Source organism: Corynebacterium sp. UBA2622 (assembly GCF_002339505.1).
Taxonomy (GTDB): domain Bacteria; phylum Actinomycetota; class Actinomycetes; order Mycobacteriales; family Mycobacteriaceae; genus Corynebacterium.
Genome location: NZ_DDJO01000002.1, coordinates 1 through 55,644 on the forward strand (window position 1 = coordinate 1; position 55,644 = coordinate 55,644).

A 55,644-nucleotide genomic window follows, 5' to 3' on the forward strand; every position below is an offset into this window, starting at 1 on the left:
GCCAGCGCTGCGCCCGAGCTGGCCGCGCCGGACGGCGGGGTGCCCGCGGCGGAGAGTGGCAGTGAAGCCGGACGGGCGGCCGTGGAGGCGGCGAAGGCGCAGCTGGGCACGCCGTACAGCTGGGGAGGCACCGGGCCGGGCGGCTTCGACTGCTCGGGGCTCACCTCCTGGGCTTACCGGCAGGCCGGTGTCGAGCTTCCGCGCATGGCGCACCAGCAGGCCATCGGCCAGCAGGTCCCCTACGACCAGCTCGAACCGGGCGACCTGGCGGTGTGGGACGGCCACGTGGCGATGTACGCCGGTGACGGCATGTACGTCGAGGCGGGAGATCCGGTGCAGCTGAATCCGGTGCGCACCGACAACATCGGGATGACCTTCCTAGGGTTCTGGCGGCCCACCGCCTGACCCTCGCCCCCGCTCCGGTGAATCCCGCGACGTCGCTCCCGGCGGGCAAGCGGCCGTTTAGTAAGGTTTTCCCACATGAGCACCCGCGCTATTCTCCCCGTCAAAATGTCCCTGACCGACGGGGACTTCTACACCCTCTGGGCACCGGCCTGGAAGGAAAACGGAGCCGAGTGGCAGGCGTTTTTGGGCGACGATGAATCGGTCATCGTCTTCACCTCGCCCGAGGAGCNNGGCGCCCCCCCCCCCCGCCACGACCTGAGCGATCATCCCGCGTGGGCGCAGTTCCAGCAGTCGGGTGCGGACCGGGTCGCCCCCGGGGACGACGACTACTACGACATCATCGGCGCGCCGAACTTCCTGGCGGACCGACCCTCCTACACGAACGTCTCCTCGCTGGGCCGGGTGTTCCAGATCTCGCGCTCGCTCGCGGAGGTCGCCGGTGCCGAGCAGGCCCAGATCTTCTTCGCGTCGCACTCCATCCTCAACAACGTCGCCCGCGGCTCCGAGCACTACGCCGGGGAGAACGGGGAGAGCGAATGGTCCGGCGTGGGCCGGGTCGTCCTGGCCAACTGGGAGGATGTCGTCCATTCCCTCGACGGGGCGGTGCGGGTGGCTGACGCGGCCTCGCTCGGCGAGGGTCAGGTCAGCGACGCCGCCTCGCGAATCGCCGCCGCCCAGGAGGCGCGGGAGGAGGAGCGCCGCCTCGCCGCCGAGCGGGAGAAGGCTGCCGCCGAGGATGCGGACCCGTACGACGCATCGGAGTGGGCGAAGGCCGGCATCGACCCGGTCAAGATCACCGTGCAGGGCAAGACCGTTTACACGCTGCGCACCTACCTCGGCGCGGCCCCGGTCTTCCTCGGGCGCTACGGGGAGATCTTCACCTTCCCCTCGGCGAAGCACCTCACACGCTGGATGGTGGAGAACGACGAGCACGACCTTGCGGGCGTGTCCACGTGGCCCGACCTGATGAGCGCCGCCAACGCCGGTGAGCTGGAGGTCAGCGTCCACCCGGACAACTCCTACTCCTTCAACGGCATCGCCGATGACATTCGCAAGGGCCCCGACGCGGTGGACACCGCCCAGATGGGAAAGGCCTACGAGCTCCTCGCGGACGCGGCCGACTGGGCGCGCGATGACTCGCTGAACTCATTCCTGCTGGCCAACCCCCGGATGCAGGACTACCTCGCTTACATGCTCGGCTCCACCGAGCAGGCGGGTTACGTCCCCTCCGCGCCTTTCGACGACAAGGCCGAGGCGTGGCAGGAGATCGAGGACCAGCTGGTCAAGCGCTTCTCCAAGTTCTGACCCTGACCCGCCGACAGGGGGTGCGCGCCGCGGGGTTACAGGCCGGCGGTGCCGAACATCCAGCCGATGCCGAAGGTCACGCCCAGACCGATCGCGCCGCCGATGACGAGGCGCAGCACCGCCCGCTTCGCATCGGCATCGCCGATCTTCGCGGAGACCGCGCCCGTGATGGCCAGGGCGATGAGGGTGACGATGAAGGTCGACGCCACGCGCATCGATGACGGGGGCAGGAGCACCGCCGCCATGGGCAGCAGGGAGCCGAGGAAGAAACTGATGAAGGACGCGATCGCGGCCGACCAGGGGCTGACGATGTCCTCCTCGTCGATGCCGTAGTGCATCTTCAGGTGCGCCTTGAGGGGGTTCTTCTCCGTCATCTCGGCGGCCACCTGCGTCGCCGTCTCCCTGCTCAGCCCGTCGCGGACGTAGCCCTCCACAAGGTGCTCGAACTCGCCGCTCGGGTTGTTCTGGTGCAGCAAGGTTTCCTTGGCGATGTACGCCCGCTCCGTGTCGCGCTGCGAGGAAACCGAGACGTACTCCCCCAGCGCCATGGAGACGGCGCCGCCGATCACGGCGGCGATGCCGGCGGTGGCGATGTTGCGGATGTCGGAGGTGGCACCCGCCACGCCGACCACCACGGCTGCCGTGGACACGATGCCGTCGTTTGCGCCGAGAACCGCGGCGCGCAGTTTATTGAGCCGCTCGTTCAGGCCGGAAGAGGTGGGTTCTGCTGTTCTCATGGAGTCAGGTGTACTGCATCCGTGGACGCGTCCGCAAGCAAGGAAAGCCTTAGTTTCCGCAGGTAGAACGCGTTTTAGTGCAGCCAATCCTCACACCCGGCAATCGTGCGGGGCGCCGGCGCGGGTTGCTCGGCTTTCCTGCACCGCCTCCGCGTAGAATCACGCGGGATGCACACCCAGACCGTCGCCCGCGCCCTTGCCGTCCCCCTTACCGCCGTTCTGCTCGCCGCCCCCGCCGCGCATGCCCGGGGCGAGACAGCCGAGCCCACTCCGCAGGCCCCGGTGACAGTGCCTCCAACGGGTGGCACGCCCGTGCTCGACCCCGGTTCAGATTCGGGTGACGCAAGCCGCGGACACTACGAGGGAGAAAACTTCGTGCACGCGCCGCGCACCGCCGCCCCCGACACAAACTCCTGCCCCCAAGCCACCTGGCCGCCGCAACCCGTCTCCACCTCCGAAGCTGCACCCGCCGGAAGCAGCCCTACGCCGTTGCCGGTGACCTACCAAGGGCCGTGCGGCGTGACCGTCCCGGCGGGCTTCAACGTGGACGACACCGTCCTCGCCTCCGCTTTCCTCGTCGCCGATATCGATTCGGGCGACATCCTCGCGATGAAGGACCCTCACGGGCGCTACCGCCCCGCCTCCATCATCAAGGTGCTGCTGGCGCTCGTCGCCATCGACGAACTGCCACTTGACAAGGTCGTCACCGCCAGCGCCGAGACCGCCTCCCAGGAGGGCTCCCTGGTGGGCCTGGTGGAGGGCGGCACCTACACCGTCGACGACCTCCTCCACGGCCTGCTGCTCGCCTCGGGAAACGACGCGGCGCACGCCCTGGCACAGGAGCTCGGCGGGGACGCCGCGGCGGGCCAGAAGGTCAACGCCCTGGCCCAGCGCCTCGGGATGCGCGACACCCGGGCGGTGTCCTACTCCGGCCTCGACGCCCCCGGGATGTCCTCCTCGGTCTACGACCTGGGTCTCGCGTACCAGGCCGCGTTCCGCAACCCAACCTTCGCCCGGATCGTGGACACGGACTACTACGATTTCCCGGGCCACGCGGACCTTCCCGGCTACCAGGTGTGGAACGACAACCATCTCTACCTCGAGGACCCCGAGGGGATCGGCGGCAAGACCGGTTACACCGATGACGCAAACCACACCTTCGTCGGCGCCGTGAACCACGACGGGCGGCGGCTGGTGGCGGTGCTCCTGGACACGACCTCGGACAAGGCCCGCCCCTGGGAGCAGGCCCAGCGGCTCCTGCACGAGTCCTACCGTTTCACCGACGCACAGGGCGTCGACAAGCTGGGGGCTAGCTCACCCGCCGGTGCCACCCAGGTAACGGAAACGGCCACCCCGGGGAGTTCCTCGGAACCCTCCGCGGTGGCCGGCGGGGCTGATCACGCACCCACCCCCTGGCGCTCCGTGGCGATCGTGGCCGGGGTGGTCGGTGCAGCGCTGCTGGCGCTTGCCCTTAGTCTCGCTTCAAGAGCGAGAGCGCGCCGACGCCGATAGCACCGGCTGCGGCGCCCAGGCTGAGCAGCTTTCCGCCCGCACCCTGGTGGCGGGCACGCTGCGTCGCAGCACCCACGCGCACGTTGATCACGGCGGGCTCGGGAACCTCGACGGGCGCGGCGGCGAGGGATTCGGGAGTGGTCGCCGTCCAGGCCGAGACGTAGAGCACCACTCGCCAGATGAGGTAGAGCACGACCATCAGGGCGATGATCGGGCCGAAGATCGCGCCGGCCGGGTTGTTCGTCGCCGAGGAGATGATGAGGGTGGCGAACTGCTTGATCACCTCGAAGAGCACTGCGCCGATGGCGGCGCCCTTCAGGCCAGATTTGACCGGCACCTTGGTGCGTGGCATGAAGAGAACCAGCCACGCCATGACCAGGTAGTTTGCCAGGAGGCCGGCGGCCAGGCCGATCAGCCACACCACGGCGCGCGCACCCGGGAAGTTGCCGACGTGGAACTGGTCCATGAGGTCCGTGGTGTAGTGGGAGGTGCCGACGGCGGTGACACCGAAGGCGAGAACCAGCAGGACGATCAGCCCGATAAGACCCAGGAGGTCCCACAGCTTCTTCACCAGGAAGTTGCCGCCCTCGTCACCGGCGACCTTCCACATGGCGGAAATGCCGACGCGCAGGTGGTTCATCCAGCCGAGACCGGACCAGAGCGTCGTCAGCAAACCGATGCCCGCGACGGCGCCGCGCTGGTCGATGGCGGAGTCGACGAGGCCGGAGAGAACCTCCCCCACGTCGCCGCCCACCGAGGTGCCGATCTGGTCCCGCACCTGCATGAGCATGTCCGGGCGGGCGGCGAGGAAGAATCCCAGCCCGGCGAAGATCAGCATCGTGAGCGGAAACAGCGCGAGGACGGAGAAGTAGGTGATGCCCGCGGCGAGCTGGTTGCCGTCCTGGGCGGTGTAGCGCTCGTTCATCTTCATCAGGTGGGCGAGGAACGGCGCCTTGCCGGTGACCTTGTCCACGGCACCCTTCTGCTGCTGCTTGCGGGAGCGCTCGATGCCCTGCTCATCCATGTACGCCTTGCGCGGCGCCGTCGCTGTTTCCATGGGTTTCTCCTAAGTTTCGTGTGTAGCCGCACCTAATCGTAGAGGAAGTTCCCCCGCGGCCCACCCCTACCGCTTCGGCGCGAGGAAACCCACGCGCTCGTAGACCTGCGCGAGCAGCGGGGCTGCGATGCCGCGGGCCCGCTCCGCGCCCGCGGCCAGAATGCCCTCCAGCTCGGCGCGGTCGGCCATGAGTTCGTCGTAGCGGGCGCGCAGCGGGGTGGTGAACGCCTCGAGCGCGTCGGCAGTGTCCGTCTTCAGGGCGCCGTAGCCCTTGCCGTCATAACCGGCGACGAGGGTGTCGATAGGCGTACCTGTGAGGGCGGACTGGATGGCCAGGAGGTTGGACACGCCGGGCTTTGCGGCCTTGTCGTAGGCTATGACGCCGTCGTTGTCCGTCACGGCGGACTTGATGCGCTTCGCGGAGGTCTTCGGGTCGTCCAGCAGGTTGATCAGGCCCTTGGGGTTGGCCCCGGACTTGCTCATCTTCGCGGTGGGCTCCTGCAGGTCCTGGATCTTCGCCGCCCCCTCGGGGATGAAGCCCTCCGGAACAACGAACGTCGCGCCGAACCGGGAGTTGAAGCGCTCCGCCAGGGTGCGGGTCAGCTCGAGATGCTGGCGCTGGTCCTCCCCCACCGGGACGAGCTGCGGGGAGTAGAGCAGGATGTCGGCGGCCATGAGCATCGGGTAGGTGAACAGGCCTACGGTGGTGCGGTCCTGGCCCTGCTTCGCGGACTTGTCCTTGAACTGCGTCATGCGCGAGGCCTCGCCGAAGCCGGTGATGCACTGCAGCACCCAGGTCAGCTCGGCGTGCTCCGGAACGTGGGACTGGACGAAGAGCGTGGACTTGGCCGGATCGATGCCGAGAGCGATGAGCTGCGCGCAGCCCTTCAAGGTGCGCTCGCGCAGCTCCTCCGGGTTCTGCTCCACGGTGATGGCGTGGAGATCCGGGATGAAGTAGAAAGCGTCGTAACCGTCTTGGAGGTCGATCCACTGCTTCAGCGCCCCGAGGTAGTTGCCCAGGTGGTACGAGTCCGCGGTGGGCTGGATTCCGGAAAGTACGCGCTGCTTCTCAGTCATGCTTCCCGATTCTAAACGGTGGGCCGGGCNNCCCGCCGTAGGCTGGCCCGCAATGGTTTGCCCACCGGAAGGACACCGATGAGACAGTTCGTCCACCCGCGCCACCGCGCGCCCGCGGCCGCCGGCGTCCTGCTCGCCGCCGCCCTGACCACCCTCGGCCGCCTCATCCCCGCCGGTTCAGCCACCACCTGGACCTTCGTAGCTGCCCTCGTCCTCGCCGTGCTCGCGGGATTCTTGGCGCGGTTCCGCCCGACAGGGCAGCACGCTTACCGACGCTTCCTCCCCGGCGCATTCGCCTTCATCGCCCTCTCCTCGGCCGCCGCCGCGCTGACAGGAACGATGGCGGCGGTGGCGCGGATGACCCGTGACCCCATGTACTCCGTCCTCGATGACATTTTCATCGCCGCCCACGAGGCGGGCTTCGTCATGGGTGACATCGGGGTCCCCTACGTGTCCGAGCCACCCGCGGCCACCGCCGGGGAAATCCTCTCCATATTCATTCTCCTTCTGTTCGCCCTGGCGGTGGCGGGAATCTTCGGGGCGGCCGTCGGGGTGTCTCGCGGCAGCGCACGCCCCCTCGGGGTTCTCGCTGGGTCTGCGGTCGCGGCCGTCGCCGCTGCGACCGCCACGGCGGTGCTGCTTGCGAGCTGGGTGCCCTTCGTCTGGCTGCCGATCTACGCCCTGGGGGCGGGTTCCGCAATCGTTCTTGCGGGTTCCGCATGGGTCCTCGCCCGAGGGCCGCAGTAGCCCCCGGGGCCGGTTACTCCCCCGAGCCGCGCGTGCGGCGGAACTGCTTCAACCCCCGGTACGCCCGGCGCGCCCCGGGGATCTTCCGGCCCCGCTCGTAGACGTAGCCCCTGACCTCCTCGCGCGGGTTGCGCGTTTTGACCTCGTCCTCGTCGTACTCGTAGATGGGCAGACCCCACCCCTTCTTCAGCGAGACCAGGCGGGTACCCAGCACGACGGCCACGGTGGCCAGGACGATGATCCAGCCCGTCACTCCCAGCCACATGAGAGCCCACCACACGATCGTGCCGATCACCGCGGTGGAGGCGTACATCTCGTGGCGGAACACGAGCGGGATGCGGTCGGAAAGTACGTCGCGCATCACGCCGCCGGAGACACCGGTGGTCACGGCGGCCACGCAGCAGATGAGGAAACCGTGCCCCTGCGACAGCGCGACCTGGATACCCACGACCACGAACGCCGCCAGACCGATCGCGTCGGCGACGAGGAAGAAGCGGCGCAGCTGATACATCAACCAGCTCAACCGCACCGTGAGCACGGAGGCGATGATCACCACCCACAGGTAGCGCGGCTCCTCCACCCATGTCAGCGGGTACGCGCCGAGGAGGATGTCGCGCACCGTGCCGCCCCCGAGGGCCGTCAGGGCACCGAGGGCTACCACCCCGAACCAGTCCATGCGCATCCGCCCGGCGGTCACCGCTGCGGTCATTGCCTCGGCGATGATGCCGACAACGAAGAGGACCTTGATCAGCGCGGAAACGTCGAAACCGTGCATCAGCTGTACGTCACCAGCAGGGGCGAGTGGTCGGACCAGCGCTGTTCCACCGTCGGGGCCTTGTCCACCCACGTGTGCGTCGCGCTCTCGTGCATCTCCGCGGTGGCCGCCTGGTAGTCGATGCGCCATCCGGCATCGTTGTTGAAGGCCTGCCCCCGGTAGGTCCACCACGTGTAGGGGGCGTCGTCGGGCCGGAGCCTCCGGGCGACATCGAACCACTTCGGCTCCGCCGCGGCTTCACGATGCCCCTCCGACACGTACTCCACGGCCCCCGCCCAGCCGTACTCCAGCTTCGCCTCGAGATCCTGCGCCTCGTCATCGGGGAACGTGCCGAACACCGCGTCCATGAAGGCCCGCTCGTCGGGGAGGAAGCCCGACTTGGTGCGGTTGGTGCGCCAGTTCTTCAGGTCCTCCCGGCGGTGGCAGATGTTCCAGTCCCCTCCGATGACCATGCGCGGGTGGCGCTCGGCCCACTCGTGCAGCAGCACCTCGAAGCGGTCGAGGAAGGCGTACTTCTCGTCCTGCTTCGCGGTGCCGGCCGAGCCGGAGGGGAGATAGAGGGAGGCGACGCGGGTGCCGTCGAGAAGCGAGCCGGCGATGAACCTGCCGGCGTCCTCGAATCCCGGAATGCCGATCTCGACGTCGGTGAGGGGCTCGCGGCTGAGGATGCCCACCCCGGCCCGGCCCTTCGCACCCGGCGTCTCGGCGGGCGCGACGACGAGGTGCCAGCCGTTGTGCAGCGCGGGATGCAGCGCCTCGACGGCCTGCGGGCCGGAGGCGCGGACCTCCTGGAGGAGGACGACGTCGGCCTCCGTCTCCTTCAACCACGCCAGCATCCCCCGGTTGTTGTCGCTGCGAACCTTCGTGGCCGCGCGGATCCCGTTGACGTTGACGGACGCGATGGTGAGACTCATGCCGAACACCCTACAGACCGGTCCGGCAGGCTCCGAAGACGGCGGTGACGCACCTCATACCACACTGGAGGGCCGGGTAAAGGTATTCTGTTCTTTTGGATTGTCACCAGACACTTAGAGGAGCAAAATAGTGGCCAAAATTATCTGGACGCGCACCGACGAAGCACCGCTGCTCGCCACCTACTCGCTGAAGCCGATTGTCGAGGCCTTCGCCTCCAACGCGGGCGTCGACGTGGAAACCCGCGACATCTCCGTCGCGGGCCGCATCCTGTCCCTGTTCCCGGAGCGCGTCCGGGATGAGGCGTACGCCCACGACGCCCTCGCCGAGCTCGGTGAACTGACGATGAGCCCCGAGGCGAACATCATCAAGCTGCCGAACATCTCCGCCTCCCTGGTCCAGCTGAAGAAGGCCATCGCCGAGCTTCAGTCCAAGGGCTTCGACATCCCGAACTACCCGGATAACCCCACCACCGACGACGAGCGGGAGATCCAGGAGCGCTACAAGACGGTCACCGGCTCCGCCGTCAACCCGGTCCTGCGCCAGGGCAACTCCGACCGCCGCGCGCCGGAGGCCGTGAAGAACTACACGCGCAAGCACCCCCACACCATGGGCGAGTGGTCGAAGGATTCGAAGACCAACGTGGCCACCATGGACGACAACGACTTCCGCCACAACGAGAAGTCCGTGGTCATGGACTCCGACGACACCCTGACCATCAAGCTGGTCAAGGCCGACGGCTCCGAAGAGATCCTCAAGCCCGAGCTGAAGGTGCTCGCTGGCGAGGTCATCGACGGCACGTTCATGTCCGCCAAGGCCCTCGACGCGTTCCTCCTCGACGCCATCAAGCGCGCCAAGGAGGAGGGTGTCCTCTTCTCCATCCACCTCAAGGCCACCATGATGAAGGTCTCCGACCCCATCATGTTCGGCCACGTGGTGCGCGCCTACTTCAAGGACGTCTACGACACCTACGGCGACGAGCTCCTCGCAGCCGGCCTCGACGGTGAGAACGGCCTCGGCGCCATTCTCGACGGCCTGGCCAACCTGGACAACGGCGACGAGATCCGCGCAGCCTTTGACAAGGCGCTTGCCGACGGCCCCGAGCTCGCGATGGTGAACTCCTCGCGCGGCATCACCAACCTGCACGTTCCCTCCGACGTTATCGTGGACGCCTCCATGCCGGCGATGATCCGCACCTCCGGGCACATGTGGAACGCCGACGACCAGGAGCAGGACACCCTCGCCACCCTGCCGGATTCCTCCTACGCTGGCATCTACCAGGTTGTCATCGACGACTGCCGTGAGAACGGCTCCTTCGACCCGGCCACCATGGGTACCGTCCCCAACGTCGGTCTCATGGCGCAGAAGGCCGAGGAGTACGGCTCCCACGACAAGACCTTCAAGATCTCCGCCGACGGCACCGTCCAGGTGGTCAACTCCGCCGGCGACGTGCTCATCTCCCACGACGTGGAGGCCGGTGACATCTGGCGCGCCTGCCAGACCAAGGACGCGCCGATCCAGGACTGGGTCAAGCTCGCCGTGGACCGCGCCCGCAAGTCCGGCATGAAGACCATCTTCTGGCTCGACGAGCAGCGCGCCCACGACCGCAACCTCATCGGCCTGGTGCAGAAGTACCTCAAGGACCACGACACCGACGGCCTGGACATCTCCATCGCCTCCCCCGTCGAGGCCACCCGCACCTCCATCCAGCGCATGCGCGCGGGCGAGGACACCATCTCCGTCACCGGCAACGTGCTGCGCGACTACAACACGGATCTCTTCCCGATCCTCGAGCTGGGCACCTCCGCGAAGATGCTCTCCATCGTGCCCCTTATGGCGGGCGGCGGGCTCTTCGAGACCGGCGCAGGCGGCTCCGCCCCGAAGCACGTGCAGCAGCTGCAGGAGGAGAACCACCTGCGCTGGGACTCCCTCGGTGAGTTCCTGGCGCTGGCGGAATCCTTCCGCATGGAGGCTGACCACGGCAACGCGAAGGCGGGTGTGCTCGCCTCCGCTCTGGACAAGGCCACGGAGACCCTCCTCGACGAGGGCAAGTCCCCCTCCCGCAAGGTCAACGAGATCGACAACCGCGGCTCGCACTTCTACCTCGCCCTCAACTGGGCCGAGGAGCTGGCGAAGCAGACCGAGGATGCGGAGATCGCCTCGACGTTCGCGCCCGTCGCCGAGGCCCTGCGCGAGAACGAGGCCGGCATTGCCGAGGATCTTCTCGCGGTCCAGGGCAAGCCCGCCGACCTCGGCGGTTACTACCTGCCCAACGACGCCATGACCTCCGCCGTCATGCGCCCGTCGGAGACCTTCAACAAGATCATCGACGGGATGGCCAAGTAGGTTGTTCTGGTGAAGGTGCCCCCGGTCTTCGGCCGGGGGCACCTGTTTTTTGCGGGGTGTTCGGGGCCGTGACTGGCCGTGACTGGCACAAATGAGCGCCTATAAATGAACTCCCCCGGTGAATGCTCGATGACAACCGGGGAATACCTCAGGAAGTAATAGCCGGCGTTGGCGGTGCGTTTCTTCCGGTTGAACTCCCGCTGCCGGGTGCGCTCTGCCTCCGGCCCGCGATACTTCACCGCGCCGTCGATCTCTATGATCAGCCAGTCCTCCACCAGAATGTCGGCCCTGAACCCGCAGATGGGGTGCTGGACACGGATGGGCCCGATGCCCGCCTGAATGAGCAGGCCGCGGGCGAGGGACTCGTACGGGGAGTCGGACACGGCGACGGAGTGCTCCACGCAACGCCTCACCGTCGCTATGCCCTTGACCCGCCCCATGGAGGCGACCGCCGAACGGATGTCCGCGAAGGAGACAGCATTCCGCCGCAGCCAGTCGGCGCCGACCAATCCCTCCAAAAACCCGTGGTACCGGGCGATATCCGCGAAGGTCCGCACCGGTGTCGAAACAGCGACACCTTCAGCGGTATCGACTTCCCCCTCAACCAAACCGGAGCGGCGGAAGGTGTGCCGGCCATCCCCTGCCCGCAACGGCGACGACCCTCTGCCGCGGAGGGTGAGTTCAATCGTTTCGGGGGCGAGGGGAACAACCCACATGCCCAGCAGCCTGGCGGCGGATCGCCCGACCAGAACCGCCCCCCTGCTGGTGCGGCCCGCCGCGTACACCTCCAGCCAGCGTCTCTCGTGATCGGAGAGCGATACCCACCGCTCCAGCGGAACGACCACCCGGCGGGCCACCTCAACCATCAAACCCGAGGCCACCGCGTCCCACACATGCGCGTCGGCACGGTCCACCTCCCGGAGGTTCACCACGAGCCCACGAAGTTCGCCACGTTCAACCCCCATGCCCCATTAGACCCCTCGGTCCACCTCCGGGTTCCCCAGCCGATTTATATTCACACAAACCGCCAGCTCAGACCCGTTAGTAGACAGCTTGGTACACAGCATCCGTGACTCCGGTTACATTGTGGCCATGGCGAAATACGACAACACACAAGCAGCCGAGTGGGGATTCGACACCCGCTCGATCCACGCGGGCCAGGCCGTCGACTCCGACCACGGTGCCCGCAACCAGCCGATCTACATGACGTCGTCGTACGTGTTCGAGGACGCGCAGCACGCCGCGAACCGCTTCGACCTCTCGGACCCGGGGCCGATCTACACGCGCATCACCAACCCGACGCAGCAGGCGCTCGAGGACCGGATCGCCAGCCTCGAGGGTGGCGTGGCCGCCGTCGCCTTCGCATCGGGCATGGCCGCGGAGACCGCGGCGATCACCACCCTTGCATCGGCGGGAGACCACATCGTCACCTCCCCGCGCCTCTACGGCGGGACGGAGACCCTGTTCGGTGTCACGCTGAAGCGCCTGGGCATCGACGTCACCTTCGTCGACAACCCCGACGACCCGGAGTCGTGGCAGGCGGCGGCCCGGCCGAACACCCGGGCGTTCTTCGGCGAGACCTTCGGCAACCCGGTCGCGGACGTGCTGGACATCCCGGCCGTGGCGGAGGTCGCGCACCGCAACGGTGTGCCGCTCATCGTGGACAACACCGTTGCGACCGCAGCCCTGATCCGCCCCCTCGAGCACGGTGCGGACATCGTCATCGCGTCCACCACGAAGTTCTACACCGGCAACGGCGCCGCCATCGGCGGTGTGCTCGTCGACGGAGGGACATTCGACTGGACCGTCGAGCGCGACGGCGCCCCAGTCTTCCCCTACTTTGTCACCCCCGACCCCGCCTACCACGGCCTGAGGTACGCGGACCTGGGTGAGGCCGCCTTCGCCGTGAAGGCGCGGGCGGGGACGCTTCGTGACACGGGCGCCGCCATCTCCCCCTTCAACGCCTGGGTCGCCCTGCAGGGTCTGGACACCCTCGGCCTTCGCCTCGAGCGCCACAACGAGAACGCCCGGCAGGTCGCGGAGTTCCTCGCCCGCCACGAGAAGGTGGCCGGCGTGAACTATGCGGGCCTGCCCGATTCGCCCTACCGCGCCACCAAGGAGAAGCTCGGCCTGCGCCACACCGGCGCGGTGCTCTCCTTCGACATCGCCGGTGACCCCGACGACCGAACGCGGGCCTGGGCGTTCATCGACGCGCTCAAGCTCCACTCCAACCTGGCCAACATCGGCGACGTCCGCTCCCTGGTGGTGCACCCGGCCTCGACGACGCACTCGCAGTCCGATGCCGCGGGCCTGAAGCGCGCGGGAATCACGCAGGCCACGGTGCGCCTGTCGGTGGGCATCGAGGACATCCGGGACATCATCGCCGACCTGGAACGCGGCTTCGCGGCCATCTAGCAGCCATGGCAGCGTTGCACACGGTGGGGATAGGGGACTTCCGGACGGAGGCGGGGGCGTCGATAAGCGGTGCGCACATTGCTTACCGACGCTGGGGTGACCCGGGCCGCGACGTCCTGCTGGTCGAGCACGCGCTGACCGGGGACTCCGATGCCGCCGAGTGGTGGAGCGGGGCGATCGGGCCGGGAAAGGCGCTGGACACGGACCGGTGGTGCGTGATCTGCACCAATGCCCTGGGCTCGTGCTACGGCTCGACCGGCCCCGCCAGCGGGCACCCGGACGGAGGCGTGTGGGGCTCGCGCTTCCCCGCCGTGTCCATCCGCGACCAGGTCCGCGCCGAGCGCGAGGCACTGAAACGCCTCGGGGTCACCCGCGTCCATGCGGTGCTCGGCGGCTCGATGGGCGGGGCGCGCACCCTCGAGTGGACGCTCATGTACCCGGAGGCCGTCGCGTTCTCCTGCGTCATCGCGGTCTCGGCGCGCGCCAGCGCCTGGCAGATCGGCATCCAGGAGGCGCAGATCTCGGCCATTACCCGCGACCCTGACTGGCTCGGCGGGGACTACCACGGCACCGGCCGCTCCCCCGGTGCCGGCCTCGCGGCGGCGCGGCGGCTGGCCCACCTGACGTACCGCGGCGAACTGGAGATCGACGAGCGCTTCGGCACCGCCCCGCAGCCCGGGGAGAACCCGCTGGGCCCGTACCGCCGCGCGGACCAGCGCTTCGCGGTGCAGAGCTACCTCGACCACCAAGGGCGCAAGCTCGTCGAGCGTTTCGACGCCGGCTCCTACGTCACCCTCACGGAGGCGCTCAACCGCCACGACGTCGGCCGGGGCCGGGGCGGGCTGAACAAGGCGCTCGCCTCGTCCACGGTGCCGACGATGGTGGTGGGCGTGGACACCGACATCCTCTACCCCTACCACCAGCAGGAACACATCTCCCGCAACCTGGGAAACCTACTCGCGATGGCGAAGCTGTCCAGCCCCGTGGGCCACGACGCGTTCCTCGTGGAGGAACGGCAGATGGACCGGATCCTGCGCCGCTTCATGGCCCTCACGGAGGCGGGTATCTAGCTCCCCAGCGCGTCGACCGAGCCCGCCAGGAACATCATGGCGGCGCCGAGGGCGGAGCAGAACAGGGTGTCGAAGCGCCTCGAGCGCACGGCCACCAGCCCGATGACCTGCGAATCGCAGGCATAGCGCAGCACGGCGAGCCAGACCAGCGCGGCCCCGAGCGTGAAGGTGGCGCGCCGCCAGTGCTCGGTGGCGGAAAACAGCGCGGAAAGCGCGAACCCCACGACAAAGACCGCCGCCGCCACGCGCTGGGCCCACAGGGGCAGCGGCGAGCGGGGGTTGTCTATGTCGTGGGGGTTGTCCAGGGAAAGCCCCCCGGGGGCGTTAAACAAGCTGCTCTGCACGCTCCACGATGTTGCGGACCAGGAAGGTGCGGGTCATCGGGCCCACCCCGCCCGGGTTCGGGGAGACCCACGCGGCCTTCTCCCACACGTCCGGGTGCACGTCACCGACGGTCTTGCCGTCCACGCGGGAGACCCCGACGTCGAGAACCGCCGCGCCCTCCTTGACCATGTCCGCGGTGATCATGTGCGGCTTGCCGGCCGCGGCGATGATCACGTCCGCCCGGCGCGTCTCCGCGGCGAGATCCTTCGTGCCGGTGTGGCACAGCACGGTGGTGGCGTTGACCTTCTTGGTGGTCAGCATCAGGGAAATCGGCCGGCCCACGGTCACGCCGCGGCCGATGACGCAGACGATCGCCCCGTTCAGCTCCACGCCGAAGCGTTCGAGGAGCTGGATCGAGCCGTTCGGGGTACACGGCAGCGGGGCGGGCTCGTTGAGCACGAGCTTGCCCAGGTTGACCGGGTGGAGGCCGTCGGCGTCCTTGTCCGGGTCGATGAGCTCGAGGATGCGGTTTTCATCCAGGTGCTTCGGAAGCGGCAGCTGAACGATGTAGCCGGTGACGGCCGGGTCGTTGTTCAGGTCGTCGATAAGCTTCTCCAGCTCCTCCTGCGTGGTGTCGCCCGGCAGCTCCTTCATGATGGACGCGATGCCGAGCTCGGCGCAGTCGCGGTGCTTCATGCGCACGTAGTTCTGGCTCGCCGGATCCTCGCCGACCAGCACCGTGGCCAGCCCCGGCGTGACCCCCCTCGCCTTCAGCGCCTTCACGCGCTGCTTCAGGTCCGCGAAAATCTCCTCGCGGTAGAGCTTGCCGTCCAATGTCTTCGCAGTCACGCCCACCATCCTAGACTTGGGGCCCGTGTGCGCACTCCACGTCATCTTCGACAACCCGGTGATTCCGCCCAACACGGGCAACGCCATCCGCATGTGCGCCGGGACGGGTGCGACGCTGCACCTCGTCGAGCCGCTCGGCTTCGACCTCAGCGAGAAGCACCTGCGCCGCGCCGGGCTGGACTACCACGACCTCGCGCACGTCGTCGTCCACGCCGACATCGACGCATGCTTTGCGACGCTCCCGGGCGCGCGCATCTTCGCCTTCACCACCCAGGCCACGACCCGCTACCACGACGTGGCCTACCGTGACGGCGACGCCCTGCTCTTCGGCACCGAGCCGACGGGCCTGCCCCGCGAGCACTCCCACCACCCCCGCGTGACGAAGCGGCTGCGGGTGCCGATGCTGCCCGGGCGGCGCTCCATGAACCTCTCCAACACCGCCGCCGTGGCCACCTACGAGGCCTGGCGGCAGCTCGGATTCGCGGGCGGGGTTTAGAAGCGGGGGCTAGAGTTTCGCGAGCGCCTGCATCTGCTCGACGCGCCCCAGCGGCCCGCGGAGGTCGTGGAGCGTGGTGGACGTGACGCCCGCGCCGGCGGGCCCCCACCTGTTGCTCGCCTCGAGCCCGGTCCACTCCCCCTCGGGGTGCCGGTACATGTGCACCGTCAGGTCGACGTTGGGGAAGGCCCACTCGCGGGGGCTGCGCTTGGCGGTGACACCGTTTGCCGTGTCGATGCGGCTGAAGTACTCCGCCAGGGCGATGCGCTCGTCCGCGTCGACGATCCGGGTGGGCGAGGTGAACCAGGCGAAGAACTCCCCCTCCGGCAGGCCCGTGACCTTCCGGCCCGTGAGCTGGCGGATGTAGCCGCCGTCCCAGGTGTCGGAGAAGCGCTGGTCGTCGCACTCATCCGGCAGGGGGAATGTCTGCGCGGCAGGATCGGCGACGTCAGCGGTGTCCTGCGGGGCTAGGTACCAGATGCGCGCGACGACGGCCGGGCGACCCGCCAGCTCGACCGTCACCTCCACCAGCTCAATCTTCTTGCCGGGGCGGAGGGTCTCCACGCTCACCCGCGCCTCCTCCAGCGGCAGGCGGCCCAGGATGTCGTACGACACGCGCGCCAATTTCTTAGTATCGCCCTCCGGGCGGCAGCGCTCGGCGACGTGGACCACCAGGCCGGCCAACGCGGCGAAGTGGTAATCCTCGGGCGACCATGCGCCCTCGCAGTTGATGGTGGGCGCGTAGGTGTCGGTGCCGGTGCGGGTGAAGTAGTGCTCCTCTGCCATGTGCGGCGTCCTTTCTTTGGGCGGGTCGCCTAAACCGTGATATCACGTTCTGGCCCGAGCCGCGGGTGTTTCCCCAGGTCGCGCGGCGCCGGTTCCCGTAAAGCGTGATATCGCGCCCGGCGGGGTGGGTCGCCTAAACCGTGATATCACGTTCCGGCCCCAATCGCGGGCGTTTCCTCAGGTCGCGCGGCGCCGCTCACCGCAAAGCGTGATATCACGCCCGGCGGGGCGGGTCGCCTAAACCGTGATATCACGTTCTGGCCCCAACCGCGGGTGTTTCCCCAGGTCGCGTGGCGCCGATTCCCGTAAAGCGTGATATCAGGCCCGGCGGGGTGGGTCGCCTAAACCGTGATATCACGTTCCGGCCCCAATCGCGGGCGTTTCCCCAGGTCGCGTGGCGCCGATACCCGCAAAACGTGATATCACACCCGGCGGGCCCGGCACAGCCACCCCCGGCCACGGGCCCGCCGCTACCGGAAGTCCCGCGAGCCACGCGAGAGCCACTCCCCCATCTCCAGCGGCTCCAGCCGGTCGGCCACCACGTTGACGGCCCCGGTCGCGTTCTGCACCATCCCGCGCACGATCAGCGCCTTGGCGGTACGGGCCACCACGCGGTGCCGGTTCCACAGACCGGGCGAGACCATCACGTTGATCAGGCCCGTCTCGTCCTCCATTCCGAAGAACGTCACGCCGGAGGCGGTCTGGGGGCGCTGGCGGTGCGTGACCACGCCGGCGACGCGGACGCGCGAGCCGTCCTCGGCGGTGGGGAGGGCCCGGGCGGGGAGGATGCCGTCGCGAAGCAATGCCTCTCGCAGCAGCTCGAGCGGCTGCTTGTCGGGGGTCACGCCCGTCGCGGCGATGTCGGCGGCCATCAGTTCGAAGGCGTTCAGGCCGGGCAGAGCGGGCGCGTCGATGGCGGACAGCCCCGGTAGCATGCCCTCGCGCTCGGTCGCGGCGATGCCCGCCTGCCAGAGAGCTTGCCGACGCTCCACGCCGAACCCCTCCAGCGCCCCGGCGCGCGCGAGCGCCGCCACCTGGTCGACCGTGAGGTCGGCCCGGCGCGCCAGGTCGGGGATGCCCGTGAACGGCTGGGCGGCCTCGACGCGGTCGGCGGCATCGGCACCCAGTCCCTTGACCAGGTTCATCCCCAGCCGAATGGTCGCGTTGTCGATGCAGCGCGCCTCGGTGCCGGAGTCGTTGACGCTGACGGGCAGGACCTCGATGCCGTGGCGGCGCGCGTCCTGGATCAGCGACTGCGGCGAGTAGAAGCCCATCGGCTGGGCGCGCAACAGGCCGACGCAGAACTGGGCCGGGTAGTAGCGCTTGAACCAGGCCGAGAAGTACACCAGGGAGGCGAAGGACTGGGAGTGCGACTCGGGGAAGCCGTAGGCGGCGAAGGCGACGATCTTGGTCCACAGCTTCTCCGCCGTGCCCCGTTCAATGCCGTTGGTCTCCAGGCACCCGCGGAAGAACCTGGCCTTCAGCGCCGCCATCTTCTCCGGGGAGCGCTTCGAGCCCATGGCGCGGCGCAGGGCGTCAGCCTCCCTGCCGGTGAAACCGGCGGCGTCCACGGCGATCTGCATGAGCTGCTCCTGGAACAGGGGCACGCCGAGCGTCTTGCCCAGCGACTTCTCCAGCACCGGGTGGTCGTACTCCACCGCCTCCTTGCCGTCGCGGCGGCGCAGGTAGGGGTGGACGGATCCGCCCTGGATCGGGCCGGGGCGGATGAGGGCGACCTCAACGACGAGGTCGAAGAAACACCGGGGTTTGAGACGCGGCAGGGTGGAGAGCTGGGCGCGCGACTCCACCTGGAACACGCCGACGGCGTCGGCGCGGCAGAGCATGTCATAGACCGAGTCGTCCGCGAGGTCGAGCTCCCACAGGTTCACGGTGCGCCCGGTGGTGTCGCGCACGAGGTCGATCATGTGGTGCAGGGCCTCCAGCATGCCCAGGCCGAGCAGGTCGAACTTGACCAGGCCGGCGGAGGCGCAGTCGTCCTTGTCCCACTGCACCACCGAGCGGTTTTCCATGCGCGCCCACTCCACGGGCACGACATCGGCGATGGGGCGGTCGCAGATGACCATGCCGCCGGAGTGGATGCCCAGGTGCCGCGGCTGCCCCTTGAACTGCTCGGCCAACTGCGCCACCGCTTCCGGGGGTTCCTCGATACCCTTGGACCAGGAGTCGGCCGCACCCTGGGCGTACCCAAGCGCGCGGGCGGCGTCGCGGATCGCGCCCTTGGTGCGGTAGGTGATCACGTTGGCCACCTGGGCCGCGTTGTCGCGCCCGTAGGTGGCGTAGACGTACTGGATCACCTCCTCGCGGCGGCCGGATTCGATGTCGAGGTCGATGTCGGGCGGGCCGTCACGGTCCGGGGAGAGGAAGCGCTCGAAGAGGAGCCCGGCCGAGATGGGCTCGGCGTTGGTGATGCCGAGGGAGAAGCAGACAGCCGAGTTGGCGGCCGAGCCCCTCCCCTGGCAGAGGATGTTCTCCCTGCGGCAGAAGTCCACCAGGTCGTGGACGATGAGGAAGTAACCGGGGAAGTTGAGCTGCTCGATGACCTCCAGCTCGTAGTCGATCTGCGCCAGGGCGCGTTCGCGGATGCCCGCCGGGCGGGGCGCGTAGCGCACGGCGGCAGCCGCCAGCGTCTCCTCCCGCAGCCAGCTCATCTCGTCGTGGCCGGCGGGGGTGGGAAAGCGCGGTAGCTCGGGGGCCACCAGGTTGAGGGTGAAGGCGCACTGGCGCGCCAGCTCGACGGAGGCCTCCAACTTCGCCTCGCTACCCGGACACAGGGCCAGCAGCTGCGCCCCGGAACGCAGCCAGTTCGCACCCATCGGGTGGAGCTGGCCGTGGGCGGCCGCCAGCGACTCCCGGCGCGCGAGGGCGCGCTTGGCGGCCGCGAGACGGGCGCCGTCGCGGGTGGCGGCGGCGGGGGCCGCGGTGATGATGGCCGGGATGTGCGGAAAGCGGTCGAGCGCGGCATGGTGGTCGGCGTCCTCGGGGGTCATGGAGACCTCGTACTCCCTGACCACTCGGTCTACTCCGAATAAATCGACCAGGTGATCGATTTCACCCGCCCATGCCCACCCGGCCAGCACGGTGCACGTGCCGTCCAACTCGGCGGCGATCAGCTCCAGCGGCGGGTAGGCCACCAGGTCCTTCTCCCGGGTGGACATGTGGGCCCGGGCCATGAGGTGCGACAGGCGGCGGTAGCCCTCCGGGCCGCGCGCGATGACGGGGAGGATGCGCCGGCCCCCGGAGGCGTCGGTGAGCGTGAGCTCCGCGCCGAAGACGGTGGCGATGCCTGCCTCGGCGGCGGCCTCCGCGAACTTCACGGCCCCGTAGAAACCGTCTCTGTCCAGCAGCGCGAGGGCCCCCACCCCCAGTTGGGCGGCGCGGGCGACAAGGTCGGCGGGGTCGCTCGCCCCGTCCAGGAAGCTGAAGGAGGATACCGCGTGCAGCTCGGCGAAGGGGACGGCGGCTTCCCGGGGGGCCGGTGGGGCGTCGTGAAGCGGGCGGGTGTGGTTGACCGGGACGGGCTCGGGCCCCGGGCGGCCGGAGAGGATGCGCTCCAGGCGCGACCATGAGAGCGCCTCCCCGCCGTGGAATCTCATGGGGACACCATAGCATTGTTTCGATAATGTGTTCGAACAGGGGGAAAACGGGTCGGGCGACCGAAATAGACTAAGCGGTATGCAAGATGATAGGTTCGCTTGCAACGTCGACAACACCACGAAAAACACAGGGAGAAGACATGAAACTCAAGCGCGTCATCGCCACGGTGGCAGCGGCCGCCATCGCCGGCACCGGCCTCACCGCCTGCTCCGGCGACTCGAAATCCGGCAACGCCTCCGGCAAGGAGGACACCATCAGGATCGGCACCACCGACGCCGACCAGCAGGCGTGGTCCGTCTTCTCCGACCTCGCGGCGGACCAGGGCATCAAGCTCGACATTGTCTCCTTCTCCGACTACGCCCCCGTCAACGAGGCCCTGGCCCAGGGCGAGCTGGACGTGAACAAGTTCCAGCACATCAAGTACCTCGCCGAGTACAACGCCAGCTCCGGCAACGACCTCAAGGTCGTCGGCTCCACCGAGATCGTCCCGCTCGCGCTGTTCTGGAAGGATCACACCTCCCTCGACGGCATCGACGGCAAGGAGGTCGCCGTGCCGAACGACTCCTCCAACCAGGGCCGCGCCATCAACGTGCTCGCCCAAGCCGGCCTGGTCACCCTGAAGAAGGATGTCGAGGACCCGCTGACCCCGACGCCGGCGGACATCGACAGGGGCGCCTCCAAGGTCTCCGTCGTCCCCGTCGACGCCTCCCAGACCCCCTCCACCTACAACGAGGGCCGCCCCTCCATCATCAACAACACCTGGCTGGACCGCTCCGGCATCGACCCCTCCCTGGCCGTCTTCCAGGACGATCCGAACTCCCCCGAGGCCGAGCCCTACATCAACGTCTTCGCCGCCAAGTCCGACCGCGTCGATGACGAGAAGCTGAACAAGCTCGTCGAGATCTGGCACGACCCGAAGGTCGCCGAGGCTGTCGCGCAGGACTCCAAGGGCACCTCCGTGCCGGTCAAGCGCGACAAGGCGGAGCTCAACCAGGTGCTCGAGAAGCTGCAGAACAAGTAACCCCGGCTGCATCCCGGCAGGAACCACCAAGGACACACCATGCGACACACCCCGCGACTCACCCGCTTCACCGCAGCAGCGGCCGCGGCCGCGCTCGCCGCGACCAGCCTCGTCGCCTGCTCAGAGAGCACCGGTGACGGCCACGACACCGTAAAGGTGAAGATCGGCACCACCGACGCCGACCAGGAGGCGTGGACCGCCTTCGCCGACCAGGCCAAGGAGCGCGGCGTCGATCTCGACATCGTCCGGTTCTCCGAGTACCCGCCGGTGAACCCCGCCCTGGACGAGGACCAGATCGAGGTCTCGAAGTTCCAGACGATCAACTACCAGGCCCAGTACAACGCCTCCTCCGGCAAGGACCTGCGCATCATCGGGTCGGGCGAGATCAACATCCTCGGCCTGTACTGGAAAGACCACACCTCGCTCGACGGCATCGAGGGCAAGGAGATCGCCGTCCCGAACGACCCGTCGAACCAGGGACGCGCCATCAACGTGCTCGTCCAGGCCGGCCTGGTCACCCTGAAGCCCGGAGCCCCGCGGCTGACGCCGAGCCCCGCCGACATCGACGAGGGAGCCTCGAAGGTGCGGGTCGTCGCGATCGACGCGGCGCAGACCCCGTCCGCCTACGCCGAGGGCCGCCCGGCGGTGATCAACAACAACTGGCTGGGACGTTCCGGGATCGATCCCGCCTCCCACGTCGCGGCGGATGATCCCAACTCCGAGCTCGCCGAGCCGTACATCAACGTCTTCACCGTCCGTGCGAACGACATCGACAATGAAACGTACGCCAAGCTCGTCGACGCCTGGCAGTCCGACGAGGTCACCGCGGCCCTCAACGAGGACACCGGCGGCACCGCCGTCCAGGTGAAACGCCCCAAGGAGGAGCTCAACGGCATCCTCGACCGACTCGTGGAGGAGTACAAGTAAGTGTCTACCACCGGAACCCGGGTTGAATTCCGGGACATCTCCAAGGTCTTCACCACCGCTGATCGCGAGGTGCGGGCCGTCGACGGCGTCACCCTGACCGTCGAGCCGGGTGAGATCCTCGGCGTGATCGGTTACTCGGGCGCGGGCAAGTCCACGCTCGTGCGCCTCATCAACGGCCTCGACATGCCCACGGGCGGCCAGCTCCTCCTCGACGGCACCGACATCGTCGGCATGAGCGAGAGGAACCTGCGCGGCATCCGGCGCAACGTCGGCATGATCTTCCAGCAGTTCAACCTCCTGCAGTCCCGCACCGCGGCCGGCAACATCGCCTACCCGCTCGAGCTGGCGGGGATGGACAAGGCGCAGCGCAAGGCGCGCGTCGCGGAACTGCTCGACTTCGTCGGCCTCTCGGAGCGCGGCGACAACTACCCCGAGCAGCTGTCCGGCGGCCAAAAGCAAAGGGTCGGCATCGCCCGCGCCCTGGCCACCAACCCCTCGCTGTTGCTTGCCGACGAAGCGACCTCCGCCCTGGACCCCGAAACCACCCAGGAGGTGCTGGCGGTTCTGCGTCGCGCCAACGAGGAGTTGGGGCTGACCATCATCGTGATCACCCATGAGATGGAGGTGATCCGCTCCATCGCCGACAAGGTCGCGGTGATGGAGGGCGGCCGCGTGGTGGAGTACGGCTCCACCTACGAGGTCTTCTCCCACCCCCGCGAGCTCGTCACCCAGCGCTTCGTGGCCACCAGCCTGCGCAACACGCCCGACGAGGTGGAGGTGGAGGAGCTGCTCACCCAGCCGGGCCGGTTGTTCACCATCAGCCTGACCGAGAACTCCGGGTTTTTCGGGGCCACCTCCCTGCTGCGCGACAAGGGCGTGTCCGTGCAGCCCGTGCACGCGGGTATCACGACGCTGCAGGAGCACTCCTTCGGCAAGATGACCGTGCGCCTCAACGGCGACGAGGCCGCCATCGACGAATTCCTGCGTACCCTGCAGAAAACCACAGACATTGAGGAGATCACCCGATGACCGAGACAATCCTCGCGGACCCGAACTGGAGCCGGCTGGGGCCGACGCTGCTCCAGGCCATCGGCGACACCATGTTCATGGTGGGCATCACCCTGGTCGTCGGAGGTTTCTTCGGCCTCGTCCTCGGCCTCGCGCTCTACACCACCCGTCCGAGCGGCATCCTGAAGAACAGGGGTGTCTACTGGGTCATCAACGTCCTGGTCAACTTCTTCCGCCCCATCCCGTTCATCATCATGATCGCCATGCTCTACCCGGTCACCCTTCAGGTGGTGGGCACCACCATCGGGCGTGGCGCCGCGACCTTCGTCATGTGCGTCGCCGCCACATTCACGGTGGCCCGCATCGTGGAGCAGAACCTGGTGGCCATCGACCCGGGCGTGATCGAGGCCGCCCGCTCGATGGGCGCGAGCCCGTGGCAGATCATCCGCACCGTCATCCTCCCCGAGGCGCTCGGTCCGCTGATTCTGGGCTACACGTTCATCTTCATCGCGGTGATCGACATGTCTGCGATGGCCGGTTACATCGGCGGAGGCGGCATCGGCGACTTCGCCATCGTCTACGGCTACCGCCGCTTCGAGCCGACGGTGACCTTCGCCGCGGTGCTCGTCATCGTCGTCATCGTGCAGCTCGCCCAGTTCCTGGGCAACTGGCTGTCGAAGAAGGTCATGCGCCGCTAAGCGCGCTTATCGATGCCCCGCCCCCGTACTGGGAGAGACCTCCACGGCCTCCCAGTACTTTCCTTTTTTGGGTTCCGCACCGCACGAGGCGATGACCCCGCCCGCCTCCCGGAGGCGCAGCTCCACGGAGTATTCCTCTCCCGATCCGGTGTCGCGCACCCGCACGTCACCGGAGTCCTCCCGGGTGTCCTCCGCGGCGATCTCCAGCTGGCCGTACTGCACGCGAACCCCCTCGCGGGCGAGGTGGGCCGCAACGGCGATTTCCGCCACCTGCGCGGGCGGGGAGAAGATGCCCCGCCCGCGGTTGCCGGGCACGAAAAACATCCCGCGCATCGCGTCCGAGATCATCGCCTCAGTGGACTCGAGGTTCATCCGTCCAAAGCTGTAACCCCAGGGCATGAGCATGAGCGTCGCGGCGAAGCGGTGGCCCTTCATGTGGGAGGTCTCCCACACCACGTCGTGGCCCTCGTGGAAGGGGTAACGGCGCTCCATTTCGTTGACCAGCGGGCGCCCCTTGACGGCGCAGCACCGGTCGCGCTTGGCGTGCGTGCACACCAGGACAAGCGGGGTGATCCGCGCCGTTCCGCCGTTGCGGCCGGGCCCGCTCAGGTCGAGGCCGAGAATCTCCTCCGGTCCGCTGACGTGCTGGACCTCCGTGAGCCCGATGTCGGTGAAGACGATGTAGAGGTGGTGCCCGGTGACTCTCCTCCCCTCGCGCGTGGGGTGGCGGATGAGCTGCAGGGACGCGCCGGTTTCCTCCACGAACTCCTTGAGCCTGGCGGTCAGCTCGGGGCCGAAGGTCCCGCCGTCGAGGATGTCGTGGCTCCACGGGCCGGGCCACTCGAAGAGGACGTAAACCGTCCCCTTCTTGGCGGTTCCGGGCAGCGGTTCGACTTCGTTGTCGGAACAGAAAATATCCACCGAAGGGCTCATGGCACCCACTGTAGTGACATTAGGCAGACCTAACACCACCAGGCCAGACCGCTTATCACCCGCGCCGGCCGGTCCCGGACAATTTCCCGTCCCCGCGCGGGATTGGCTAGCGTGGTGGCATGAACTGGAAAGCAGGGGTGCTGCGCGGAGGGGTTGCCGCCGCCGCGGCCGGCGCACTCCTTTCCGGCTGCGCGCCCGCGGACTACGACAGCGCGGGGTCCGCCGATCCGGGCACGGCGCAGGAGAGGGTCGCCTCCCTGCCGCAGCCGGGAGCGGCGGGCAAGGCGGGTGCGGACGCCCCCATGCTGGGTACCCCCGACGCCTCCCCGAAGACGAAGCGCCCGGAGGCGCCCGCCGAGCTGGCTGTCGCGGGGGTGAGAGTGGGCAGCCACCAGCGCTTCGACCGCGTCGTCATCGACCTGGAGGGCTCGGGAACCCCGGGCTGGTACGTCAACTACGTGGCCACTCCCATGCAGGAGACGGTGGGCAACCCGCTGCGCGTGCGGGGCTCGGCCTTCCTCAACATCAACATCGACGGCACCGTCCACCCCTTCGGGGCGGGTGTGGACTCCGCCCCCGTGGACACCTCCGGCGGCTCCGGCAACATCGTCGACGTGGTCAACGCCGGCATCTATGAGGGGCGCAGCCAGGTCGTGATCGGCCTGCGCTCCGTGAAGCCCTACTCGGTCCAGGTGCTGGACAACCCGACGCGGCTGGTCGTGGACATCGTCAAGTCCTAGCCGTACACCGCCTCCACCCGCCACGTCCCGCGCGTCCACACCAGGAGCCACGCACCCACGTCGCCGCCCTTGTCGCGCTTTCCGACGACCTGCAGCCGCGCCACCCGGTTCGGGCGCGCGCCCCACCAGCCCTCGTCCACCGGCCACGGGCCCGCCCACCCGGTGACCAGGTAGTGCGCCTCCCCCCACGCCAGCGCGTAAGGGGCGGAGGTGAGCAGGACTTCGGCGGTGACCCCGACGCGGTTCGCGGAGGCGTCGATAAGCGTGACCTTGGAAGCGGGGTGGTCGATCCCTCCCCCGAGGCGCGCGGGCAGGGGCGCGGGGATGGCGCCGGGCCACGCGAGCGTGTCGACGGGCCGGGGCTGCTCGCCGAAGGGGACGAGCTCCACGCGCTCCGCCACCCCGCGCCCGCCGACGAGCCTGGGCTGGACGACGGCATCGATGCCGAGCTGTGACTGCACCCGTTCAACCACCCGGCGGGCGGCGTCGGTGCTGGTGCCGTCGGACCAGAGCCGGCCCACGGACTCGGGCTCCGCCAGCTCCAGGGGCTCGAGGATGAGCGAGGCTATCGCGCCGGCGCCGCCGCCGGTGAGCCAACCGTCGAGCTGCCAGCGCACGCGGTCGGCGGTGGCGGATTCGGTGAGCGCCTCGCGGGTGCGCCACACGCGCTCCACGCGCTCGCCCGAGGTCAGCTCCGCCACGACCTTGAGGCGCAGGCAGTTGCGTCCGGCGTCCTTCAACCGCCCGTGCAGGGCGGCCGCGAGGGTGCGGGCGGCGAAGGCGGCGGTGTCGACGCGCTCGATGGGCTCCTCCGGGGTGACGGCCACGGCGAGGTCCGCCACCGGCAGCTCGGGAGCGACGCGGCGGTCGGGGGCGGCGCGGGCGATGCGGTGCAGGTGCATGCCCTCCGTACCGAAGCGGGTGGACATGGCCGTCGACGGCACCGCGGCGAGGTCGCCGAGCGTGGCGATGCCCAGCTGGCCCAGCTCGTTGACCGTGCGGGGATCGGCAGCGAGCGCGGCCTCCGCTAGCAGCACCCGCAGCGGGCGCGCCGCGAGGAATTCCGCGGAACCCCCGGGGGCGACGACGGCGGAGAAGCGGGTGGCTATGACCGCGGTGGCGATCTCGTCGGCGACGCCGGCGGCGGCATCGATGCCGCGGCGGGAGGCGGCGTCGAGAAGCATCTCGGTGGCCACCCCCTCCCCGCCGTGGAAGGCGCCCGCCGCCGCGACATCCACCACCACGAGACCGGGGCGCAGCACCTCGACGGAGGAGGCGACGTCGTCGAAGCCGCCCGCCAGCGCGGCGAACATCCGGCCGTCGCGGTCCGGGTTGTCCTCCACCACTGTCAGGGCGGGGGCGAGCGCCTGGGCGTGGCGGATCTTCATCCCGCGGCGCACCCCGAGGGAACGCGCCACGTGGGAGCATGCCTTGACGCGGCGCCCGGCGGTGATGGCGATGGGCTCCACCAGCCCGTCATCGGATTCGAGGCGCGCCGCCTGCACGGGCCAGTCCGGGAACCAGATCGCGGCGACGCGCACCCTACTTCACCACCTGCAGGGCCGGCTGCCCCTCCCGCTGCGGTGCCGCGCCGAGGGTGAGCACCTGCGAGGCGGGGCGCATGCCCTTGGCCCGGGTGCGGACCCGAATATCGATGCCCGAGATCCGGCCGCGGCCCCGGCCGATCCCGTGGATCTCCGCCACCTCCCCCGTCACCTCGAGGGCGGGCGAGGGCAGCCGCGTACCCACCGCCACCAGGGCGGCCTGGCCGCGGCGCAGCTTCGCCAGGACGGGCCGGGCGCGCACCGGGGAGAGCTCGATGCTCTGGGGGGAGCGCAGCACCACGAGGTCGAGCCCCTCCGAGAGGACACCCGCGACACTGAGGGGGTCGATACCGGGATCCGGCACGGCCACCACCCGGTCCAGGTTCTCCGGCGCGATGCCCGCGTAGGACAGCTCGGGCCAGCCCACCACCCCGCAGAATCCCCCGGCAGCGGTAACCTGCGCGAGGATTTCCACGATCAGCGCCGGGGTGTCGCTAACGTGCGTGACAGCCCGGCGCGGCAGACCCCCGTTTGGAAGGAGTGTTCCAAAGACACCGTCCAACGGAAGAACGGCCACATCCTCCGTGACGGAGTGGGTAACCTCCCCGCCGAGAGCGGACATGCGGGAGCGCAGCTCGGCGACCTGCTCCGCCCGGCTGGGCTGACCTGCTGCGTTCGAGGTATCCGCGTCACCCCCCAAGGAGTACGCATGCGCTCGAATGGATGTTCCACTCACGCCGATCAGTATGCACCCGCCCCTGGACGCGGGCAACACCAAAGGTCGAACGTGTTTTCTAATGAAGGGGTTCTCCGCCGGCTGCTCCGGAGGAGCGGTAACCTGTCCCCCATGCACCCCAGCGCCTTGGCCGCCAGCGACATGCGCGCCCACGTCACGCCCGTCCCCACACCCGGCATCGTCCGCGTGGGCGGGTCCACCCTCGTGGCACTCTCCCTCGCCGCCCTCGTCTCCCCCGCGGCACCGGTGGTGAAGGTGGGCCTCGCGGCCGGGTCGGTCATCGCCGCATTGGCCCTCACACTGGCCCACCCGTACCGCCGGGAGATGGGGGCGTTCGCCGAGAGGAGGAACGTGGCGCGGGTGCCGTCGATAAGCATGCTCGTGCCCCTCATGCTCTGGTGGCTGCTGCTCATGCTGGCGCCCGTGGTTTCACCGTGGCCCGCGTGGGGTGTGTTTCTCGTGTTTGCGGGGACGACGGTGGTGGCGTGGCTGCTCTATCCGCATGTGGACGGCTCGCGGCACCTGGCGTACGCGTGAGACGGGGGTGGGGTGGTTCAAACCCGGGATATGTGCGGGAAGTTTTCCGCTAAAAATGACATGCTGAGGCAATGACCCCGCTTCTGGTTTTCGCAGCTCTTATCGTCCTGCTCGTCGCCGCCGCAGTCCTGCCCCGGCGGGCCAGACACGACTCCGCCGCCTTTCCCTGGTTCTGGGTCGCCTTTCCCGTCGCGGCCCTGTCCACCGCGCTCGCGATTTATTCTCTCGCGCCTCGCGCGCCCTTGAACGCCGATTTCGGATGGGGCATGTATATGCCTCTGGCGGACGCCACCGACGAATTCGAGGGCACGTTGCTCCGAAGCAAAATCGTGTGGGCCGCAGCAAGCGTCGTGAGCCTCGCACTCTCCGCATGGGCATGGCGACGCGGCCGCGTGTAGTGGTCCCGGACCGTGCCTAGACCGCTGGTGACCCCCTAATCCAGGTCCCGGTCCGCCGCCCAGCGGGTGAGCTGGTGGCGGTTGGAGGTCTGGGTCTTGCGCAGGATGTTCGAGGCGTGCGTCTCCACCGTCTTCACGGAGATGAAGAGCTGCTTGCCAATTTCCTTGTAGGTGTAGCCGCGGGCTAAAAGGCGCAGGACCTCAAGCTCGCGGCGGGTCAGCGCGTCCACGGCCGGGTCCTCCACCTTCACCGGTTCCCCCTCGGGGTCCTCCACCACCCCGCCCGCGGCGAAGGCGTCGAGGACGAAACCCGCCAGCCGGGCGGAGAAGTAGGCGTCGCCGCCGTTGACCCGCTCGACCGCCTCGGCGAGCTCATCCCCGGCGATGTTCTTGGTCACGTAGCCGCGCGCGCCCGCCCGGATCAGGGCGATGACGTCCTCCGCGGCATCGGAGACGGACAGCGCGAGGAACCTGGGGCCCGGCTCGGTGCCGCGGAGCACGGCGATGCCGCCGCCGTCGGGCATGTGGACGTCGAGAAGCACCACGTCCGGGCGGGTTTCGTTGATGCCGGCGATGGCCTGGCCCACCGTGCCCGCCTCGCCAACCACCTCGATGCGCCCGGCCGCGGCAGCGAGCTCAGCGCGCACGCCGGCGCGGAAGACGGAATGATCATCGACGAGGAAGACGCGAACCATGCCCCCACAATAACCAGCACGCCTAGCGGAAGCGCCTCGGCACGTCCGGCGCACCGAGGGTGAGCATCAGGCGGTTCGCCCAGTTGAAGAACGCCGCGGAATTGACCGCGTCGAGCACCGCGAGATCGTCGAGGCCGGCCTTCCGCAGCGCCTCGACGTGGCCGCGGGAGAAGGAGACGGGTGTCGCCGTGAGCGCCACGGCGGCGTCGCGGAGCGCGTTCCACCGCTCCGAGCCGAGGTCCGCGGCAACCCCCTCCGACAGGAGCCGATCAATCGCGGCGGCATCGCCGCCCTCCTCCTTCGACCGGGCCTGGTGCACCGAGGCGCAGTACTCGCAGCCGTTGAAGCGGGAGACCACCGTCGCCGCGAGCTCCCGCTCCGCTCGCCCCAGCCCGCCGTCGGTGTTGTAGAAGATGTCCATGTCCGTCAGGGTGCGCGCCTTCAGGGCCGCGGGGTCGCGTGCGAGGAGGCGGAAGTACTCCGAGTCGATGCGTTGCGGTTGCACGAGGGCCTCCCGGTGGGCGTCTGTGAAATCCTCCTTCGGCAGCGCCTCCAGCCAGGGCTTCCAGCCCAGCGGGTGCGCCACGAACCCCGCGGGCGCCACCACGTCCGGCAACAGGGTGCGCGGTCCCGGAGCCCAGCCGGGATCCACCGTCCCCGCGGCGCGCTCCGCCCGCTCGGGGGCCGCATCCCCGCCCGACAGGACCCGCACCCCGTGCGCCACGCGCAACTGGAAGGCCAGGAAGGCCACGAGCTGTGCCAGCGAGACGACCGCGTCCTCGCCCCATCCCGCCTCCTGGAGGTGCCCGATGGCGGCCGGGGAGGCGTCCTTCGGGTGGAAGGTCAGCAGGTGGGCGAAGTCCAGGGCCGCCGCCAGCGCGGGCTCCAGCCCGGCCACTCCCCCGAATTCCACGAACCCGCCGCCCGCGTAGGGCCCCGTCGAGGCCCCCAGCTCGATCGCCTTGTCGACGCCCCGCGCCAGCGCCCCGGGCTCCCCCTCCTCCTCGTCCGCGAGCAGGTCGCGGTAGAACTCCCGCGCCCTCCCCTGGCCGGAGACCCCGGCGACGAAGGTCGCGACGGCGTAGCGCCACGCCTGGGGGAACTCCCCGGCGCGCTCCGGCTCGAGCAACGCGCGGAAGCTCGCCTCGGCGTTGGCCACCGCGTCCGGGCGCCGGCGGCACAGTTGCGTGACCTCCCCGGGCGCATCCGCCAGAAGGTCAATGATGTTGGAATCAGTCTGGTTAGACAACGAATTCTCCTAACTCGCGGGCGCGGAAGATCGCGCCCGGGATCGCGTCGATGAGCGTGCGGGTGGTGGCCGCCCGAGGGTGCTCGAAGACCTCGTCCGTGCGGCCGTATTCGACCTGGCGCCCGTGGCTGAACACGCTGACGGTGTCGGCGATCTGGCGCACCACCGCGAGGTCGTGCGAGATGAAGATGTAGGTCAGGCCCAGGTCGCGCTGGAGCTTCTCCAGCAGCCCGAGGATCTGCGCCTGCACGGTGACGTCGAGCGCGGAGACGGCCTCGTCGAGGACCACGACCTCCGGTTCCACAATGAGCGCACGGGCGATGGCGACGCGCTGGCGCTGCCCGCCGGAGAGCTGCGCCGGCCGCCGCCCCGCCAGCACCGGGTCGAGCGCGACCAGCCGCAGGGCCTCCCGGGCGCGCTCGCGGGCGCGGCGGCGGGGCAACCGACCGAGGCTGCGCAGCGGCTCGGCCACGATGTCCTCCACGCTCATGCGCGGGTCGAGGGAGGAAAACGGGTTCTGGTGCACCATCTGCACCATCCCGCGCATCCGGCGGCGCTCCGCCCGGCTCAACCCGGCAAGGTCCGTGCCGCCGATCGTGACGCGCCCCGCGCTCGGCTCGCTGAACAGCGACACCGTGCGCCCCGTTGTGGTCTTTCCCGAGCCGGACTCGCCCACCAGGGCGTGGGTGGAACCCCGGTAGACGTCGAAGGAGACGTCGTCGACTGCCGTAAAGTCCCCGAAACGTTTGCTCAGGTTCTCCACCCGCACGAGCACGTCGCCGCTGGTGGGCGGCCGGTGCCGGGCGTTGGCGACGGCGAGCGAGGGGGCGTCGGCAAGCAACTTGCGGGAGTACTCCTCGCGCGGGTCGGAGAGCACCGCGTCGGCGGGACCGGCCTCGACGACGCGCCCGCGCTCCATGATGACCACGTCGTCGGCCCTGTCCCCCGCCACCGCGAGGTCGTGGGTGATGAGCACCACGCCCAGCCCCAGATCCGCCCGCATGCGGTCGAGCAGGTCCAGGATCGTCTTCTGCACGGTGACGTCCAGGGCCGACGTCGGCTCGTCGGCGATGAGCACGTCGGGCTCGAGCGCGACCGCCGCGGCGATGAGAACGCGCTGCTTCATCCCGCCCGACAGCTCGTGCGGGTACTGCCCGTAGCGGCGCCGCGGGTCGTCGATGCCGACCTGCTCCAGAAGCTCCAGCGCGCGCCCGCTTCTCGACGCCCCATCGCCGATCCCGTGGATCTCCATGCCCTCCTCGATCGAGCGCCCGATGGTCTTCAGCGGGTTGAGGGAGTTGTTGGGGTCCTGGGGAACGAGCCCGATGTGCGCCCCGCGCAGGGTGCGCCACTGGGCGGGGCTGTACCCCGTGATGTCCCTGCCGCGGAAGGTGATCCGGCCGGAATCGACCCGCGCGGCGGGCCCGAGCAGGCCGATGGCGGCCATGGCGGATGTGGTCTTGCCCGAGCCGGACTCACCGACGATGGCGGTCATTTTCCCCGGCCGGACGGAGAAGCTGATGCCGCCCACCGCCGGGACACCGCCGTAGGACACGGCGAGGTCCTCGACCGCGAGGAGCGGTGCCGCTGCTGATGTGGTTGATGTGCTCATGGTTCTACACCCCGTTGCTTTCCGCCGCCGCGTCGATGTTGTGGGACAACCGGTTGGCCGACATCACCGTGGCCACGATGGCCACACCCGGCAGCGCGATGACCCACCAGGCGAGTGTCATGAAGTCGCGTCCCTCGGCGATGATGAGGCCCCACTCCGGCACGGGCGGCGGAGCACCGTACCCGAGGAAACCCAGGATGGACAGCTGCAGCACGGCCGAGCCGAACTGCAGCGCAGCCAGCGCGATCACGGGCGTCAGCGAATTGGGCAGCACGTGTCGCCAAAGGGCCTGGGCCCGGGTCGCGCCCGCACCGTACGCGGCCTCGACGTAATCCGAGTTGGCCACCGTTATCACCTGCGAGCGCACCAGGCGGGCGAAGGTGGCGATGGTGGTCACACCAACGGCGAAAGCCGCCTGCATGGACCCGAATCCCAGCACGATGATGAGGGAGAGCGACAGGAGGATGCCCGGGATGGCCAGGAGGACGTCGACAAGCCGCATGATCACCGTGTCCACCCATCCGCGCTGGGTCCCCGCGATGAGGCCGAGGGCCGTTCCGGTGACCGCGCCGACAAGGACCGCGATGAGCGCGCCGAGCAGCGACTGCCGCGCGCCGAACACCACGCGCGAGTAAAGGTCCCGGCCGACGGAGTCCGTGCCGAACCAGTGCCCCGCCCCCGGCGGGAGGAGGGCTACGTCGGTGCCGGTGTACGGGTCGGCGGTGGCGAAGATCCCGGGGGCGAGCGCCCAGAGGAAGGCCACGGCCAGCACCGCGGCGGAGACGATGGAACCGGGGGCGAGCCAAGAGTTGCGCCGGGCACCTCCCCGCCGGGTGCGGGGCCTGTTCAGCGCCTGCGGAATCTGGGTCAGCTGGGTCATGACAGGGCCTTTCTGCGCAGACGGACGTCGAGGACCGGGTAGAGGAGGTCGACGGCGAGGTTGATCACCACGTAGGCGACGGCGGCCAGCGCGACGATCCCGAGGAGGACCGGGGTGTCGCGGTTGGATACGGCGGTGACCACCAGCGAGCCGAGGCCCGTGCGGCCGTAGACCGTCTCCGTGACCACCGCACCGCTGATCAGCTCACCGAAGAGCAACCCCGCCATGGTCAGGGCGGGCAGTGTGGCGTTACGCAGGATGTTGCGCCAGAAGATGCGGGGTTCACCGGCGCCGCGGGCCCTCAGGACCTGGACGAAGGGCTGCGCCCGGACCTCGTCGATCGAGCGGATCAGCACCTGCGTCAGGGGAGCGGCCATCGGCACCACCAGGGTCAGGGCGGGCAGGATGAGCCCCTCCAGCGGACCCGGGTCGATCACGTTGACCCAGCCGAGGCGGAAGGAGAAGAACTGCAGCAGGAGGATGGCGACCCAGAAACCGGGCAGTGAGACCAGGAAGGACGGCAGCGCGCGGAAGAAGCCGCCCACCGCGCCCATCCCCGGAAGCGTGGCCACGTAGGCCACCAGGAGGGCGACCAGGATCGCCCCGCCAACCGAGGACGCGGCGAGGGCCAGGGTGTGCGGCAGGGCGTCCGAGATGAGGTCCCCCACTGGTGTGCCACTGCGCACCGAATATCCGAAGTTGCCGGTAAGAAAGCCTCCCAGCGAGGTGAAGAACTGCACCCACACGGGTTTGTCCAGGCCCATCTCGGCGCGGATGCCCTCGATCTCGTCCTTGGACAGGCCCAGGGCGGGGTCGGCGTAGCGGGCCGTCACGCCGTCAGAAGGCAACGCGGACAGGAGGAAGAACGCCAGGGTGTAGGCGATGAGGAGCACGACGAGCGCCTCGGCGATGCGCCTGATGATGCGGGGCATTACTTCTCCCTCCCGTTGTCGGTGGTGGTGCCGTCTTTGTCGTGGTCGATGGTCACGCCGTAGAACCACGGCCGGGCCACTGCCTCGGTTCTGAAACCCTTCACGCGCGGGGATAACGCGTAGACCTGCGGCTCCTCGAAGAGGGGAAGCGCGTAGGCCTGCTCGGTGACGTAGTCCTGCACCTCGCGGGTCGCTTCGGCGCGGCCTTCCGGGTCGGGCGTGGAGACGGTCTTGTCCAGGAGGTCCTCCAGGTGCTGGTCGGCCACGTTGCCGTCGGCGTCCTTGTTGAGGAACACGTTGCGCGCGCCCACCGAGTAGAGGGATTCGATGGCTCCGTAGTCGGCCCGCCCCACCATGGAGTGGTAGATCTGGATCTTGTTCTGGTCCTTGGCGTCGGCGTTCTGGCTGGCGTTGTCGCCGGAGTTGATCTCCAGGTCGATGCCGATGCCGCGGAGTTGGTCCTGGATCATCGTCTGCACCTCACGGGATCGCGGTTGGGGCCCCGCAATGTTGACGCGCAGGCTGAGACGCTGGCCGTCCCTCGTCCGGACGCCGTCCGGGCCGGGTGCCCACCCTGCCTCGTCGAGCAGGCGGCGGGACTCATCCGGGTCGAAGGCGTATGCCTGCGGGTCCTGCTTTTGGTAGCCCAGCCCGGTCGCGGCGACGGTAGAGGTGGCCAGCGGGTAGGAGGGCGAGAACAGCACGCGAAGGATTTCCTCGCGGTTGATGCCGTGGAGGATGGCCCGGCGCACCCGGATGTCCTGCAGAAGCGGGTGGTTGAAGCGCAGCGCCAGCTGGTTGTTCATCGCGTTGGTTCCCCGCGAGTACACCTGGACACCCGCGTCGGCGAGGTAGCGCTCCGCGGGGGCGGTCATGCTGCGGGCCATGTCGGCTTGGCCGGAGAGGACGGCCCCGGAGCGGGTGGATTCCTCCGCCGCGAGGCGGTAGTGAATGCCGCCGATCCCGGCGCGCCCCTGGTGCTCGAGCGAGGGGGGTGCCCAGTTGTAATCATCACGCGCGGTGAGGGTCAGGTCGGTGCCGAGGGTTTCATCGGTGATGACGAACGGTCCGGAACCGATGACGTGCACCGCGTTGCCCGGGCCGAAGTCTTCATTGCGCAGCGCCAGGGTGGCGTCAGAAAGCAAACCTGCGTTGTAGACGGAGGTCGCCTGGGGGAAATCGGGCGAGGGATGGGAGAAATGGAATCTGACGGTGTGCGGGTCCACCACCTCACCGTGGTCGTAGCCGCTGATCTGCTCGGAGACCGTGAGCCGGCGCGACTTGTCACCCTTGCCGTAGAGGTCGAAGTTATCCACCACGTTTTGCGCCGTCAGCGGGGAGCCGTCGGAGTAGGTCACCCCGTCGCGCAGGTGGAAGGTGAACTCGGTGGCGTCGGCGTTGACCTCGGGCAGATCCGTGGCAATCCACGGCTTGAGCTCCAGGGTGTCCGGATCCTGGTAAAGCAGCCTGTCCACCACCTGGTTGAGTACCCCGCCGTTGGGGTAGAAACCGGCGGCTGGGGGATAGAGGGTGGTGAACCAGTTCGGCTCCAGGTACGTCAGCATCTCCTCACCCGGGGCGGCCCGGTCCACAGCCTGGTCTGTCTTGGCGGCGGGAGCACCCTGCAGCGAGCACCCGGCAAGGAGCCCGACGGTGAGCAACACCGCCAGGGTGATGAGGAGCGGCCGGGTGCCGCCGGCCTTCGTCGTGTGTCCCACTTCCACCTCCGGTTGTTCGTTGGATGCCCGAACACTACCACCGATTAGACGATTCGGTATTTTCTTAATAGACTAGTTGGTCTACGAACCACCGCCGAGAGGGAGTACAGTGAGCGTCATGCCAGCGGAAATCGCACTCATCGGGGTCGGCCCCCGCGGAATCTCCACCATCGAGCGCCTGGCCGCTCATCTCGCCGCCCTCCCTGCCACGGAGCCGCGAACCCGGTTGACCCTCCACCTCATCGACGACGCCCAACTCGGCGCAGGGCGCGTCTGGGACACCTCCCAAACCCACACGCTCTGCATGAACACCCTTGCCGGGGCCGTCACGCTTTTCACCGAGCCCGGCTCCAGCGTCGGCGCCGCCCCGCTCGAGGGCCCGACGATGTACGAGTGGATCCAGCTCCTGCGCGGCGAGCGCGGGGAGGTCTCCCCCGTCAAGGCATCGCTTTTCGACGCCCACCCCACCGCCCCGTCCGTCGCCGCGGAGTTCGCGGCCGAGATCTCGCGCACCCTGCCCGAATCCAACCCCTCGCGGGCCCTCTACGGCGCGTACCTGAACTGGGTCTACTCCGTCGCCCTCGCGCAGCTCCCCGACTCCGTGGAGGTGTGCTCCCACCGGGCCCGCGCCCTGGCCATCGAGGACGAGGGCGGGCGCGACCGCATCGCCCTCAGCGACGGCACCTCCGTCACCGCGGATGCCACGGCAATCTCTAGCGGTTGGGTCCTGCCCGAGCGCACGCCCCGGGAGAAGGGCTTCGCCGAGAGCGGGTTCACCTGGGTGGGCCCGGACAACCCCGTGGAGCAGGATCTCGCCGCGCTCCCGCCGGGCGAGACAGTGCTGGTCCGCGGCCTGGGCATGGGGTTCTTCGACCTCATGGCTCTGGTGACCGCCGACCGCGGCGGGTGTTTCCGGGAGGATCCGGCCTCTCGCGCCGGGCTGCGCTACGAACCCTCCGGCGCCGAGCCGCACCTCGTCGTCGCCTCCGGCCGCGGGTACCCTTACCTGCCGAAATCCGAGTACCATTCCCTGCCCCCCAAGGCGGATCTGAGCCGGCACGCGGAGGCAGTGCGCAGGGTGAAGGATCGGCCGGGCCAGGTCCGCTTCGGCGTGGATCTCTGGCCCGCCCTGGTGCGCGACTCCTACGCGGCCTACTACCGCACCCTCGCCCGAGTTCGCCCGGCCACCCTGCGCGCCGGGCTCGACGACATCCTCGCGCGGATCGACGCCGCGGACTTGGAGGCCGTCGCCTCCTCCACCGACATCGAGGCCGTCCCGGCGGCGCTGAACGAGGCGGTGTCCAGTGCAACAGACGAGCCCTTCGACATGCTCGAGTGGATCGACCCCCTCCGCGACGTCGGGGATTCCACCGCGGCCGAACTCACCGGGGGCATCGCGCGGCGCATGAAGCGCGACATCGCCGAGGCCGTCGCCGCGTGGGACTCCCCCGTCAAGGCCGCGCTGTGGGTGATATCCGCCGGGAGGAAGCCCACCTCGCTCGCGGTCGAGGACGGCCGGGGTGCGGAGGAGGACCGCACCGGGTCACTGAGCGCCTACATGGCCTTCGGCCAGATGGTCGGCTCCGGCCCGCCTCTCTTCCGCACTCGCGAGCTGCTCGCCCTCGTCGATGCCGGCCTGGTCACCTTCCTCGGCCCCCGCCCCGTGGCCACCGTCGACCGCGACGGGTTCACCCTCACGAGCGGCCCGCGCACGGTCACCGCCCGCTTCCTCGCCGACGCGTTCCTCCCCGGCCCCGACGTACGCCGCCCCGGCGACCCGCTCACGCGCTCGCTTCTCGACGCCCACCGGGCCCGCCCCTTCACCCCGGGCGGTATCCCCACCCCCGCCCCGGAAACGGACGCCGCCACCCGCAGGGCCATCCACCCGGACGGCACCCGCGACCCCCGGGTCCACATCGTCGGCATTCCCACCGGGGCCCAGTGGGCGGACACGACCATTTCGCCCATGCCCGGAACCGATGCGCCCTTCCTGCAGGAGACGGACAAGGTCGCGGCATCGCTGCTGCGCGCTGCCCTGGGCTCCTAAAGCGCCAGCCGCAGCTCCACCTCGGTGCCCTCCCCCGGCACCGCGGCGATGTGCGCGCTGCCGCCCGCCCGCCCCATCCGCGCGACGATGGAATCGCGCACCCCGTGGCGGTCCGCGGGCACCGCGGCGGGATCGAATCCGCGGCCGCGGTCGCGCACGAACACCGCCAGCTCCCCGGCCAGATTCTCCGCGTACACGTCCACGTGATCCACCCCGGCGTGCTTGGCAGCGTTGACCATCGCCTCCCTCGCCGCCATGACGACGGGCTCGGTGGCCCCGGTGAACGCGAGGTCCTCTCCCACCGTGACGGGGCGGATGGTCACACCGTGCAGGTCCTCAACCTCACCGGCGGCCCTGGCCAGGGCGCTGAAGAAGGTCAGGGTCTCTTCCGGGGCGGAGGGGTCGGCGTCGAAAAGCCACGCCCTCAGCTCGCGCTCCTGCGAGCGGGCGAGCCGGGCAACCTCCCCCGAGTCCCCGGCGCGCTTCTGGATCAGCGCCAGTGTCTGCAGCACGGAATCGTGCAGCCGCGAGGCGATCTCGGCGCGCTGGTCCGCCACGGCCTTCGCCTGCCGCTCCTCCACGAGGGAGCTCGTCAGGCGCACCACCAGGGGGATGACCAGCAGCGAGACGCCGAAGACGGTGGCGAGCACGGCCATCACCACGCCCGCGGTGCCCGCGGTATCACCGAGCAGCGCGATGGCCACGACACCGCCCATGACCAGAACAACGCCCAACACCAGCGCGGGCAGGTTGCGCACCGAGGACACCCCCCGGTCGTAGGCCTGCCACGCCACGACGGCCCCCACCGCGACGACACCGAGAACGAATACGAAGACCCCGCTCATCCCGCTCGCGATCGACAGGGACATCACGCCGCCCACAAAACCGACCGCCGCCAGGAACAGGGACAGCGCCCGCGGCCACTCCCCGGCGCCGCGTGGCGACGCCTCCGCCGCAACGTCCTTTTCCACCGGGGTGAACACCCACAGCAGGGAGTAGAGCACGAGGCCGATCCCCCCGGCGAAGCTGGCCGCGGCGAAGAAGGTGCGCACCCATCGCACGTCCACCCCAAGGTGGCGCGCCAGACCCGCAGCGGCCCCGGCGACGATCCGGTCCCGGCGCGGGCGGCTGAAGCGCGGGTACAACCGCCCCGGGGCGGCATCGTGTGCTGGGGAAACAGTCATGCCCCGATTCTCCCACGGTCCCGGATCCGGGCGGATCAGGGAAAACCCTGAAACGAAAGTTCAGGGCGCTTCCCGATGGTGCGCGGGGCACCTGTCCGAGAGACTTGGGCCATGACCACGAAAACCGCCACCACCACAATTCAGGAAATCTGGCAGACGCGTCCTCCCCGCATCCCCAAGAACCAGGGCAGCAATGCCGTTGTGGGCGGCGTGTGCGAGGGCATCGGCGCGCGCTACCAGATCGACCCCGTCATCGTCCGCCTCGCCTTCGTCGCCCTCACCCTCACCTTCGGCGGCGGTGCCTTCCTCTACCTGCTGCTCTGGCTCGTCATGCCGGTCTTCGGCACGACCGTCTCCCCGTGGAGCGCGCTCAACACCCCGAAGGATGAGCGCTCGCCCTTCATCAACCACGAGCGCAATTCCGCCTGGCTGCTGCTCGCGGGCCTGTTCATCTTCTTCCCCTCCCTCTCAGCCGGCGAGGGGGGCTGGGCCGCAGCCTCCGCGGTGAGCGCGGTTCTCGCGGCGGCCGGGATCTACCTCCTCCACCAGAACCGCCCTGTTCCCCCCGCCGGGCTGCTCGCCCAGCCCACGGCCCCCGGCTCCACCCTCTGGACCCCGGGCGCCCCAACCGTGTCGGACGCGCCCAGGGTGGACACCACTCACCTCACGGTCCCGGAGGGATTCACGCACCCCGGCGCGGGGCGCGCCACCCCGCCGAGCTGGGATCCGCTGGGCGCCGCCCCCGAACTGTGGCACCTCCCGGAGCCGGAACCCGCCGAACCGGCCCAGCCCGCTCCGAAACCCCGGCGGCGGCGCGGCCTCTTTCTCGCCCTCAGCCTCATCGTCGCGAACGTCGCGGTGTTCTCCGTGGTGTGGGCCGTACTCTCCGACGAACCCGCCGCCTCCCTGGGCGACCGGGAGCTCACCGTCACCGACGACCTGCGGGACTCCTACACCTCCGGGGTCGGCACCTCGACGCTCGACCTGTCCCGCCTGACCCCGCTGGGCTCACCCCGGACGGTGGAGGTGAACCACAGTGTCGGCAACGTGGAGATTACCCCGCCCGACAACGTGCGCGTGGAGTTGTCCTGCTCGGCCCAGGTGGGCACCACCGCGTGCCCCGGGGTGGTTAACCCCGACACCCCGGGCAACCCCCTGCGCCTGAACGTCCACGTCAGGGTGGGTGACATCACCGTCAAGGGATAGCCCGCACACGACGCAGCCGCCACGCCGGGATTCGTCCCGGTGCGGCGGCTGTGCGGCGTCGTGAAGCGGGTGTCCGCTACTCCCACTCGATGGTCCCTGGCGGCTTGGACGTCACGTCCAGAACGACGCGGTTGACGTCGGCGACCTCGTTGGTGATGCGGCTGGAGATGGTCTCCAATACCTCGTAGGGCACGCGGACCCAGTCGGCGGTCATCGCGTCCTCGGAGGCGACGGGGCGCAGCACAATCGGGTGGCCGTAGGTGCGGCCGTCGCCCTGCACGCCCACGGAGCGGACGTCGGCGAGCAGCACCACCGGGCACTGCCAGATCTGCTCGTCCAGGCCGGCGCGCGTGAGCTCCTCACGGGCGATGGCGTCGGCGGCGCGGAGGGTCTCCAGGCGCTCCTCGGTGACCTCACCGATGATGCGGATGCCCAGGCCCGGGCCCGGGAAGGGCTGGCGGTTGACGATGACCTCGGGCAGGCCGAGCTCGCGGCCGACGGCCCGGACCTCGTCCTTGAACAGCAGGCGCAGCGGCTCCACGAGCGTGAACTCTACATCGTCGGGCAGGCCGCCCACGTTGTGGTGGCTCTTGATGTTGGCGGTGCCGGTGCCCCCGCCGGACTCGACGACATCCGGGTAGAGGGTGCCCTGGACGAGGAAGTCGACCTTGTGGTCGGAAAGGACCGACGCCACCGCGCGCTCGAAGGAGCGGATGAACTCCGCACCGATCGCCTTGCGCTTCGCCTCCGGCTCGGTGACCCCGGCGAGCTTGTCCAGGAACGCCGCACGCTCGTCGACGGTCACCAGCTTCGCGCCGGTGGCGGCCACGAAGTCGGTCTCCACCTGCTCGCGCTCGCCCTGGCGCAGCAGGCCGTGGTCCACGAAGACGCAGGTGAGGCGGTCACCGATGGCGCGCTGAACCAAAGCCGCCGCGACGGCGGAGTCCACGCCGCCGGACAGGCCGCAAATGGCGCGCCCGTTCTCACCGACCTGCTCGCGCACCTGCTCGACAAGCTGCTCCGCGATGTTGGAGGCCGTCCAGTTCTGCTCCAGGCCCGCGATCTCCGTGAGAAAGCGGGAGAGAACCTGCTGGCCGTGCGGGGAGTGCATGACCTCGGGGTGGTACTGCACGCCGGCGAACTTCTTCTCCTCGTTCTCGAAGGCCGCGACGGGCGCGCCCGGCGAGGTGGCGGTGACGGTGAAGCCCTCGGGTGCCTGGGTGACGGAGTCACCGTGGCTCATCCACACCGGGTGCTCCGCGGGCAGGCCCGCGTGGAGCACGCCCCCGTCGGCGGCGACGGTCGTGCGGCCATACTCGCGCGCCCCGGTCTCCTCCACCCTGCCCCCGAGGGCCTGCGTCATCACCTGGAAGCCGTAGCAGATGCCGAAGATCGGCAGGCCGAGCTCGAAGATCTCCGGGTCGAGCTGCGGCGCCCCCTCCTCGTACACCGACGACGGGCCGCCGGACAGGACGAGGGCCACGGGGTTCTTCTCGCGGACCTCCGCGGCAGAGATGGTGGAGGGGACGACTTCGGAGTAGACGCGGGCTTCGCGCACGCGGCGGGCGATGAGCTGCGCGTACTGGGCGCCGAAATCGACGACCAGCACGGGGCGTGTTTGAGGAGTAGTCACGCACCAAATCTTAACCCACCGCGCAAAACGCCCCCATCCGGGTTGAGGCCCGGACGGGGGCGGGAAGAGCCGCGCGCTTAGCGACGCATCGCAAGCCCGACCTTCTGGAACGCCTTCAGGTCGGTGTAACCGCACTTGGCCATCGCCCGGCGCAGGCCCTCGACGAGGTTCATCCGCCCGTAAGGGTCGGCGGTCGGCCCGTTGAGCACCGTCTCCAGGGGCAGACGCTCCTCCGCGTAACCGGTCGGGGTGACGGATCCGCGCGGGAAGCGCGGATGCGCGGAGGCGGCCTCCCAGTACACGCCGTGGCCGGCCGCCTCCTCGGCGGCGGCCAGGGGGCGGCCCACCATCACGGCATCGGCGCCGCAGGCGATCGCCTTGGCGATGTCGCCGCTGGTGGCGATCTCCCCGTCTGCGATGACGTGGACATATCGCCCGCCCGTCTCGTCCAGGTATTCCCGGCGCGCCGCCGCGACATCCGAGATGGCCGTGGCCATGGGCATGCCCAGCCCCAGCGTCTCGGCGCTGGTCGCGTTGCCCGCGCCGACGATGATGCCGGCAGCGCCGGAGCGCATCAGGTGGGTCGCGGTGGTGTAGTCGTAGACCCCGCCCGCGATCACCGGGACCTCCAGGGAGCCGATGAACTCCTTGAGATTGAGCGGCTCGCCGCCGCTCTGCACGTGCTCCGCGGAGATGAGGGTGCCCTGGATGAAGAGGATCTCCGCGCCCGCCTTGACCACCGCGGGAGCGACCTCGCGGGCGTTCTGCGGGGAGACGCGCACGCCGACGGTAACACCCGCGTCGCGCACTTGGGCGATGCGCTCGGTGAGCAGGTCGTAGTCGATCGGCGCGGCGTGGAGCTCCTGCAGGGTCTTCGTGGCCGAGGCGCGGGAGCGCAGCACATCGTCCACGCGGGAGAAGTCCTCCTCCACCGCGCCGATGCCGGCCACCTTGGCCACGGCCTCCTCGAAGGAGGCGTGGCGGCCCAGGAGCCCCTCGGCGTTGAGCACGCCGAGACCGCCCAGCCGGCCCATCTCGATGGCGAACTCGGGGCTGGCCAGGGCGTCCGTCGGGTGGGAGACCACGGGAATCTCGAAGTCGTAGGCGTCGAAGTTCCAGCCGGTGTCCACGTCCGAGGACGACCGGGTGCGCCGGGCGGGCACCAGGGAGACGTCGTCAAGCTTGTAGGCCCGGCGCGCCTCGCGCCCGATCCCGATTTCGACGTAGTCGCGCATCGTCACGTTGCTCCCTTAGTTGTGGTAGTTCGGCGCTTCGACGGTCTGCTGGATGTCGTGCGGGTGGGACTCGCGCAGACCGGCCGAGGTGATCTGGACGAACTGGCGGGTCTGCAGCTCCTCGATGGAGGCGGAGCCGGTGTACCCCATCGCGGCGCGCAGCCCGCCGACGATCTGGTGGGTGATGGCGTCGATCTCGCCGCGGTAGGGCACGCGCCCCTCGATGCCCTCCGGCACCAGCTTGTCCTCGCTGGAGACCTCGGCCTGGAAGTAGCGGTCCTTGGAGTAGGAGCGCTTCTCGCCGCTGAGGCCGCGGCCCTGCATGGCTCCCATCGAGCCCATGCCGCGGTAGCGCTTGTACTGCTTGCCGCCGACGACCACGACATCGCCCGGGGCCTCCTTTGTCCCGGCGAGCATGGAGCCGAGCATGACGGTGGAGGCACCGGCCGCGAGGGCCTTGGCGACATCACCCGAGTGCTGCATGCCGCCGTCGGCGATGATCGGGATGCCGGCCGCGCGGGCGGGCACGGACGCCTCCAGGATGGCGGTGATCTGGGGGGCGCCGACACCGGCGACGACGCGGGTGGTGCAGATGGAGCCGGGGCCGATGCCGACCTTGATGGCGTCCGCACCCGCCTCGATCATTGCCTTCGCGGCCTCGCGGGTCGCGAGGTTTCCACCGATGACGTCGACGCGGTCGCCGAAGTCCTTCTTCACCCGGCTGACCATCTCGAGCACGCGGTTGTTGTGGGCGTGCGCGGAGTCCACCACGAGCGCGTCCACGCCCGCCTCGATGAGCATGCCGGCGCGCTGGTAGGAGTCGTCGCCCGTGCCGATGCCCGCGGCGACCAGGAGGCGGCCCTGGTCGTCCTTGGAGGCGCTGGGGTACTGCTCCGTCTTGACGAAGTCCTTGACGGTGATCAGGCCGGACAGCTTGCCCTCCGCGTCAACAATGGGCAGCTTCTCCACCTTGTTGGTGCTCAGCAGGTTCAGGGCCTCCTGCTTGGACACCCCGTCGCGGGCGACGACGAGCGGCATGGCGGTCATGATCTCCGAGACGCGGCGGCCGAAGTCGGGCTCGAAGCGCATGTCGCGGTTGGTGACGATGCCCACGAGGGTGCCGTCCTCCGCCACGACGGGCAGGCCGGAGATGCGGAAGCGGGCGCAGAGCTCGTCGACCTCACCGATGGTCATGTCGGGCGAGGCGGTGACCGGGTTGGAGATCATGCCGGATTCGGAGCGCTTCACGATGTCGACGTTTTCCGCCTGGTCCTGCGCGCTGAGGTTGCGGTGCAGCACACCGATGCCGCCCTGGCGGGCCATGGCGATGGCCATGCGCGCCTCGGTGACGGTGTCCATCGCCGCGGATGCGATGGGCATGCTCAGACGCATGTTGCGCGTGAACTGCGAGGAGGTGTCCACCTCACCGGGCACGATGTGGGACTCTGCGGGGAGCAGGAGGACGTCGTCGAACGTGAGGCCCCGCAGCGCGATCTTGTTCGGGTCGTCCCCGCCAGTGAGTACTCGGTCTTGTGCCATAAAAGTGTCAGCTCCTTCGCGCGCGATCCTGCCCGGGTTTGTTTCAGCCATGATATAACGGCCGGACAAATCCGACATTTGCGGTGGTCACCCGCCCCTGCCCACCCAGTGCAACCGGGCGGGGGGAAATTGCCCCGGCCACGCGGGCGCAATAGGCTGAAACGCTGTGAACTATGACGACATGATGCCCCTCGACCCGTTCGCGGACGACCCCAACGACCCGGCATCTTTCATCGAGGACGACGAGGTTGTGGAACCCCTCTCCCCCGAGGAACGCGTCGACGTCACCCGCGACCTGGCACAGGTGCGCGAATTCAGGGAGGTTCTCGGCCCACGCGGCATCCTGGGCATCTACTTCATGTGCGAGGACTGCGACCAGCTGCACTACTACAACTGGGAAATCATGGAGCAGAACATGCTCTCGAGCCTGCGCGGTGAGCTCCCGCCCGTTCACGAGCCCAGCGCCCAGCCGAACGTCGAGGCCTACGTGCCCTGGGACTACGCCCTGGGCTACCTCGACGGGCTCGACGCACGCTGAGCTTCAGCCAACGCTTGTCGACGCCCCGCCGATCCTCCCCTTAACGCTGGCCCTTAGCGCTGGGCGGCCTCACTGGCGCGCGCCGTGGTCTCCGCCGCCTGACCCTGCCCCGGATCTCCAACCCCGCCATCGGTCAGCTGGGTCGGCGGCGCGGGTTGGGCGGGTGCCTGGGGCACGGTGACAGTTGCCGGACCGGGCTCGGCCGGCCGGGCGCGGGTGGGTTCGGGCTCGGAGGTCACCGATACCGTGACCGTCTCCGTCACCCGTTCCGTGACCGTCGCACTCGCCGGTGTCCCACCCGGCTGAGACGTGGCCGGTGCAGTCTTCGGCTCTGAAACACGCGGGGTGGCCTGCTCGCTCACCGTTGCACCGGGCTCGCGCTCTTGGCGCTCCAGCCGCCCGCGGTCGCGGGAGTCCGCGCCCGGGTTCATGGTGCCGACGAGCTCGCGGGCGTGATCGAGGAGGTGGCGCGCCTGATCCGTGTCACCGGAGGCGTTCGCCGCCTCCAGCTCGTCGAGGGTGCCGGCAAGCTGGACCGCAGCCGCGCGGTCGCCGAACAACGCTGACGCCGGCCCCCACAGGGGCGAGCCGGGAGTTGCCCCATAGAGAGCCGCGCCGGTGCCGATGACCAGCGCCGTCGCAGCGGCCGCCCCGGTCAGGCCCGCGGCCCAGGGGCTGATTCCCCGGCGCCGCGAGGGCGCGTCGCCGATCGGGGTGACGGTGACCGGCTGTTCGTCGGCATCGTCCGCCCCCGGGGCCCCGGCAGTTTCCCCGTCCGGTTCCGCGTCCAGCAGCGGTGCCGGGGGCACCTGGCGGTTCACGTCGGCGCGCAACCCTAAGAGAAGGCCTGCGAGGGGGTCCGTGCCGTCGGAGGGGTCGTCGCCACGCGAGAGCGCGTTGAGGAAGGCATCGTCGTCGACGAGGGGCTGGAGGTGCGCCGAAATGTCGCGCGGCTGCCCCCCGTTGGTGCGACGCTTCATGGCTGGTCCCCTTCCTCAATGGCCTTGCGCAAGGTGGCGAGCGCACGGTGCTGGGCGACGCGCACTGCGCCGGCCGTCCCGCCGACGATAGCCGCCGTCTCTTCCGCCGAAAGCCCCACGAACACCCTGAGAATGAGGATGTCCCGTGCCTTGTCACTGAGTAAATCGAGCAGGCCTCTGACTCTGTTACTTCCGTCCTCCGCGAGCGCCATCTCCTCGGGGGTTCCCCCGGTGAATTCGGCGTCCGGCACCTCCTCGCTGGGGGTGAGCTTGTCGCGCGCCATGGCCCGGTGGGCATCGGCGACCTTGTTGAAAGCAATGCCGTAGACGAAGGCCATGAAGGGCCGGCCGGTGTCCACGTAGCGTTCGATCGAGGTGGCCACCGCGAGACAGATTTCCTGCGCGACGTCCTCGGCCGTGGGGGTGCGCCCTCCGCCGATGCGGGCGCGGGCGTAGCGCAGCACCGGCGGGTGGATGAGGCGCACGACGTCCTGGAGCGCCCGGCGGTCTCCCCCCGTTGCCCGGGGAACCAGGCGGGAGAGCTCCGAGTCGAGGTCGGACGTGGACATGGCTCTCCTTACTACCTGCGCCGGTACCGGGCGATGTGCGGGCGGTGTGCGATCAAGCCAACCCCTGCAGCCCGGCACACCGTCGCGCTCACATGATGCTCCAAACAAACGTTTAGCTTACGCCCCGCACCCTACCGCCGTGCCCGACCGCTGGAAAAAGCGCTCACCTGCGCCGTTGCATCCCCAGAAATTCACCGACCTTTAACCTTGGACATATGCGCAGGTAGGGGCGGGGCGCGGGGCGGGTCCGCAGCGGTTTCAAGCTCCGCGTTACCGCAGGGAAACCCCCAGTTAACCCCGGTCCGCGAACATGCCCTAGCGGTACCGCTCGCGGTACAGGGTCACCCCGGCGGCCGCCGGGAACGTCGGCTGCGCCGCCCCCGCGGACAGCCGTGAACACCGCTACGTGAAGAAGGAGCCTTCATTCATGTCCCAGCCCCACCAGCTTCCCGGACCGAACGCCGACTTCTGGGATTGGCAGCTCCACGGTGCCTGCCGCGGAGAGGCCTCGGAGGTGTTCTACCACCCCGACGGGGAGCGTGGGCGCGCCCGGGCGCAGCGCGAGAACCGCGCCAAGGCCATCTGCTACTCCTGCCCCGTCCTCACCCAGTGCCGGGACCACGCCCTGAAGGTGGCGGAGCCGTACGGCATCTGGGGCGGGATGAGCGAGTCGGAGCGTCAGGCCCTGCTGCGCGGCGGTGCGCGCGGGGGCATGCAGGTCGCAGCGGTCTCCTCCAGCTGAGCGATTCCGGGCACGGGAAAGGCCCCGGGCGCTCTCCCCTGGTGGGGGTGCGCCCGGGGCCCGTCGTCACGCGCGCGACGCGCGCTTCCCGGCCCTAGTGCGAGTGACCGTGGTTGCCCTGGTCCTCGTCCTCGGCGGGCTTGGTCACGACGGATGCCTCGGTGGTGAGGATCATCCGGGCCACGGACGCCGCGTTGACCACGGCGGAGTGGGTGACCTTGACGGGGTCGATGATGCCCTGGTCGACGAGGTTGCCGTACTCGAGCGTCGCGGCGTTGAAGCCCTCGCGGTTGCCCAGCTCGGCAATCTTGGCCACGACCACGGAGCCATCCATGCCGGCGTTCTCCGCAATCCAGTAGGCGGGCTTGGTCAGGGCGCGTGCCACGGAGAGCACGCCGACCTTCTGCTCGCCCTCGAAGCCCTCCGCGAACTCCTTGAGCTCCGCGGCGATCTGCACCAGGGTCGAACCACCGCCGGCGACGATGCCCTCCTGGACAGCGGCGCGCGCGGCGTTGATGGCGTCCTCGACGCGCAGCTTGCGCTCGTTAACCTCGGTCTCGGTGGCCGCGCCGACGCGCAGGACCGCGACGCCGCCGGAGAGCTTGGCCAGGCGCTCCTCCATCTTTTCCTTGTCCCAGGTGGAGTCGGTGGCCTCGATGTCGCGGCGGATCTGGTTGCGGCGCTCCTCGACGGCCTCGGCCGAACCCGCACCGTCGACGATGATGGTGTCGTCCTTGGTCACCGTCACGCGGCGGGCGGAGCCGAGGTGCTCCAGGGTCGCGTCCTTGAGGTTGATGCCCACCTCGGGGTCGATCACGGTGGCGCGGGTGACGACGGCGAGGTCGTCCATGAACGCCTTGCGGCGCTCACCGAAGTACGGCGACTTCACGGCGACGACGCGCAGCGTCTTGCGGATCGTGTTGACCACGAGCGTCTGCAGCGGCTCGCCGTCGACGTCCTCGGCGATGATGAGCAGCGGCACGGACTCGTTGGCCACCTGCTCCAGCAGCGGGAGGAAGTCGGGCAGGGAGGAGACCTTGTTGCGCACCAGGAGCACGCGGGCGTCCTCGAGGACGGCCTGACCGGCATCCGGGTCGGTCATGAAGTACGGGGAGAGGAAGCCCTTGTCAAAGGAGATGCCCTCGGTGAGGTCCACGTAGGACTCCATCGACTGGGACTCCTCGACCGTGAGCACGCCGTCCTTGCCCACCTTGTCCATCGCTCCGGCGACCATCTCGCCAACCTCGGGGTCGCGGGAGGAGACGGTGGCGACGTTGGCGATCTCCGCGGAGGCGGAGACGGGGGTGGCCCGGTTCTTCAGCTCCTCGACGACCTTCTCCGCGGCGGCGGTGATCCCCTTGTTCAGCTCGATCGGGTTTGCGCCGGCCGCCACGTTGCGCAGGCCCTCGGAGACGAGCGCCTGGGCGAGCAGCGTCGCGGTGGTGGTGCCGTCGCCGGCGATGTCGTTGGTCTTCACGGCCACGGACTTCACCAGCTGCGCACCGAGGTTCTCGAAGGGGTCCTCGAGGTCGATGTCGCGCGCGATGGTGACGCCGTCGTTGGTGACGGTCGGGCCGCCCCACGCCTTGGAGAGCACGACGTTGCGGCCGCGGGGGCCGAGGGTGACCTTCACGGCGTCGGCGAGGATGTCCACGCCGCGCTGGATGCCCTCGCGGGCCTCCTGGTCAAATGCAATGAGTTTTGCCATTGGTGGCTATGCCCCCTTATTTACTTTTCGACGACGGCCAGCAGGTCGCGGGCGGAAAGGAGAAGGTACTCCTCGCCGTTGTACTTCAGCTCGGTCCCGCCGTACTTGGAGAACACGACAGTGTCGCCCTCCTTGACGTCGATGGCGATGCGGTTGCCGTTGTCGTCCAGGCGGCCCGGACCCACGGCGATGACGACGGCCTCCTGCGGCTTCTCGGCGGCGGAGTCGGGGATGACGAGGCCGGAGGCGGTGGTGGTTTCAGCCTCGGCGATCTGGACGAGTACCTTGTCCTCGAGCGGCTTGATGTTGACGTTTGCCATGATCAACGACCTTTCGTGATGTGTTGAGCGTCGTCGGTGCGCCGGGCGCACCGCGCGTGCAGCGTATTCAGCGATTATCAGTGGTTCGTCGAGGGCCCAGCCGTCGTCGCGGGTGAACAACTGTGCTCTAAACAACCTGTTAGCACTCTACCCCCTCGAGTGCTAGACAACAACAACGCGAGCGGGTTTGGGTTCCCTCGCCCACTCCTTCACTGTGGTTGATCGCCGCGGTTGATCACAGCGCTGCGCCACAGCTGGTACTCCTCCTCGTGGTCCTCGCGGTAATTGCGGACCGCGCGGATCGCCTGTTCGACGGAGTCGATCGTTTCTTCGTCGACGCTCCTGCCGTCCCGGGCGGAGAAGATCACCGGGCCCGAGATCGCCCGCGTCGGGTCGGTGAGGAAGTCCGGGTTGGCGGTGTCGGCGGTGTTGCGCGCCAGCGAGGCAACCGGGTTCGGCTCGGCCCTCTGCGCGGCGGCCTCCGGGTTGAAGATGGCGTGGAAGCGGTTGCCCTCCTGCTCGAAGGCGACGTCGACGAAGTCGTTCGCCACCGCGCCGAGGAAGCGGTGGACGGTGCCCATGTCGAAGACGATGCGCCGGTAGCTCAGGTCGGGGTTGACCAGGAAGCCGAAGCGCTCGCGGTCGGCCTGCTCGGGGTGGGTGGTGACGATGGGCGTGTGGCTCAGCTCGTTGCTCATGAAACCGGTGCTTTCCGTGGCGGGGAACGTTTGCCGGTAACGCTATCCCGGATTCACCGACTTGGCAGCGCGAGCGGGAGGCTCCCTCACACCAGCGGCGTCTCCACCTCGAGCGCCGGGTTTGCCGCGGCATCCATCGCGGAGGGCCGCGCTCCCTCGTGGATGAGCTGCGCGGCCAAGGCGGCAATCATCACCCCGTTGTCGGTGCACAGCGCGAACCGGGGCACCCGCAGCTCGATGCCCCGTTCGGCGCACCGCTGCCCGGCGAGCTCGCGCAGCCGCGCGTTGGCGGCTACTCCCCCGCCGAGCAGCAGCGTCGTGGCCCCGGTGTCCTCGCAGGCCATGACGGCCTTGGCGGTGAGGACATCGCACACCGCCTCCTGGAAGGAAGCGCACACGTCCTCCACCGAGATCACGCGCCCCTCGCGCTCGGCTGCCTCCACGTAGCGCGCCACGGCGGTTTTCAGCCCCGAGAAGGAGAAGTCGTACCGGTGCGCACCCCGCAGGTCGGCGGCCTTGCTCAGACCGCGCGGGAAGGGAATCGCGTCCCGGTTTCCGCGCGCGGCAAGCTTGTCGACGACCGGCCCGCCCGGGTACCCCAGCCCGAGCAGACGGGAGACCTTGTCGTACGCCTCACCGGCGGCGTCATCGAGGGTGGAGCCCAGCTCCCGCATCGGCCTGCCCACCGCCTCGACCTCGAGAAGCTGGGTGTGCCCGCCGGAGACGAGGAGGGCCACCGAATGCGGCAGCTCATCCGCGCCGTCGAGGTTGGCCACCGCGACGTGCCCGCCGAGGTGGTTGACCCCGTAGAAGGGAACCCCCCACCCCGCGGCGTAAGCCTTGGCAGCGGACGCCCCGACGAGCAGGGCACCGGCGAGGCCGGGACCGACCGTGGCGGCGACGGCATCGGGTGCGGCGATCCCGGCCTCCCGCAGAGCCGCGGCCATGACCTGCGGCATGGCCTCGAGGTGGGCGCGCGAGGCGATCTCGGGCACGACCCCGCCGAAGCGCGCGTGCTCGCGCATGGACGAGGCCACCTGGTCCGCGAGGACCCGCATTGAACCGTCCTCACCGAGTTCGATGATGCCCACGCCGGTTTCGTCGCACGAGGACTCGATGCCGAGGATGATCATTGCGTGCCCCTTTCGCTCCGGCGGTGGCGCATCATGGAAAACGCGTCCGCCCCGGAGGGCTGGTAGTAGTTCTTGCGCACCGCCAGGGTGAAAAACCCGTAGCTCTCGTACATCGACAGCGCGGGCGTGTTGTCCGTGCGGACCTCCAGGAACATCGGCCCATCCAGGAGATCGGCGGTGTGTACGAGCTGGTCCATGAGGACGCGTCCGATGCCGCGGCCCTGGTAGGCGGGATCGACGCCGATGGTGTGGACCTCGAACTCGGGGTCGTCGCGGGGGCCGAGCATTGCCAGGCCAGCGTAACCCATGAGGCGCTCACCCTCCGCACCGTCCGCCGCATCCGAACCGTCGGTCTCGAAGGCGCCCACGTAGAAGGTGTAGGGCTGGGCGAACTCGGCGACGAAGACATCGCGCGACCACGGGTTGTCACCCGCGAAGAGGACCTGCTCGATCTCCGCGACGCGCTCCGCGTCCCCCCGCCGCAGCTCGCGCAGCCTCATCGCCGCTCCCCAAGGCTGTCGACGTCCACATCGGGGATGGCCGGCGACTTCGCCCTGGCGGCGGGCGGAACGGCATCGGGGCGGCGCAGATAATGCGGAACGAGCGGCTCCGGGTCCCAGTCCAGATCGGCCGCCGCCACCAGGCCGGCGGCGCGGGGTGGCGCGTAGGTTGTGGACCGCGCCCCCACCCCCACGGAGCCGGCGAGCTCCGGCGGAACGCTGAGCACCTCCACGTCACCGTCGAAGGGTATCGCACCCGGGGCGCATACCCCGGGCCCGTCGACACGCGCGCCGTCCGCGTAACTCGCCCAGTAGACCTCGCGGCGCCGCGCGTCGGTGACGACGAGGGCGGAGGGGGCGTCGAGAAGCGCCGCCGCGGCGTCATGGGTGACAACGCCGTGGACGGGAACCCCGAGCGCCTGGCCCAGGGCCGAGGCTGTGGCCATGCCAACGCGGAGCCCGGTGAAGGGGCCGGGGCCGCAGCCCACGACGATGGTGTCGATGTCGGGGTACGCCAGGCCAGCGTCGTCGAGAAGCCTCGTGACCGTCGGCACGAGCTCCTCGTTGTGGTTGCGGGTGCGGGTGAGCGCCTCCGCGAGCGTGCGGCCCGTCGTGGTGTCGACCACGCCCGCGATCAGGTCCGAAGTGGCCGTATCGAGGGCGAGGGCGATCACTGCGCGTTCGCCCCCAGGGTCCAGGTGGAATTGTCCATGTAGAACGGCAGCGGGGCGTTCAGCGGGTACGGCTGGTTCATCGGCATGGTGCAGATGTTCACGCCGGCGAGATCGACGCGGTCGAGCCCCACATCCGTGCCCTGGGCGGGGAGCAGAACCATGTAGCCGTACTTGCCGGTGAGGTTGACGTCCGCCTCGTTGATTCCGAGCTGCTCGATCTTGTCCTTGGACAGGGCCTCAGGCTCGTTGGGGCACAGCGTGATGTAACCGGCGTACTTGTCGGTGTCGTAGACCCGGGACGGGTCAACGAGCTGGCCGACCATCGCGTCACCCTCGCCGGGAGTGCTGTTCTGCAGGGTCTGCTGCAGCGAATTCGTGTGTCCGGACTGGGCGCCGTTGGTGGCGCGCGACATGGGGATGGCGATGAGGGCGGCGAGGACGATCAGCCACAGCACGACGGCCGTGATGATCCAGCGACGGTACTTCTGGTTCAGCTTCAACATGGTTGTTAAGCCTACATCCCGCTCCGGACAGCGCTGCCCGGGGCGTTTTCGCGTGCCGTCGGCCGGGGCGGTTAACGCTCCACCAGCTCCCAGGAGATGATGCGCCCCTCGGATTCGGGGTCCTCCTCCACCATCGTCGTGCGGTCCAGGGCGACCAGAAGGTAGGAACCGGTGATCTGCTCGACGAGCCCACCGCCCCACTCGGCAACGACAACCGCGTCCATGAGCTCCGTGTCCAGGTCCAGGGCGTCGAGCTCACCGAGCGGGTCGCCGGAGGAGCCCTCGCCGATGAGACGGTAGGCGTCGACGTGGACGAGCGCCGGACCGCCGGCGGACGGGCGGTGCTCGCGGGCGATGACGAACGTCGGGCTGGTCACCCGCCCGGTGACCCGCATACCTGCGGCGATGCCCTGGGTGAACGTGGTCTTCCCGGCCCCGAGGGGGCCGTCGAGGATGACCACGTCACCCGCCTCGAGGCACTCCCCCAGCTCGCACCCCAGCTGCGTCGTGTCGGCGGCGGTGGCGCACACCCGCTCTCCCGCGCGGGGAAATCCTGTCTTCACTTCTCCTCCCCCACGTAGGTGCGCACCGTGCGCCCCGCCGGTGAGCACACGACTTCGTAGTTGATGGTGCCGGCGCGGCGGGCGAGCTCGGTGGCGCTCATTCCGCCCTCGCCGAAAACAACGGCCTCGTCTCCGGCCCGCACACCGGCGGGGTTGCCCCCGAGCCACACGATGAACTGGTCCATGCACACCCGCCCCACCTGGGGGTACAGCCGGCCGCCGATGCCCGCCTCAAGGTGGCCCTGCCAGGAGCGGGACACCCCGTCGGCGTAACCCGCCGAGATCACCGCTGTGTACCCGTCCGACGGCGCGCTCCAGGTCAGGCCGTAGCTCACACCCTCCCCCCGGCTCACCTTCTTCACGGAGAGAACGGTCGCCACCCACGTCATCGCCGGGCGCAGGCCGTGGTCCGCGCCGTCGACGGGCTCCAGGCCGTAGAGGCTCACCCCGCCCCGGACCTGATCAAACAGGAGATCCGGCCGCGTGAACGCCGTCGGGGAGTTTGCGATGTGGTTGCGCCGCACGTCTAACCCGTGGGAGCGCGCCACCCCGATCGCCCGGCGGAACGCATCGGCCTGTACGTCGTTGTACCCCGACCCGGGCACGTCGGCGCATGCCATGTGGCTCATCAACCCCGTGACGTTCAGCCCGGCGCGCGCCGCCAGCCCGAATGCCTCGTCCCAGTCCTCTTCGTCGATGCCGGCGCGGTTCATGCCCGTGTCCACCTTGAGGGTGACCGGGACGGTGGTGCGGGCGTCGATTAGCGAGCGGATGTGATCGATGCTGGGCGCCGCCACCTCCACACCCTCGGGGGGCTCCTGGCCGGGGGCCCACAGCCAGGCGAGAACCGGGAGCTCGGTCAGGTCGCGCACGGTGGCCGCCTCGTCGAAGGTGGCCACCCCGAAGGCGTCGGCACCCGCGGCCTCCATGGCGGGCACCGTGCGCGCGACGCCGTGGTTGTAGGCGCCCGCCTTGACGACGCACATCAGCCGCGCCCCGCCCACCAGCGACTTCATGACTCGCGTGTTGTGGGCGATGGCCCCGAGGTCGATACGGGCGGCAAGCAAAGACATGCCCTCCACCCTAAAACACGTGCAGTGCACCGAGGAGAATCAGGAGTAATGAGACGGCCCACGTGGCCGCCAACGTCACAGGCTGCGGGTTGGCGCGGGCGCGCTCAAAGGCCCGGCCGGCCGCGCTGTCCGGCCTCGCCCGCACCCGGGCGACCAGCAGCGCGCAGAGCGTGGGGAGGCTCAGGGCCACCGTGGCGTAGAGGAGCAGCGAGGTGTAGCGCACCGAGGGTGCGATCCCCGCCGCGGAGAGCAGGGCGAGGCCGCCGTAGAAGGGCACGGAGGTGGCGGATTGGATCACGCCGAGGATGAACCCGGTGAGCACCGTCAGCGGGTTGGGGGTGCGCAGGGGGCGCATGATTCTCTCGATCAACCCGGAGTTGTCCCCGCCCCGCAGCGCCAGCAGACCGGTGAGCACGCCCACCGCAATGAGGAGGATGCCGAAGACCGGACCCTCCACAAAATCGCGCACAACCGGGCCGAGGCCGTCGAAGATGACCAGCATGAGCAGCGCCAGGCTCGCCACACCCAGCCAGTCGCCGGCGATAAGAAGCGCGGTGATGGGCGCATAGCGACTCCGGGCGGTTGCGGTGCGCCGCGGCGTGCCGATGCCCACCGCCACGATCACCCCGATGAGGAGGAGGTTGACGGAGTCGACGAACGCGAACGACAGCGCGGAGAGCACAGGGCCCCGCTACTCGACGGTGACCGACTTGGCCAGGTTGCGCGGCTTGTCGATGTCCTCG

At 69.4% G+C, this 55,644-nt stretch carries 55 protein-coding genes (1 of these 55 only partly in view); 19 read left to right on the top strand and 36 right to left on the bottom strand.

Annotation, left to right across the window (positions count from 1 at the left end; all coding sequences use genetic code 11):
- Both B3611_RS00470 and B3611_RS00475 read left to right on the top strand, forming a co-directional pair.
- On the top strand, positions 1–405 hold a 405-nt coding region (locus B3611_RS00470; protein ID WP_291313124.1), incomplete at its 5' end, for a C40 family peptidase.
- 75 nt (positions 406–480) lie between these two features.
- Positions 481–1,710: a hypothetical protein gene (locus tag B3611_RS00475; protein WP_291313125.1), complete on the top strand. Its 1,230-nt coding sequence runs from the start codon at positions 481–483 to the stop codon at positions 1,708–1,710.
- Between the two features lie 35 nt (positions 1,711–1,745).
- Here B3611_RS00475 and B3611_RS00480 read toward each other — a convergent pair whose 3' ends face one another.
- Positions 1,746–2,447, bottom strand: coding sequence for a VIT1/CCC1 transporter family protein (locus B3611_RS00480; protein WP_291313126.1), 702 nt, complete (start codon positions 2,445–2,447; stop codon positions 1,746–1,748).
- Between the two features lie 168 nt (positions 2,448–2,615).
- Between B3611_RS00480 and B3611_RS00485 the strand changes: the two genes are divergently transcribed.
- Complete coding sequence (locus tag B3611_RS00485) at positions 2,616–3,959, top strand: D-alanyl-D-alanine carboxypeptidase family protein (RefSeq protein WP_291313127.1); 1,344 nt, start codon at positions 2,616–2,618, stop codon at positions 3,957–3,959.
- Here the strand turns inward: B3611_RS00485 and B3611_RS00490 are convergent.
- Complete coding sequence (locus B3611_RS00490; protein WP_291313128.1) at positions 3,919–5,016, bottom strand: YhjD/YihY/BrkB family envelope integrity protein; 1,098 nt, start codon at positions 5,014–5,016, stop codon at positions 3,919–3,921. The genes B3611_RS00485 and B3611_RS00490 overlap by 41 nt on opposite strands.
- 66 nt (positions 5,017–5,082) lie before the next feature.
- Positions 5,083–6,093 carry a tryptophan--tRNA ligase gene (trpS, locus tag B3611_RS00495; protein WP_291313129.1) on the bottom strand — a complete coding sequence of 337 codons (1,011 nt, stop codon included), beginning with the start codon at positions 6,091–6,093 and terminating at the stop codon, positions 5,083–5,085.
- A 78-nt stretch (positions 6,094–6,171) separates the two neighbouring features.
- On the opposite strand from trpS, the gene B3611_RS00500 reads away from it, so the two are divergent.
- Complete coding sequence (locus B3611_RS00500) at positions 6,172–6,840, top strand: hypothetical protein (protein WP_291313130.1); 669 nt, start codon at positions 6,172–6,174, stop codon at positions 6,838–6,840.
- Between the two features lie 13 nt (positions 6,841–6,853).
- On the opposite strand, the gene B3611_RS00505 is transcribed toward B3611_RS00500, so the two are convergent.
- Both B3611_RS00505 and B3611_RS00510 read right to left on the bottom strand, forming a co-directional pair.
- Positions 6,854–7,615, bottom strand: a complete 762-nt coding sequence (locus tag B3611_RS00505) for a trimeric intracellular cation channel family protein (protein ID WP_291313131.1) — start codon at positions 7,613–7,615, stop codon at positions 6,854–6,856.
- Entirely contained in the window at positions 7,615–8,529 is a 915-nt protein-coding gene (locus tag B3611_RS00510; RefSeq protein ID WP_291313132.1) for an exodeoxyribonuclease III, read from the bottom strand. The genes B3611_RS00505 and B3611_RS00510 overlap by 1 nt, the downstream gene beginning before the upstream one ends.
- Before the next feature lie 130 nt (positions 8,530–8,659).
- Between B3611_RS00510 and B3611_RS00515 the strand changes: the two genes are divergently transcribed.
- Positions 8,660–10,873: an NADP-dependent isocitrate dehydrogenase gene (locus B3611_RS00515; RefSeq protein WP_291313133.1), complete on the top strand. Its 2,214-nt coding sequence runs from the start codon at positions 8,660–8,662 to the stop codon at positions 10,871–10,873.
- Here B3611_RS00515 and B3611_RS00520 read toward each other — a convergent pair.
- Entirely contained in the window at positions 10,789–11,838 is a 1,050-nt protein-coding gene (locus tag B3611_RS00520) for a hypothetical protein (protein ID WP_291313134.1), read from the bottom strand. The genes B3611_RS00515 and B3611_RS00520 overlap by 85 nt on opposite strands.
- 127 nt (positions 11,839–11,965) lie before the next feature.
- Here B3611_RS00520 and B3611_RS00525 point away from each other — a divergent pair, with 127 nt between their 5' ends.
- Both B3611_RS00525 and metX read left to right on the top strand, forming a co-directional pair.
- Positions 11,966–13,288 carry an O-acetylhomoserine/O-acetylserine sulfhydrylase gene (locus B3611_RS00525; protein WP_291313135.1) on the top strand — a complete coding sequence of 441 codons (1,323 nt, stop codon included), beginning with the start codon at positions 11,966–11,968 and terminating at the stop codon, positions 13,286–13,288.
- A gap of 5 nt (positions 13,289–13,293) precedes the next feature.
- Positions 13,294–14,358 carry a homoserine O-acetyltransferase MetX gene (metX, locus tag B3611_RS00530; RefSeq protein ID WP_291313136.1) on the top strand — a complete coding sequence of 355 codons (1,065 nt, stop codon included), beginning with the start codon at positions 13,294–13,296 and terminating at the stop codon, positions 14,356–14,358.
- Here metX and B3611_RS00535 read toward each other — a convergent pair.
- Both B3611_RS00535 and B3611_RS00540 read right to left on the bottom strand, forming a co-directional pair.
- Positions 14,355–14,702, bottom strand: coding sequence for a DUF3017 domain-containing protein (locus B3611_RS00535; RefSeq protein ID WP_291313137.1), 348 nt, complete (start codon positions 14,700–14,702; stop codon positions 14,355–14,357). The two genes, metX and B3611_RS00535, sit on opposite strands and share 4 nt — an antisense overlap.
- Entirely contained in the window at positions 14,683–15,531 is an 849-nt protein-coding gene (locus tag B3611_RS00540; protein WP_291313138.1) for a bifunctional methylenetetrahydrofolate dehydrogenase/methenyltetrahydrofolate cyclohydrolase, read from the bottom strand. Before B3611_RS00540 ends, B3611_RS00535 begins: the two co-directional genes overlap by 20 nt.
- 25 nt (positions 15,532–15,556) lie before the next feature.
- Here B3611_RS00540 and B3611_RS00545 point away from each other — a divergent pair, with 25 nt between their 5' ends.
- A complete protein-coding gene (locus B3611_RS00545) occupies positions 15,557–16,027 on the top strand; it encodes a tRNA (cytidine(34)-2'-O)-methyltransferase (RefSeq protein ID WP_291313139.1) in 471 nt (156 codons plus the stop codon).
- Between the two features lie 9 nt (positions 16,028–16,036).
- On the opposite strand, the gene B3611_RS00550 is transcribed toward B3611_RS00545, so the two are convergent.
- Together B3611_RS00550 and B3611_RS00555 are read right to left on the bottom strand one after the other, a co-directional pair.
- Positions 16,037–16,813, bottom strand: a complete 777-nt coding sequence (locus tag B3611_RS00550) for a thioesterase family protein (protein ID WP_291313140.1) — start codon at positions 16,811–16,813, stop codon at positions 16,037–16,039.
- A 470-nt stretch (positions 16,814–17,283) separates the two neighbouring features.
- Positions 17,284–20,427: an error-prone DNA polymerase gene (locus tag B3611_RS00555; RefSeq protein ID WP_291313141.1), complete on the bottom strand. Its 3,144-nt coding sequence runs from the start codon at positions 20,425–20,427 to the stop codon at positions 17,284–17,286.
- Positions 20,428–20,567: 140 nt separating this feature from the next.
- Between B3611_RS00555 and B3611_RS00560 the strand changes: the two genes are divergently transcribed.
- Genes B3611_RS00560 through B3611_RS00575 form a run of 4 tightly spaced genes read left to right on the top strand, consistent with a single transcriptional unit; the run spans position 20,568 to position 24,082 of the window.
- Positions 20,568–21,449: a MetQ/NlpA family ABC transporter substrate-binding protein gene (locus tag B3611_RS00560; RefSeq protein WP_291313142.1), complete on the top strand. Its 882-nt coding sequence runs from the start codon at positions 20,568–20,570 to the stop codon at positions 21,447–21,449.
- Between the two features lie 39 nt (positions 21,450–21,488).
- Positions 21,489–22,376 (top strand): MetQ/NlpA family ABC transporter substrate-binding protein, encoded by an 888-nt coding sequence (locus B3611_RS00565; protein WP_291313143.1) that lies wholly within the window; start codon positions 21,489–21,491, stop codon positions 22,374–22,376.
- On the top strand, positions 22,377–23,405 hold the full coding sequence (locus tag B3611_RS00570) for a methionine ABC transporter ATP-binding protein (RefSeq protein ID WP_291313144.1): 1,029 nt from the start codon (positions 22,377–22,379) through the stop codon (positions 23,403–23,405).
- Positions 23,402–24,082, top strand: coding sequence for a methionine ABC transporter permease (locus B3611_RS00575; protein ID WP_291313145.1), 681 nt, complete (start codon positions 23,402–23,404; stop codon positions 24,080–24,082). Before B3611_RS00570 ends, B3611_RS00575 begins: the two co-directional genes overlap by 4 nt.
- A 6-nt stretch (positions 24,083–24,088) precedes the next feature.
- Here the strand turns inward: B3611_RS00575 and B3611_RS00580 are convergent, their stop codons facing one another.
- A complete protein-coding gene (locus B3611_RS00580; RefSeq protein WP_291313146.1) occupies positions 24,089–25,015 on the bottom strand; it encodes a sucrase ferredoxin in 927 nt (308 codons plus the stop codon).
- A 119-nt stretch (positions 25,016–25,134) separates the two neighbouring features.
- Between B3611_RS00580 and B3611_RS00585 the strand changes: the two genes are divergently transcribed.
- Entirely contained in the window at positions 25,135–25,755 is a 621-nt protein-coding gene (locus B3611_RS00585) for an AMIN-like domain-containing (lipo)protein (protein ID WP_291313147.1), read from the top strand.
- Here the strand turns inward: B3611_RS00585 and B3611_RS00590 are convergent.
- Together B3611_RS00590 and B3611_RS00595 are read right to left on the bottom strand one after the other, a co-directional pair.
- A complete protein-coding gene (locus tag B3611_RS00590; protein ID WP_291313148.1) occupies positions 25,752–27,296 on the bottom strand; it encodes a DNA polymerase Y family protein in 1,545 nt (514 codons plus the stop codon). The genes B3611_RS00585 and B3611_RS00590 overlap by 4 nt on opposite strands.
- A gap of 1 nt (position 27,297) precedes the next feature.
- Positions 27,298–28,035, bottom strand: a complete 738-nt coding sequence (locus tag B3611_RS00595; RefSeq protein WP_291313149.1) for a hypothetical protein — start codon at positions 28,033–28,035, stop codon at positions 27,298–27,300.
- A 111-nt stretch (positions 28,036–28,146) separates the two neighbouring features.
- Here B3611_RS00595 and B3611_RS00600 point away from each other — a divergent pair, with 111 nt between their 5' ends.
- Together B3611_RS00600 and B3611_RS00605 are read left to right on the top strand one after the other, a co-directional pair.
- Complete coding sequence (locus tag B3611_RS00600; RefSeq protein WP_291313150.1) at positions 28,147–28,572, top strand: hypothetical protein; 426 nt, start codon at positions 28,147–28,149, stop codon at positions 28,570–28,572.
- A gap of 71 nt (positions 28,573–28,643) precedes the next feature.
- A complete protein-coding gene (locus B3611_RS00605) occupies positions 28,644–28,970 on the top strand; it encodes a hypothetical protein (protein ID WP_291313151.1) in 327 nt (108 codons plus the stop codon).
- 35 nt (positions 28,971–29,005) lie between these two features.
- Here the strand turns inward: B3611_RS00605 and B3611_RS00610 are convergent, their stop codons facing one another.
- The 6 genes from B3611_RS00610 to B3611_RS00635 are packed head-to-tail and all read right to left on the bottom strand — an operon-like array spanning position 29,006 to position 36,056.
- Entirely contained in the window at positions 29,006–29,665 is a 660-nt protein-coding gene (locus B3611_RS00610) for a LuxR C-terminal-related transcriptional regulator (RefSeq protein ID WP_291313152.1), read from the bottom strand.
- Between the two features lie 22 nt (positions 29,666–29,687).
- A complete protein-coding gene (locus B3611_RS00615; protein ID WP_291313153.1) occupies positions 29,688–30,914 on the bottom strand; it encodes an alkylhydroperoxidase domain protein in 1,227 nt (408 codons plus the stop codon).
- Positions 30,907–32,526: a dipeptide ABC transporter ATP-binding protein gene (locus tag B3611_RS00620; RefSeq protein WP_291313154.1), complete on the bottom strand. Its 1,620-nt coding sequence runs from the start codon at positions 32,524–32,526 to the stop codon at positions 30,907–30,909. The genes B3611_RS00615 and B3611_RS00620 overlap by 8 nt, the downstream gene beginning before the upstream one ends.
- Before the next feature lie 4 nt (positions 32,527–32,530).
- A complete protein-coding gene (locus B3611_RS00625; protein WP_291313155.1) occupies positions 32,531–33,406 on the bottom strand; it encodes an ABC transporter permease in 876 nt (291 codons plus the stop codon).
- Positions 33,403–34,338: an ABC transporter permease gene (locus tag B3611_RS00630; RefSeq protein ID WP_291313156.1), complete on the bottom strand. Its 936-nt coding sequence runs from the start codon at positions 34,336–34,338 to the stop codon at positions 33,403–33,405. Before B3611_RS00630 ends, B3611_RS00625 begins: the two co-directional genes overlap by 4 nt.
- A complete protein-coding gene (locus B3611_RS00635; RefSeq protein WP_414646275.1) occupies positions 34,338–36,056 on the bottom strand; it encodes a TIGR04028 family ABC transporter substrate-binding protein in 1,719 nt (572 codons plus the stop codon). Before B3611_RS00635 ends, B3611_RS00630 begins: the two co-directional genes overlap by 1 nt.
- A 118-nt stretch (positions 36,057–36,174) precedes the next feature.
- On the opposite strand from B3611_RS00635, the gene B3611_RS00640 reads away from it, so the two are divergent.
- The gene (locus B3611_RS00640) at positions 36,175–38,103 is read left to right on the top strand and encodes an FAD/NAD(P)-binding protein (protein WP_291313157.1); all 1,929 of its coding nucleotides are present in this window, start codon (positions 36,175–36,177) and stop codon (positions 38,101–38,103) included.
- Here B3611_RS00640 and B3611_RS00645 read toward each other — a convergent pair.
- Positions 38,100–39,287, bottom strand: a complete 1,188-nt coding sequence (locus B3611_RS00645; RefSeq protein ID WP_291313158.1) for an ATP-binding protein — start codon at positions 39,285–39,287, stop codon at positions 38,100–38,102. The two genes, B3611_RS00640 and B3611_RS00645, sit on opposite strands and share 4 nt — an antisense overlap.
- Positions 39,288–39,398: 111 nt before the next feature.
- Here B3611_RS00645 and B3611_RS00650 point away from each other — a divergent pair, with 111 nt between their 5' ends.
- Positions 39,399–40,493, top strand: a complete 1,095-nt coding sequence (locus B3611_RS00650) for a PspC domain-containing protein (protein ID WP_291313159.1) — start codon at positions 39,399–39,401, stop codon at positions 40,491–40,493.
- 76 nt (positions 40,494–40,569) lie between these two features.
- On the opposite strand, the gene guaA is transcribed toward B3611_RS00650, so the two are convergent.
- From guaA to guaB, 3 genes are all read right to left on the bottom strand, one after another.
- Positions 40,570–42,126 carry a glutamine-hydrolyzing GMP synthase gene (guaA, locus tag B3611_RS00655; RefSeq protein WP_291313160.1) on the bottom strand — a complete coding sequence of 519 codons (1,557 nt, stop codon included), beginning with the start codon at positions 42,124–42,126 and terminating at the stop codon, positions 40,570–40,572.
- 77 nt (positions 42,127–42,203) lie between these two features.
- A complete protein-coding gene (locus tag B3611_RS00660) occupies positions 42,204–43,361 on the bottom strand; it encodes a GuaB3 family IMP dehydrogenase-related protein (protein WP_291313337.1) in 1,158 nt (385 codons plus the stop codon).
- 15 nt (positions 43,362–43,376) lie between these two features.
- A complete protein-coding gene (guaB, locus tag B3611_RS00665; RefSeq protein ID WP_291313161.1) occupies positions 43,377–44,900 on the bottom strand; it encodes an IMP dehydrogenase in 1,524 nt (507 codons plus the stop codon).
- Positions 44,901–45,081: 181 nt separating this feature from the next.
- On the opposite strand from guaB, the gene B3611_RS00670 reads away from it, so the two are divergent.
- Positions 45,082–45,438, top strand: a complete 357-nt coding sequence (locus B3611_RS00670; protein ID WP_291313338.1) for a DUF5319 domain-containing protein — start codon at positions 45,082–45,084, stop codon at positions 45,436–45,438.
- 53 nt (positions 45,439–45,491) lie between these two features.
- On the opposite strand, the gene B3611_RS00675 is transcribed toward B3611_RS00670, so the two are convergent.
- Positions 45,492–46,418, bottom strand: a complete 927-nt coding sequence (locus tag B3611_RS00675; RefSeq protein ID WP_291313162.1) for a hypothetical protein — start codon at positions 46,416–46,418, stop codon at positions 45,492–45,494.
- On the bottom strand, positions 46,415–46,987 hold the full coding sequence (locus B3611_RS00680) for a sigma-70 family RNA polymerase sigma factor (RefSeq protein ID WP_291313163.1): 573 nt from the start codon (positions 46,985–46,987) through the stop codon (positions 46,415–46,417). The genes B3611_RS00675 and B3611_RS00680 overlap by 4 nt, the downstream gene beginning before the upstream one ends.
- A gap of 427 nt (positions 46,988–47,414) precedes the next feature.
- On the opposite strand from B3611_RS00680, the gene B3611_RS00685 reads away from it, so the two are divergent.
- Positions 47,415–47,729, top strand: a complete 315-nt coding sequence (locus B3611_RS00685) for a WhiB family transcriptional regulator (protein WP_291313164.1) — start codon at positions 47,415–47,417, stop codon at positions 47,727–47,729.
- Between the two features lie 94 nt (positions 47,730–47,823).
- On the opposite strand, the gene groL is transcribed toward B3611_RS00685, so the two are convergent.
- From groL to glmS, 11 genes are all read right to left on the bottom strand, one after another.
- A complete protein-coding gene (groL, locus tag B3611_RS00690; protein WP_291313165.1) occupies positions 47,824–49,437 on the bottom strand; it encodes a chaperonin GroEL in 1,614 nt (537 codons plus the stop codon).
- 20 nt (positions 49,438–49,457) lie between these two features.
- Positions 49,458–49,757 (bottom strand): co-chaperone GroES, encoded by a 300-nt coding sequence (gene groES, locus B3611_RS00695; protein WP_291313166.1) that lies wholly within the window; start codon positions 49,755–49,757, stop codon positions 49,458–49,460.
- A 209-nt stretch (positions 49,758–49,966) separates the two neighbouring features.
- On the bottom strand, positions 49,967–50,455 hold the full coding sequence (locus B3611_RS00700; protein ID WP_291313167.1) for a hypothetical protein: 489 nt from the start codon (positions 50,453–50,455) through the stop codon (positions 49,967–49,969).
- Between the two features lie 86 nt (positions 50,456–50,541).
- Positions 50,542–51,588: a tRNA (adenosine(37)-N6)-threonylcarbamoyltransferase complex transferase subunit TsaD gene (gene tsaD, locus B3611_RS00705; protein WP_291313168.1), complete on the bottom strand. Its 1,047-nt coding sequence runs from the start codon at positions 51,586–51,588 to the stop codon at positions 50,542–50,544.
- Positions 51,585–52,088, bottom strand: a complete 504-nt coding sequence (rimI, locus tag B3611_RS00710; protein ID WP_291313169.1) for a ribosomal protein S18-alanine N-acetyltransferase — start codon at positions 52,086–52,088, stop codon at positions 51,585–51,587. The genes tsaD and rimI overlap by 4 nt, the downstream gene beginning before the upstream one ends.
- A complete protein-coding gene (tsaB, locus tag B3611_RS00715) occupies positions 52,085–52,762 on the bottom strand; it encodes a tRNA (adenosine(37)-N6)-threonylcarbamoyltransferase complex dimerization subunit type 1 TsaB (protein ID WP_291313170.1) in 678 nt (225 codons plus the stop codon). The genes rimI and tsaB overlap by 4 nt, the downstream gene beginning before the upstream one ends.
- On the bottom strand, positions 52,759–53,265 hold the full coding sequence (locus B3611_RS00720; protein WP_291313171.1) for a hypothetical protein: 507 nt from the start codon (positions 53,263–53,265) through the stop codon (positions 52,759–52,761). The genes tsaB and B3611_RS00720 overlap by 4 nt, the downstream gene beginning before the upstream one ends.
- A gap of 71 nt (positions 53,266–53,336) precedes the next feature.
- On the bottom strand, positions 53,337–53,828 hold the full coding sequence (gene tsaE / locus B3611_RS00725; RefSeq protein WP_291313172.1) for a tRNA (adenosine(37)-N6)-threonylcarbamoyltransferase complex ATPase subunit type 1 TsaE: 492 nt from the start codon (positions 53,826–53,828) through the stop codon (positions 53,337–53,339).
- Entirely contained in the window at positions 53,825–54,901 is a 1,077-nt protein-coding gene (gene alr, locus B3611_RS00730) for an alanine racemase (RefSeq protein WP_291313173.1), read from the bottom strand. The genes tsaE and alr overlap by 4 nt, the downstream gene beginning before the upstream one ends.
- 10 nt (positions 54,902–54,911) lie before the next feature.
- On the bottom strand, positions 54,912–55,583 hold the full coding sequence (locus B3611_RS00735; RefSeq protein ID WP_291313174.1) for a hypothetical protein: 672 nt from the start codon (positions 55,581–55,583) through the stop codon (positions 54,912–54,914).
- Between the two features lie 9 nt (positions 55,584–55,592).
- On the bottom strand, positions 55,593–55,644 hold the 3' end of the coding sequence (gene glmS, locus B3611_RS00740) for a glutamine--fructose-6-phosphate transaminase (isomerizing) (protein WP_291313175.1). 1,811 nt of this gene lie beyond the right edge of the window; the window shows 52 of its 1,863 coding nt (coding positions 1,812–1,863); its start codon lies beyond the right edge, outside the window — the gene reads right to left on this strand; the stop codon is at positions 55,593–55,595.

What these genes read in the sequence shown, in the direction of transcription:
- B3611_RS00480 (WP_291313126.1), bottom strand. Translation starts at nt 2,447, where the DNA reads ATGAGAACAGCAGAACCCACCTCTTCCGGCCTGAACGAGCGGCTCAAT.
- B3611_RS00485 (WP_291313127.1), top strand. Translation starts at nt 2,616, where the DNA reads ATGCACACCCAGACCGTCGCCCGCGCCCTTGCCGTCCCCCTTACCGCC.
- B3611_RS00490 (WP_291313128.1), bottom strand. Translation starts at nt 5,016, where the DNA reads ATGGAAACAGCGACGGCGCCGCGCAAGGCGTACATGGATGAGCAGGGC.
- trpS (WP_291313129.1), bottom strand. Translation starts at nt 6,093, where the DNA reads ATGACTGAGAAGCAGCGCGTACTTTCCGGAATCCAGCCCACCGCGGAC.
- B3611_RS00500 (WP_291313130.1), top strand. Translation starts at nt 6,172, where the DNA reads ATGAGACAGTTCGTCCACCCGCGCCACCGCGCGCCCGCGGCCGCCGGC.
- B3611_RS00505 (WP_291313131.1), bottom strand. Translation starts at nt 7,615, where the DNA reads ATGCACGGTTTCGACGTTTCCGCGCTGATCAAGGTCCTCTTCGTTGTC.
- B3611_RS00510 (WP_291313132.1), bottom strand. Translation starts at nt 8,529, where the DNA reads ATGAGTCTCACCATCGCGTCCGTCAACGTCAACGGGATCCGCGCGGCC.
- B3611_RS00520 (WP_291313134.1), bottom strand. Translation starts at nt 11,838, where the DNA reads ATGGGGGTTGAACGTGGCGAACTTCGTGGGCTCGTGGTGAACCTCCGG.
- B3611_RS00525 (WP_291313135.1), top strand. Translation starts at nt 11,966, where the DNA reads ATGGCGAAATACGACAACACACAAGCAGCCGAGTGGGGATTCGACACC.
- metX (WP_291313136.1), top strand. Translation starts at nt 13,294, where the DNA reads ATGGCAGCGTTGCACACGGTGGGGATAGGGGACTTCCGGACGGAGGCG.
- B3611_RS00550 (WP_291313140.1), bottom strand. Translation starts at nt 16,813, where the DNA reads ATGGCAGAGGAGCACTACTTCACCCGCACCGGCACCGACACCTACGCG.
- B3611_RS00555 (WP_291313141.1), bottom strand. Translation starts at nt 20,427, where the DNA reads ATGAGATTCCACGGCGGGGAGGCGCTCTCATGGTCGCGCCTGGAGCGC.
- B3611_RS00560 (WP_291313142.1), top strand. Translation starts at nt 20,568, where the DNA reads ATGAAACTCAAGCGCGTCATCGCCACGGTGGCAGCGGCCGCCATCGCC.
- B3611_RS00565 (WP_291313143.1), top strand. Translation starts at nt 21,489, where the DNA reads ATGCGACACACCCCGCGACTCACCCGCTTCACCGCAGCAGCGGCCGCG.
- B3611_RS00575 (WP_291313145.1), top strand. Translation starts at nt 23,402, where the DNA reads ATGACCGAGACAATCCTCGCGGACCCGAACTGGAGCCGGCTGGGGCCG.
- B3611_RS00580 (WP_291313146.1), bottom strand. Translation starts at nt 25,015, where the DNA reads ATGAGCCCTTCGGTGGATATTTTCTGTTCCGACAACGAAGTCGAACCG.
- B3611_RS00585 (WP_291313147.1), top strand. Translation starts at nt 25,135, where the DNA reads ATGAACTGGAAAGCAGGGGTGCTGCGCGGAGGGGTTGCCGCCGCCGCG.
- B3611_RS00600 (WP_291313150.1), top strand. Translation starts at nt 28,147, where the DNA reads ATGCACCCCAGCGCCTTGGCCGCCAGCGACATGCGCGCCCACGTCACG.
- B3611_RS00605 (WP_291313151.1), top strand. Translation starts at nt 28,644, where the DNA reads ATGACCCCGCTTCTGGTTTTCGCAGCTCTTATCGTCCTGCTCGTCGCC.
- B3611_RS00610 (WP_291313152.1), bottom strand. Translation starts at nt 29,665, where the DNA reads ATGGTTCGCGTCTTCCTCGTCGATGATCATTCCGTCTTCCGCGCCGGC.
- B3611_RS00620 (WP_291313154.1), bottom strand. Translation starts at nt 32,526, where the DNA reads ATGAGCACATCAACCACATCAGCAGCGGCACCGCTCCTCGCGGTCGAG.
- B3611_RS00625 (WP_291313155.1), bottom strand. Translation starts at nt 33,406, where the DNA reads ATGACCCAGCTGACCCAGATTCCGCAGGCGCTGAACAGGCCCCGCACC.
- B3611_RS00630 (WP_291313156.1), bottom strand. Translation starts at nt 34,338, where the DNA reads ATGCCCCGCATCATCAGGCGCATCGCCGAGGCGCTCGTCGTGCTCCTC.
- B3611_RS00640 (WP_291313157.1), top strand. Translation starts at nt 36,175, where the DNA reads ATGCCAGCGGAAATCGCACTCATCGGGGTCGGCCCCCGCGGAATCTCC.
- B3611_RS00645 (WP_291313158.1), bottom strand. Translation starts at nt 39,287, where the DNA reads ATGACTGTTTCCCCAGCACACGATGCCGCCCCGGGGCGGTTGTACCCG.
- B3611_RS00650 (WP_291313159.1), top strand. Translation starts at nt 39,399, where the DNA reads ATGACCACGAAAACCGCCACCACCACAATTCAGGAAATCTGGCAGACG.
- B3611_RS00660 (WP_291313337.1), bottom strand. Translation starts at nt 43,361, where the DNA reads ATGCGCGACTACGTCGAAATCGGGATCGGGCGCGAGGCGCGCCGGGCC.
- guaB (WP_291313161.1), bottom strand. Translation starts at nt 44,900, where the DNA reads ATGGCACAAGACCGAGTACTCACTGGCGGGGACGACCCGAACAAGATC.
- B3611_RS00670 (WP_291313338.1), top strand. Translation starts at nt 45,082, where the DNA reads ATGATGCCCCTCGACCCGTTCGCGGACGACCCCAACGACCCGGCATCT.
- B3611_RS00675 (WP_291313162.1), bottom strand. Translation starts at nt 46,418, where the DNA reads ATGAAGCGTCGCACCAACGGGGGGCAGCCGCGCGACATTTCGGCGCAC.
- B3611_RS00680 (WP_291313163.1), bottom strand. Translation starts at nt 46,987, where the DNA reads ATGTCCACGTCCGACCTCGACTCGGAGCTCTCCCGCCTGGTTCCCCGG.
- B3611_RS00685 (WP_291313164.1), top strand. Translation starts at nt 47,415, where the DNA reads ATGTCCCAGCCCCACCAGCTTCCCGGACCGAACGCCGACTTCTGGGAT.
- groL (WP_291313165.1), bottom strand. Translation starts at nt 49,437, where the DNA reads ATGGCAAAACTCATTGCATTTGACCAGGAGGCCCGCGAGGGCATCCAG.
- groES (WP_291313166.1), bottom strand. Translation starts at nt 49,757, where the DNA reads ATGGCAAACGTCAACATCAAGCCGCTCGAGGACAAGGTACTCGTCCAG.
- B3611_RS00700 (WP_291313167.1), bottom strand. Translation starts at nt 50,455, where the DNA reads ATGAGCAACGAGCTGAGCCACACGCCCATCGTCACCACCCACCCCGAG.
- tsaD (WP_291313168.1), bottom strand. Translation starts at nt 51,588, where the DNA reads ATGATCATCCTCGGCATCGAGTCCTCGTGCGACGAAACCGGCGTGGGC.
- rimI (WP_291313169.1), bottom strand. Translation starts at nt 52,088, where the DNA reads ATGAGGCTGCGCGAGCTGCGGCGGGGGGACGCGGAGCGCGTCGCGGAG.
- B3611_RS00720 (WP_291313171.1), bottom strand. Translation starts at nt 53,265, where the DNA reads ATGTTGAAGCTGAACCAGAAGTACCGTCGCTGGATCATCACGGCCGTC.
- alr (WP_291313173.1), bottom strand. Translation starts at nt 54,901, where the DNA reads ATGTCTTTGCTTGCCGCCCGTATCGACCTCGGGGCCATCGCCCACAAC.